42 protein-coding genes (2 of these 42 running past the window's edge) are annotated in these 57,671 nt (G+C 52.6%); 22 read left to right on the forward strand and 20 right to left on the reverse strand.

The features are described from left to right. Positions 1 to 558: the 3' portion of a hypothetical protein gene (locus tag ACKWCC_RS05575; RefSeq protein ID WP_413994926.1), read on the forward strand. Its footprint begins 321 nt before the window's first position; the window shows 558 of its 879 coding nt (coding positions 322-879); its start codon lies off the left edge, out of view; its stop codon occupies positions 556 to 558. A gap of 398 nt (positions 559 to 956) precedes the next feature. Here the strand turns inward: ACKWCC_RS05575 and ACKWCC_RS05580 are convergent, their stop codons facing one another. Together ACKWCC_RS05580 and ACKWCC_RS05585 are read right to left on the reverse strand one after the other, a co-directional pair. Then, a complete protein-coding gene (locus tag ACKWCC_RS05580; RefSeq protein ID WP_413994927.1) occupies positions 957 to 1,253 on the reverse strand; it encodes a hypothetical protein in 297 nt (98 codons plus the stop codon). 176 nt (positions 1,254 to 1,429) lie between these two features. Further along, the gene (locus ACKWCC_RS05585; RefSeq protein ID WP_413994928.1) at positions 1,430 to 2,866 is read right to left on the reverse strand and encodes a glycosyltransferase family 2 protein; all 1,437 of its coding nucleotides are present in this window, start codon (positions 2,864 to 2,866) and stop codon (positions 1,430 to 1,432) included. Between the two features lie 363 nt (positions 2,867 to 3,229). On the opposite strand from ACKWCC_RS05585, the gene ACKWCC_RS05590 reads away from it, so the two are divergent. Beyond that, positions 3,230 to 4,966, forward strand: coding sequence for an amidohydrolase (locus tag ACKWCC_RS05590; RefSeq protein ID WP_413994929.1), 1,737 nt, complete (start codon positions 3,230 to 3,232; stop codon positions 4,964 to 4,966). A gap of 49 nt (positions 4,967 to 5,015) precedes the next feature. Here ACKWCC_RS05590 and ACKWCC_RS05595 read toward each other — a convergent pair whose 3' ends face one another. The 8 genes from ACKWCC_RS05595 to ACKWCC_RS05630 form a co-directional block, all read right to left on the reverse strand. Further along, entirely contained in the window at positions 5,016 to 5,636 is a 621-nt protein-coding gene (locus ACKWCC_RS05595) for a 2OG-Fe(II) oxygenase (RefSeq protein WP_413994966.1), read from the reverse strand. A gap of 103 nt (positions 5,637 to 5,739) precedes the next feature. Beyond that, on the reverse strand, positions 5,740 to 7,290 hold the full coding sequence (locus ACKWCC_RS05600; protein ID WP_413994930.1) for a hypothetical protein: 1,551 nt from the start codon (positions 7,288 to 7,290) through the stop codon (positions 5,740 to 5,742). Positions 7,291 to 7,306: 16 nt separating this feature from the next. Continuing rightward, positions 7,307 to 8,089 (reverse strand): enoyl-CoA hydratase/isomerase family protein, encoded by a 783-nt coding sequence (locus tag ACKWCC_RS05605; RefSeq protein ID WP_413994931.1) that lies wholly within the window; start codon positions 8,087 to 8,089, stop codon positions 7,307 to 7,309. Further along, positions 8,086 to 9,531, reverse strand: coding sequence for a sensor histidine kinase (locus ACKWCC_RS05610; protein WP_413994967.1), 1,446 nt, complete (start codon positions 9,529 to 9,531; stop codon positions 8,086 to 8,088). The genes ACKWCC_RS05605 and ACKWCC_RS05610 overlap by 4 nt, the downstream gene beginning before the upstream one ends. Before the next feature lie 233 nt (positions 9,532 to 9,764). Continuing rightward, positions 9,765 to 10,316, reverse strand: coding sequence for a CopD family protein (locus tag ACKWCC_RS05615; protein WP_413994932.1), 552 nt, complete (start codon positions 10,314 to 10,316; stop codon positions 9,765 to 9,767). Between the two features lie 245 nt (positions 10,317 to 10,561). Beyond that, positions 10,562 to 13,687, reverse strand: coding sequence for a WD40/YVTN/BNR-like repeat-containing protein (locus tag ACKWCC_RS05620; protein WP_413994933.1), 3,126 nt, complete (start codon positions 13,685 to 13,687; stop codon positions 10,562 to 10,564). A 299-nt stretch (positions 13,688 to 13,986) separates the two neighbouring features. Beyond that, entirely contained in the window at positions 13,987 to 14,358 is a 372-nt protein-coding gene (locus tag ACKWCC_RS05625; RefSeq protein WP_413994934.1) for an endonuclease domain-containing protein, read from the reverse strand. Between the two features lie 111 nt (positions 14,359 to 14,469). Further along, entirely contained in the window at positions 14,470 to 17,604 is a 3,135-nt protein-coding gene (locus tag ACKWCC_RS05630) for a WD40/YVTN/BNR-like repeat-containing protein (protein WP_413994935.1), read from the reverse strand. An 845-nt stretch (positions 17,605 to 18,449) separates the two neighbouring features. Here ACKWCC_RS05630 and ACKWCC_RS05635 point away from each other — a divergent pair. Further along, a complete protein-coding gene (locus tag ACKWCC_RS05635; RefSeq protein ID WP_413994936.1) occupies positions 18,450 to 19,790 on the forward strand; it encodes a DUF5723 family protein in 1,341 nt (446 codons plus the stop codon). A gap of 162 nt (positions 19,791 to 19,952) precedes the next feature. On the opposite strand, the gene ACKWCC_RS05640 is transcribed toward ACKWCC_RS05635, so the two are convergent. From ACKWCC_RS05640 to hemH, 3 genes are all read right to left on the reverse strand, one after another. Then, on the reverse strand, positions 19,953 to 21,050 hold the full coding sequence (locus ACKWCC_RS05640; protein WP_413994937.1) for a lactonase family protein: 1,098 nt from the start codon (positions 21,048 to 21,050) through the stop codon (positions 19,953 to 19,955). Between the two features lie 47 nt (positions 21,051 to 21,097). Further along, positions 21,098 to 22,477, reverse strand: a complete 1,380-nt coding sequence (locus ACKWCC_RS05645; protein WP_413994938.1) for an MATE family efflux transporter — start codon at positions 22,475 to 22,477, stop codon at positions 21,098 to 21,100. 172 nt (positions 22,478 to 22,649) lie between these two features. Next, positions 22,650 to 23,693, reverse strand: a complete 1,044-nt coding sequence (hemH, locus tag ACKWCC_RS05650) for a ferrochelatase (RefSeq protein WP_413994939.1) — start codon at positions 23,691 to 23,693, stop codon at positions 22,650 to 22,652. Between the two features lie 150 nt (positions 23,694 to 23,843). Here hemH and ACKWCC_RS05655 point away from each other — a divergent pair, with 150 nt between their 5' ends. Then, positions 23,844 to 24,905 (forward strand): mechanosensitive ion channel family protein, encoded by a 1,062-nt coding sequence (locus ACKWCC_RS05655; RefSeq protein ID WP_413994940.1) that lies wholly within the window; start codon positions 23,844 to 23,846, stop codon positions 24,903 to 24,905. A gap of 95 nt (positions 24,906 to 25,000) precedes the next feature. After that, the gene (locus ACKWCC_RS05660) at positions 25,001 to 25,855 is read left to right on the forward strand and encodes an N-acetylmuramoyl-L-alanine amidase-like domain-containing protein (RefSeq protein ID WP_413994941.1); all 855 of its coding nucleotides are present in this window, start codon (positions 25,001 to 25,003) and stop codon (positions 25,853 to 25,855) included. Between the two features lie 827 nt (positions 25,856 to 26,682). Here ACKWCC_RS05660 and ACKWCC_RS05665 read toward each other — a convergent pair. Continuing rightward, entirely contained in the window at positions 26,683 to 27,570 is an 888-nt protein-coding gene (locus tag ACKWCC_RS05665; RefSeq protein WP_413994942.1) for an AraC family transcriptional regulator, read from the reverse strand. Positions 27,571 to 27,759: 189 nt separating this feature from the next. Here ACKWCC_RS05665 and hemA point away from each other — a divergent pair, with 189 nt between their 5' ends. The 13 genes from hemA (at position 27,760) to ACKWCC_RS05730 (ending at position 43,695) form a co-directional block, all read left to right on the forward strand. Further along, positions 27,760 to 29,016, forward strand: a complete 1,257-nt coding sequence (hemA, locus tag ACKWCC_RS05670; RefSeq protein ID WP_413994943.1) for a glutamyl-tRNA reductase — start codon at positions 27,760 to 27,762, stop codon at positions 29,014 to 29,016. Next, a complete protein-coding gene (gene hemC, locus ACKWCC_RS05675; protein WP_413994944.1) occupies positions 29,013 to 30,617 on the forward strand; it encodes a hydroxymethylbilane synthase in 1,605 nt (534 codons plus the stop codon). The genes hemA and hemC overlap by 4 nt, the downstream gene beginning before the upstream one ends. A gap of 190 nt (positions 30,618 to 30,807) precedes the next feature. Next, positions 30,808 to 31,842 (forward strand): uroporphyrinogen decarboxylase, encoded by a 1,035-nt coding sequence (gene hemE, locus ACKWCC_RS05680; RefSeq protein WP_413994968.1) that lies wholly within the window; start codon positions 30,808 to 30,810, stop codon positions 31,840 to 31,842. 163 nt (positions 31,843 to 32,005) lie between these two features. Next, positions 32,006 to 32,500 (forward strand): DUF6973 domain-containing protein, encoded by a 495-nt coding sequence (locus ACKWCC_RS05685; RefSeq protein WP_413994945.1) that lies wholly within the window; start codon positions 32,006 to 32,008, stop codon positions 32,498 to 32,500. A gap of 84 nt (positions 32,501 to 32,584) precedes the next feature. Next, positions 32,585 to 35,290 carry a M16 family metallopeptidase gene (locus tag ACKWCC_RS05690; protein WP_413994946.1) on the forward strand — a complete coding sequence of 902 codons (2,706 nt, stop codon included), beginning with the start codon at positions 32,585 to 32,587 and terminating at the stop codon, positions 35,288 to 35,290. A gap of 342 nt (positions 35,291 to 35,632) precedes the next feature. Further along, a complete protein-coding gene (gene hemF, locus ACKWCC_RS05695) occupies positions 35,633 to 36,547 on the forward strand; it encodes an oxygen-dependent coproporphyrinogen oxidase (RefSeq protein WP_413994969.1) in 915 nt (304 codons plus the stop codon). Between the two features lie 146 nt (positions 36,548 to 36,693). Next, complete coding sequence (locus ACKWCC_RS05700) at positions 36,694 to 37,323, forward strand: hypothetical protein (RefSeq protein WP_413994947.1); 630 nt, start codon at positions 36,694 to 36,696, stop codon at positions 37,321 to 37,323. Positions 37,324 to 38,018: 695 nt separating this feature from the next. After that, positions 38,019 to 39,005 carry a porphobilinogen synthase gene (gene hemB / locus ACKWCC_RS05705; protein ID WP_413994948.1) on the forward strand — a complete coding sequence of 329 codons (987 nt, stop codon included), beginning with the start codon at positions 38,019 to 38,021 and terminating at the stop codon, positions 39,003 to 39,005. Positions 39,006 to 39,121: 116 nt separating this feature from the next. Then, complete coding sequence (locus ACKWCC_RS05710) at positions 39,122 to 39,520, forward strand: DUF7079 family protein (protein ID WP_413994949.1); 399 nt, start codon at positions 39,122 to 39,124, stop codon at positions 39,518 to 39,520. 120 nt (positions 39,521 to 39,640) lie between these two features. Continuing rightward, positions 39,641 to 40,969 (forward strand): serine hydrolase domain-containing protein, encoded by a 1,329-nt coding sequence (locus ACKWCC_RS05715; protein ID WP_413994950.1) that lies wholly within the window; start codon positions 39,641 to 39,643, stop codon positions 40,967 to 40,969. A 40-nt stretch (positions 40,970 to 41,009) separates the two neighbouring features. Further along, positions 41,010 to 42,173, forward strand: a complete 1,164-nt coding sequence (locus ACKWCC_RS05720) for a CNNM domain-containing protein (protein WP_413994951.1) — start codon at positions 41,010 to 41,012, stop codon at positions 42,171 to 42,173. Positions 42,174 to 42,234: 61 nt separating this feature from the next. Continuing rightward, a complete protein-coding gene (locus ACKWCC_RS05725; RefSeq protein WP_413994952.1) occupies positions 42,235 to 42,720 on the forward strand; it encodes a methylated-DNA--[protein]-cysteine S-methyltransferase in 486 nt (161 codons plus the stop codon). A 255-nt stretch (positions 42,721 to 42,975) separates the two neighbouring features. Beyond that, entirely contained in the window at positions 42,976 to 43,695 is a 720-nt protein-coding gene (locus ACKWCC_RS05730; RefSeq protein ID WP_413994970.1) for a 3'-5' exonuclease, read from the forward strand. A 909-nt stretch (positions 43,696 to 44,604) separates the two neighbouring features. Here the strand turns inward: ACKWCC_RS05730 and ACKWCC_RS05735 are convergent. The 4 genes from ACKWCC_RS05735 to ACKWCC_RS05750 form a co-directional block, all read right to left on the reverse strand. Then, complete coding sequence (locus tag ACKWCC_RS05735) at positions 44,605 to 45,906, reverse strand: ATP-dependent 6-phosphofructokinase (RefSeq protein WP_413994953.1); 1,302 nt, start codon at positions 45,904 to 45,906, stop codon at positions 44,605 to 44,607. Positions 45,907 to 46,143: 237 nt separating this feature from the next. Next, entirely contained in the window at positions 46,144 to 47,778 is a 1,635-nt protein-coding gene (gene pckA, locus ACKWCC_RS05740; RefSeq protein ID WP_413994954.1) for a phosphoenolpyruvate carboxykinase (ATP), read from the reverse strand. Positions 47,779 to 47,796: 18 nt separating this feature from the next. Continuing rightward, positions 47,797 to 49,635, reverse strand: coding sequence for an SLC13 family permease (locus tag ACKWCC_RS05745; RefSeq protein ID WP_413994955.1), 1,839 nt, complete (start codon positions 49,633 to 49,635; stop codon positions 47,797 to 47,799). A gap of 19 nt (positions 49,636 to 49,654) precedes the next feature. Then, complete coding sequence (locus tag ACKWCC_RS05750; RefSeq protein ID WP_413994956.1) at positions 49,655 to 50,446, reverse strand: universal stress protein; 792 nt, start codon at positions 50,444 to 50,446, stop codon at positions 49,655 to 49,657. 195 nt (positions 50,447 to 50,641) lie between these two features. On the opposite strand from ACKWCC_RS05750, the gene ACKWCC_RS05755 reads away from it, so the two are divergent. Both ACKWCC_RS05755 and ACKWCC_RS05760 read left to right on the forward strand, forming a co-directional pair. Continuing rightward, a complete protein-coding gene (locus ACKWCC_RS05755; protein ID WP_413994957.1) occupies positions 50,642 to 51,382 on the forward strand; it encodes a DUF2490 domain-containing protein in 741 nt (246 codons plus the stop codon). A 289-nt stretch (positions 51,383 to 51,671) separates the two neighbouring features. After that, positions 51,672 to 52,391 carry an energy transducer TonB gene (locus ACKWCC_RS05760; RefSeq protein ID WP_413994958.1) on the forward strand — a complete coding sequence of 240 codons (720 nt, stop codon included), beginning with the start codon at positions 51,672 to 51,674 and terminating at the stop codon, positions 52,389 to 52,391. A 680-nt stretch (positions 52,392 to 53,071) separates the two neighbouring features. On the opposite strand, the gene ACKWCC_RS05765 is transcribed toward ACKWCC_RS05760, so the two are convergent. Further along, positions 53,072 to 54,268: a M14 family metallopeptidase gene (locus ACKWCC_RS05765; protein WP_413994959.1), complete on the reverse strand. Its 1,197-nt coding sequence runs from the start codon at positions 54,266 to 54,268 to the stop codon at positions 53,072 to 53,074. After that, complete coding sequence (locus ACKWCC_RS05770) at positions 54,268 to 56,121, reverse strand: CBS domain-containing protein (protein WP_413994960.1); 1,854 nt, start codon at positions 56,119 to 56,121, stop codon at positions 54,268 to 54,270. Before ACKWCC_RS05770 ends, ACKWCC_RS05765 begins: the two co-directional genes overlap by 1 nt. 160 nt (positions 56,122 to 56,281) lie before the next feature. Between ACKWCC_RS05770 and hemN the strand changes: the two genes are divergently transcribed. Both hemN and ACKWCC_RS05780 read left to right on the forward strand, forming a co-directional pair. Next, positions 56,282 to 57,640 (forward strand): oxygen-independent coproporphyrinogen III oxidase, encoded by a 1,359-nt coding sequence (gene hemN, locus ACKWCC_RS05775; protein WP_413994961.1) that lies wholly within the window; start codon positions 56,282 to 56,284, stop codon positions 57,638 to 57,640. A gap of 18 nt (positions 57,641 to 57,658) precedes the next feature. Then, positions 57,659 to 57,671 carry the beginning of a universal stress protein gene (locus ACKWCC_RS05780; protein ID WP_413994962.1) on the forward strand. The gene runs 809 nt beyond the window's last position, so the window shows 13 of its 822 coding nt (coding positions 1-13); the start codon lies at positions 57,659 to 57,661; its stop codon lies beyond the right edge, outside the window.

Consider the following 57,671-nt stretch of genomic DNA (forward strand, 5'->3'; position numbering starts at 1 on the left):
TCCCCAGATTGGTTCAACATCAAAGACGACCTCCAGTTCACCTATGACATACTGGCATCGGTTATGCTTTTCTATCTTCTGTACTGGTTTTATCGTTTAAACAAGAGCCGCAAGATACCTGAGAAAAAAAGGGCTTTGACCACTGCGGTGAGCAAATTTGTTCAACTGAAAAAAGCAATTGCCATTGTCTTGGTGCCCCTGTTGTTTTGTCTGGCCATATATACTTTTGGCAAATGGGGCTATTTGGAGATCATGGACAATGATGGCAGCCTAAAGGAACTGAAAAACATAAACAATATCTTTTTCGATGAATTTTTTACCATCCTCATCATAGTGGATGTCTTGCTACTGTTGGTTTCCTTTTTCTACACGGACAAGTATCACAAGGTGATCAGAAATTCTGGTTTTGTCATTTCTACCATATTGATCAGGATCTCTTTTTCTGTGGATGGTTTGATAAACACCGTTCTCATCGTTTCGGCGGTTGTTTTTGGGGTGGTGATCTTGGCCATACACAACCAGTTCGAGAAAGGCTTGGAGCGTTTGCCCGAAACCTAACGGAACCCCAGGGGCCCCACTGTTAATACCATTTCCCAATTGAAAAAAAGCCGATAAATGGTTTCTTTTTACGCCCTACTTCAAAATAAAAATAAGCCGTAGCTCGGCTATGCCTGATTTTTCTTTTTCGCAGGCCAAAAAAATAATTCCATTTCTATGGCTGCATTTCAAACGAGAACTGGTATAAGACGCTGTGGGAGGCCACCCGCCCCTTGGGACCTATTTTCATTCGGCCCCTACCGGACCGCCCGTCTTCCTTGCCTTGAAAAAAGGCCCTAGGCCAACCCTGCCCCAAACAGGGTCAAAGAAGCACTTTGCCCAGGTTCTTTACCGTTGTGTCCATAACCGGGAACAAAAGCGTGCCATTGCCAAAAATAGATTGTAAAATGGCCTGGGCCTCACTTCCCAACGGCCTCCATGATGGCAATGTAAAGATAGGTGGCCCCGATAAAGGCGGTGGCCAGGGCGGCAAAGACACCAAGGAGGTTGCCAATGGGCTTCTTGGCCCTTACGTTGACCGCTATTTTGTACAGCACGATCAACAGCACCACCGCCTGGAAGAGCAGGGCACCGTAGCTTAAACTGGCTTCAACATGGGACAGCCCCATAAAATGCGCCAATATCCCATACCCCACCATGGCAATGGAAAAAAACAACAGAAACAATAACAGTTTGTAAACAAAAGGTGTGCTCACCGCGCCCTCATTTTTGGAATTTCTGGGATAAAGCTACAAAATTGTTCGGTCTGGCCGGGCCAAAACACGGCCATCTTCCATAGCTTCCCAAACCGCGGGCGATATCTTCCATCTCCCGGCACCTGCCGCGATGAGCAACGGGGACAAACGCCCGATCGCCCTGGGCGTGCCGTGCATTACTTCTTCACCGCCAAATCCCTGGTGAGCCATCCCCTTTTATTGGCCGTGGCAATGGCGTAAGGGGTGATCCAAAACAGCCCAAAGGTGAACAAAACGCTGTAGGAATAGGCCCAGAACGCCTCGGACAGACTGTAACGCTTGGCGTAAAAGATCACGGGAAAGGTAGTGAGCACCAAGATGCTCAAAAAGGTGGAGCTCAAGAAAAGTAAGGGGTGGGTAAGCACAAAGAAGAACATGAACAGCATGAACGGATAGCTCATGATGATCTTGGTGGCTTGGCTAAAGAACAACAAGCGCGACCCCAGCTTGGACCCTTCCCTAAAGTTGGTGAACACGTACTTGGACATTTCTATGTTCTCCCTGACATTGCTCCTGCCCCAGCGTATGAACATTTTGTAAAGGCCCTTGTAGTGCTCTGGCACGTTGGTGTAGGCATAGGCATTTCTTTGGAACAGCACGTGGTAGCCCTGCTTCAAGATCATGTTGGTCATGGCCCGGTCTTCCCCTATGTCCGAGGGTTGGCCCATGAACGTTTGGTTGATCCATTGCGGCAAACAGGCAAATACGGCCTCGCTACGGTAGGCGGCCAGGGCGCCCGGTGTGCATAGCACGGAATTGAGACTGCTCTCCGCAGAGCGCACAAACTCAAAACTGAGCACAAAACTTACGTCCAACATCTTGGGCAACAAGGCCCTTTCATTGTTCAGTACGCGGATGTTTCCGGCCACGGCCCCACATTTTTCGTTGGTCACGAACGGACTCACCAAATTGCGGAGGGTGTTTTTCTTTACAATGGAATCACTGTCCACCGTGACAAAGACCTCCCCTGTGCCCTCATTGAAACCGCGATACAGGGCATGGCGCTTGCCCATGTTCTTGGGCTGCTGGCAGATGGACACGCGCTCTCCCAGCTGTCGCTTGGCCTCTTGCATCCATTTCCAGGTATCGTCCTTACTGCCGTCGTCAATGGAGAGCAATTGCAGTTTTTCCTGCGGATAATCACTTTCGGCCAAGCTCATCAGCGTGGCCCAAACCTGCTTTCCTTCGTTGTAGGCGGGCACAATGACGGTAACCGTGGGCAGTTTTTCATCAGATACGGAGGCAATGGGCCTGTACATGAAATAGCGCACCAGGGTATAAAGAAAAAAGAGCGCCTTATAGGCAAAGAGTGCCGTGGCAATGGTCAAGAAAACATAGCCAAAGGTACTGGCCTTGCGATCTAGGCGAAACTGGCTAAAATCGTTCTGGAGGATAAAGACCATGTAAGCGGCGCCGATCATGAGCACAAAGGTACTGCCCAGTACAAAGACGCCCCAGGCATTGGCGGTCTCAAAAAAGTTCCGTACCCTGGAAAAAAAACCAGGGGTCTGGGGGGTGCCCTCTGTTTTGTTCGATGTTTGAAGTTCTTTGGAAAGGTCGTTTTTCATGTTCATGGCCAAAGCCCGTATTTAGTGTTCCCAACTAATACGATGCAACCGACCTTTTGGACGTGCCTTTATAAAAATTTTAAGCCAATGTTGAAAAAAGGCCCTAAACTGTTCATATCTCCCGGCGCTAGTTTATCTTACGCCGCCATTTTTGGGTCGCACCAATTAAAAATTCCGTTCTTTTAAAATTAGCGGCATGCACCCTCATTTTAGATCTGTGTTCCTTCCCTTTTGCCGGGGAAAGGAACCAAAATGCAGACTTGCGGACATCCATGTCCCCAAGTACAGAATGACCCCTAAATTTTTAAGAACGATGCATCATATCTGCTCCAAAAAAAGTATATTCCCTTCAAACAAAAAGCAACCCTCATGACCACCAAAACAATCCTGCCCGGCTCCGTGGCATCCCTTCTGGCCCTGTTCTTTTTAATGGCCTGCCAGCAAACCCAAAAAAAAACACCCGCCACAATGATCATCTACGGCGGACCCATTTATACGGTGGACAGTACCCAGGCCACCGTGGAGGCCGTGGCCACCAAAGGCAATACCATTCTCTTTGCCGGAAGCCTCGCCGAGGCGGAAGCCCATAAGACGGACAGTACCGAAATGTTGGACCTCAAGGGGAAGACGATGACCCCGGGACTGATCGAGGGCCACGGCCATTTTATGGGGCTGGGCTATAACGAGCTCAACCTGGACCTGCTGAACACCACCAGTTACCAAGAAATAGTGGACGCGGTGGAAAAGGCCGTGGAAAAGGCCGCACCGGGAGAATGGATCACCGGCCGTGGTTGGCACCAGAGCAAATGGACGGAAATGCCCGAAGAAACAGTGAACGGCTTTCAGACCCATGACCTGCTCAGCTCCGTATCGCCCAACAATCCGGTGTATTTGAGCCATGCCAGTGGCCATGCCGGCTTTGCCAATGCCAAGGCGATGGAGATTGCCGGCCTGCAACTGGTTCCCAAGGAAGGCATTGCCCCGTTGGAAGTGGAAGGGGGCGAGGTGATGCGCAATGACCTGGGCCTGCCCACCGGCGTGTTCAACGAACGGGCCATGACCCTGATCACCAAGCACATTCCGGAGACCACCCCGGAGAAAGACGCCAAGGCCTTTGAACTGGCCGTGGCCGCCTGCCACCGAAACGGCATCACGGGTTTCCACGATGCGGGCATTGGGAAAGAGACCATTGCCCTGTTTAACAAAATGAAGGAGGAGGGCAAGATGGGCGTGCGCATCTACGCCATGCTCACGGGCTGGGACAAGGAACTGCTGGACAACTGGTACCAAGCGGGGCCCATGATAGACACGGACCATCTGTTCACGATCAGGTCCCTAAAACTTAATTGCGACGGGGCCTTGGGCTCCCGTGGGGCCTGGCTCTTGGAGGAGTACAGCGATCGGCCGGGACATTTTGGCCACGAGACCCTCCCCATGGCATTTGTGAAGGAGACCGCCCTGAACGGGCTGCAGCATGGCTTTCAGGTGTGCGCTCACGCCATTGGGGATCGGGCCAACAAGGAAATCTTGGACCGTTACGAGGCCGCTTTCCAAGAATTGCCAGATTTTACGGGAGATCATCGCTACCGCATAGAACACGCCCAGCACCTGCACCCGGACGATATTCCCAGATTTGCCCAATTGGGCGTGATCCCGGCCATGCAAGCGGTGCACATGTCCAGTGACCGCCCCTGGGCCATAGACCGCCTGGGCGAGAAACGGATCAAGGAGGGCGCCTATATGTGGCAAGCCCTGTTGCAGACGGGCATCCCCATTGTGAACGGCACGGACGTGCCCGTGGAGCCGCTGAACCCCATTGCCAGCTTTTATGCCAGCGTAAGTCGTAAAACCCTGAAAGGGATGCCCGAGGGCGGATATGAACCGGAACAGAAGATGACCCGTGAACAGGCCTTGCGCTCCTATACCCTGGATGCCGCCTATGGCGCGTTTGAGGAAGACATAAAAGGTTCCATTGCCCCGGGAAAACTGGCCGATTTCACCATTTATGACCAAGACCTGATGACGGTGCCGGAAGACCAGATCCTGGACACCCAAATAGCGATGACCATTTTCAACGGCAAAGTTGTTTACAAAAAGGGGGAATGATGCACCATGGCGCCGAGGAGAACACGGCCCCTTGCCCGTGGTGGGTCGCCTAACCCAAGGTAGGCCCCAGGCCCGCCGGCTGATAGAGCAACCAGCCCGTTACACTGTAACGATCGGCGTGGGACTTTAACACGGCGTGGGGCACGGTGGCACTCTTGAAGAGAACACAGCGCTTGGCCAGCGGGGGTATGGCCAACAACCGCTTGTGGGCGTCCATGATCTCCAGGGCCCCACCCTGTTTTGGGGTCCAGTCCTTGTTCAGGTACATGACCATTGAAATCATGCGGTTGTTGCGCCCCGCAAACCGATCGATGTGCCGGGCATAGTGGCTTCCTGGCGGATAGTGGGCCAAATGGAACTCCTCCCCGGAAAGACTTAAGTAACAATGGCGGTTGAGCACCGACTTTGTTTCATCCACAAGGTGCCAGAATCTGGCCAGTTCCGTATCGCGTTGCCGATCCAACCAATAGGTATTGTCCCCGCGAATGCTGCGCTTTACCATATGTTGGCCCTGTTTGCCAATGCCGGCCTGGTCAAAGGCGTCTATCTTGGCCAAGAGAAAGCCCCGAAGCTCCGCATAGAGGGCATCATCCAGAAAATCGTCAATAACCACGTAATCCTGATCGGAGAGGACGTCCATCCAAGATAGCCAGTCCCCAAGGGCATGCATTTGTTTCAAGGTATGCTATAAGTAAGGACAAGGTAGTGAAAAAGGAAGCACAAATTTATTTTATCTGTGCCCGCGCCCTAAGGCCCAAACAGCAGCCCTTTGATCACAGAAGGATCTGCACCAGTTGCTTTTTGCTGCCCCGCTTGGCGTAAAAGGTGAGCCCGCCCCGATCGGCCCTTTTCAAGGGTCTGGAGACCATAAGGGGCAAGCGGGCCTCTCCGGAGTCAATGAGCTTTTTGTAGGTCATGGCACCCTGGGCGTCCAAGGTGATGAGAAACAGGTTCCTGGTTTTGCTGAACCCTTGTTTGAACATGATGCGATCGGGACCCAAGGCTTGTGGCTGTTCCATGGCCGAACTGATAAAGAAATGCGTCTTTCCGCCCTGGGTGTGCGCAGCATAGGAGGTATAGGCATCATCGCCCTGGGTCACCTCGGTCTTGTTGATGTTCCGTGCCCAGAGCATGTTGCCGTCCCCGTCCAGTTTTACGCTCACAATGTCATTGTAATGGTAACGGGTAACCATGACGCGGCCGCCACTGCTGTTGGACTGGATGCTGGTACTGGTGAACTGTTCTTCGGCATTGAAAAGAATGTGTCCGTCATCCGTAAGGTCCAGGCTCTTAAAGACCAGGTTCTTGATGCTGGCATCGTCCTCTCGGCCAAATTTGTCCTGCATGAACTGCTCCGTGAAGGCATTGTATTTCCTGGCCCGTACCTCCAGATTCGTGGGGTCCAAAGCGTAATGCACAATACCGTTGTACCGGTTGTCCTTGCGGTCCGCGTAAAAACCAAGGCACAACAATTGATTACCCTTGATTATGGGTTTAAGCGCTTCTGGGAACTTACCGGCATCAGAAAGGTGGCGCACCTGGGCGCCGTTGGCAGCAACGCGCACCACCTCATATTGAAACCTGCGTTCCGTGGCCTTGAACCTACTTTTCTTGGGGTAGGCCTTTCCCGTAAGGTACACCTGGTCCAGGTCCGTGGAGAAGGCGACATTCTCAAAGGCATAGTTCTTGTCTGCCGCTTTATCGGAAAAATCGTGCTCCAGGCGCTTGTTAAGGTTGGCATCAAAAACATGGATAAAGTACTGGTCCACCTTACGGCGTTTTACGTGGGTGGTAATGGCAAAGGCAGATTTGGCTTCGTTGAAAAGCACGGAAGTGGTGAACCCATTGGAAAAATCCCGATTCCCGAACTTACGGTCCAAGGGCTCCGCCACCCACTCCGAGGGGATGGTGAGCAGCACTTCACTGGTAAAGTTGTGGGCACCAAAAGGACTGCGGTGCACGGTGTAGGTATAGGCCATGGCCGCAAGGTCATATTCCAAGAACAACAGGTACACCTGGCCGTTACGCACAAAAGCCTCCACAAAATTGGCGTTCTTGAGCTTGTAATTGTATTCGGACAGCAATTCCATCTCCTCATTGTAATGCTCAATGAGGTAGCCCTTGGGCTTTAGCACCACGCCTTGGAAATAGGAGCGCACCACCACCGTGCCCCCTTTGTCATCCGGGGCCATGGCCACCATATTGGAGTATTTGTGGCGATCGCTGAAGGTCTCGCCCAAAAGATAGTTTACCCCTTCCTGTTGGGCGTGCCCAACTAGGGCCAATACCCAAAAGGCAAAAAAAACAGCATATGATATACGCATCCCAAGGATCTTTCCGCTAGGAACCGGGGAAATTCGCTTTTCGTTTTTCCAGGAAGGCCGTGGTGCCCTCCACAAAATCGTCTGTGGCAAAGCAGGCCCCAAAAGCATCGATCTCCGTCTCGTAGCCATTAACGGTATGCTTAAAACCCGCATTTATGGCTTTTATTGCATGGGCAATGGCCACAGTGGAGTTCCGTGCCATTTTTTGGGCCAGGTCCAACGCCAAGGGAAGCAGCTGTCCTTGGGGCACCACGTGGTTCACAAGCCCGTAATCCAAAGCGGTGCGCGCATCGATCATGCCGGCGGTCATGATCATTTCCATGGCCCTGCCCTTCCCCACCAATTGGGGCAAGCGTTGGGTACCGCCGTAGCCGGGAATGACCCCCAGGGAAACCTCGGGAAGGCCCATTTTGGCGTTGTCACTGGCCAGTCTAAAATGACAGGCCATGGCCAGCTCCAGCCCCCCGCCCAGGGCAAAACCGTTCACCGCGGCAATGACGGGCTTGGCCAGGTTCTCCACAAAATGGAACAATTGTTCTTGCCCCTTGGCGGCCAGTTCGCGCCCCTGTTTTTCGGTGAAATGGGCAAATTCCGCAATATCGGCGCCGGCCACAAAAGCTTTTTCCCCGCTACCGGTAAGGACAATGGCCTTGACCTCCCTGTCTTGTTCCAATTGGGACAGGCACTGGTGCAGTTCTTCTATGGTGGCCCGGTTCAGGGCGTTGAGCTTGCTGGGTCTGGAAATGGTCAGGGTGGCCACATGGCCCTCCTGGCCCAGGCTAATGTTGTTATAGGTCATGAGAAACTGTTTTTAGATGGTTCATTCCTTGTTTTTTGGGCCAAGGGGAAAAGTACGCAGAACACGGTGCCCTTGCCCGGCTGGGAGGTAAACTTGATCTTGCCCTGATAGGTTTCCACGATGTTCTTTACCATTCCCAGGCCCAGGCCCATGCCACTTGTCTTGGTGGTGAACTTGGGCTCAAATATTTTTTCACTGTTCTCTTCCTTGATGCCCACCCCGTTGTCTGCCACGGAAATCTTTACAAACCCGCCCTCTTTGGCCACGGAGACCAAGACCCTGGGCGCGGCCACTTCGGGCACCGCCTGTATGGCGTTCTTGACCAGGTTGGTCACCACGCGGATCAATTGGGTGCGATCCAACTTGGCAATGATCTTGTCCTGTTCTGCAATGAAATGGATGTAGTCCTCATTGAAGATGTCCAGGGCCAGCTTAACAATGGCCACCACGTTCAGGGTCTCGTTTTGCTGGGCCGGCATCTGGGCAAAATTGGAAAAGGCAGAGGCAATGCTGCTCATGGTGTCTATCTGCTGTATCAGGGTTTCGGAAAACTCCTTTACCTTCTGGTGCACATTGGGATCTTTGGGATCGAACTTGCGCTCAAAACTCTGTACACTGAGGCGCATGGGCGTCAAGGGGTTCTTGATCTCATGGGCCACCTGCCGGGCCATTTCCCGCCAGGCCTGCTCGCGCTCACTGCGCGCCAATTTGGCCGCACTCTGTTCCAGCTCGTCTATCATCCCGTTATAGGAATCAATGAGCTTGCCTATTTCCTCCCCGGGATTCTGCAAATAGATCTTTTCGTTGCTCTTGGTAAGATCGGTGCGCTCCATCATCCCAGAGATGGTCTCAAGGGAACGCGTAATGTACTTGGAAATGATATAGGCAAAGACCACCGCCATGATCAACATCAACAGATATACGCCCGCCAAACGCATCATGAATTCCCGCAGTTCCATCTGGTTGAAGGTGTTGTCCTCAAAATAGGGCAACTGCAAGATCCCTATGGGCTTGAACTTGCGGTCCATAATGTAGGTGTAAGAGGTCTGGTAATTGTCTCCGGCGGCGGAGTTGGCCTCCAGATAGCGCTTTTCGGGGCTCATTTCCAAATGGTTCAGCACGGAGGCATCCAAGCACATGGCAACGGCATCGTTCTCCAACTTGGGCCGGGAACTCTTGATCAGGCTCCCGTCCAGGCCATAGATGTTGAAGTTCATGTTCTGCACCATGGCGATCTCGTAGATCTCATCCTTGAAAATGAGCCCCAAGCGGTCCTCCACCACCGGATAAGTGGTCTTTTGTATGGCCAGGCCCACACTTTGCCGGATCTGTTCTTCCTTGCGCTCCATCCGGTCCTGATGGTAATCTATGGACTGCTCCTTGTACTGGTACACCGTAACGCCCGCTATGAGGACCGAGGCAAAGAGCACCAGAAAGATCATGGCGAAAAAAATACGTGTCCTAAGGGAGACCTTTGTGAGCAAGGGTTGGGTTTTTTTGGGTTTGTACAGCAAATATCGCACCAAATAGGGGAATACCAGCACATAGACGGGCAAGACGTAGGACTATGGGACTACAGGACGCAGGATTCAGCGCCTTACCACCCTCCACAGACCATCGGCCTCACAAATCCACAACCAAGCGCCACACGGCATCATGCCCCGGTTACCCCTAGCTAGGCATTGGGATTTTTCTTTCTGATGCGCTTGTACAGCTTTATGCCCAACATGAGCAGTACGCCCAGCACCACAATGCCCAACACCCCAAAAATCCAGTTGAAGGTGCCCTTTAAGATCACCAAGAAGACCACGGCAAAAAGGATCAGGGTGGCCCCCTCGTTCCAAATGCGCATGTAATTGGAGGTAAAACGGATATCGTCTTGCTGAAATTTTTTGAATATCCAGTGGTTTCTTAGGTGATAGGCGATCAAAAGCACCACAAAGAGCAATTTAATGTGCATCCAGGGCTGTTGCAGCCAAAAGGGCTGAAGGACCAGGAGCCAAATGGCAAAAACCGTGGCCAACACCGCCGAGGGCCAGGTGATAATGTACCAGAGCCGTTTGGTCATCAATTTCAATTGATCGCTTAAAATCTCCCTGTCCGGCGATGGTTTTTGCCAAGCTTCTATGTGATAGATAAACAACCTGGGAATGTAGAAAAGCCCGGCAAACCAGGTGATGACAAAGATGAGGTGCAGGGCCTTGATGTAGTTGTAGTATTCCGTCATTCCAGTGTGCTTAAACCATTGGGGTTCACATTCAAGTTAAAACCCTGGTGCCGGGCCTGCCTACCGTAGGAAGGCACAGGTTAAAACTCCGACTCAAATTTAGTGACTTTTAAAGTACCCAAAACCATAATGTGGAAAGGAGAGGCAAGAGACAAGAGACAGGATCAATGGATTCAAGGGATTGCTTGGGCCAAAAAAGGCCTCGCGACAAGGGTTGTGGGCCAATCCTTGGACACAAGACCCGATCAAAACCGGATGGCCCCAATGCCGGCCTCCCAAAGCATTTTGTTAAAATTGGGGATGTCTGTTTTCATCAGGGCCTCACCGGTTGCCTTCAGTCCTATCCATTGTTCATCCAGCTCGGCCTTTCTTGCCGATGACGAAGCGTTTACACGCGGTATGCCGCTGTTGGTCTGGTTGATCAAAAACAGGTATTCCGCCGTAAATTTATTGGGAAAATTCTCCACGTCGTCATAAGCTTGCGATTTACGCTGTACCATATCACTGTCCCACGATTTCATTTTGGCCAAAAGGGCTTCCCCGTTCGCTTTCAAGTCCCCCTCCGGTAGGTCCTTGATGATACCGGACAACTGCCCTTGTGCTTTGTACAGGGTGTTCACCATCTGATGCATCTTTGTCACCTTTTCTTCCATTTCGGACATCAGTGCATCAAAAGCTTCGTACTGTCCGGGCTTGGTTTCATACAGAGGAATTTCTTTGATCTCTCCCGTAGTGCCCACGGTTTCACCGTTCACCTTTAGGTTCAGACGATACGTGCCGGGCGGGGCCTTGTGCCCCCTGAAATCGGCCTCAATGTAAACGCCGGGCACCCCGGGAACAATGGGATGCCGCATGTCCCAGACAAAACGGTTAAGCCCCTCGTTCTTTGTCAGCGTAGGGGTTGGCGGGGCGCCACCGCCATGGTGCGGTACGTAAGCGGTATCTTTTTCGGAGCTGATGCTGCGGATCAACTTTCCGTCCTTATTACGGATTTCCAAGTGAATGCCATCCCCTTCCGCCAGTTTGGGAAGTTGGTAGTAGAGCACCATGCCATTGGCAGGGTTTACGCCCTCAAAAGGATGTGTGCCGTTAAACTTGTCCGTTTTCCCGCTCAAGGGACTGCCCCAGGAACCGTTGTAAGCCGTCTCTGGCTCAAAAAGCCTCAAGCCCTTTTCCGAAGGTTCGTATTGGGCAATGGCGGCCAAATCGTCCAAAATCCAAAAAGAACGGCCGGAGGTGGCCACGATAAGATCGCCTTGGTGCACTTTTAAATCCAACACCGGTGTTTTGGGGAGGTTCAACTGAAATGCCTCCCATGTTTTTCCATCATTGTAGGAGATGTACATGCCCTTCTCCGTACCCGCGTACAACAGGCCTTTTCGTTCCGGATCTTCGCGCACTACGCGAGTAAAGGCACCGTAGGGAATTTCGCCACTGATGTTGGTCCAGGTTTTTCCGTAATTGGTGGTCTTGAACAAGGCCGGGGTATAGTCGTTTAACTTGTACCTTGTGGTGGCGATGTAGGCCGTTGCCGGATCATGGGGCGATACTTCTATGGCATTGACCAAGGTTTCCCCAAAGCCTTTTGGGGTAACGTTTTCCCAGGTAGCACCGTCGTTTTTTGTGAGGTGCACCAGTCCGTCGTCACTGCCCGTCCAGAACACCCCTTTTTCGTGCGGCGATTCCACCATATAGGCAATGGTGCCGTAGTTTTCCGCTCCTACCGCTTCATTGGTGTAGGGGCCGCCACCGTTACCTTGCTTTTCATCGATATCCCTAGTGAGATCAGGGGAAATTTCCTCCCAGGTAAGGCCCATATCGGTAGTTTTTAAAACCAATTGGGCAGCGTGGTAGTAGGTTTGGGGCTCGTGCACGGAACGGATGATCGGGGCGTTCCAATTGTACAGGTATTTCATGTTCCTTGCTTCCCTGCCCAAATACTGTATGGGGGCGGCCATGATCTTTGTGGAGGCCTTTGCCTCCATATCCAAGACCTCTATGGTGCCCAAATAACTTCCGCCCATGACATACCTGGGATTGTCCGGATCAAAGGCCAGAAAAGCGCTTTCCCCGCCGGCGGCATCGGTCCAGTCGCGCTCGGTGATGCCCCCACTGCCCAAAGACAGGCTGGCAATGCGAACGGAAGAATTGTCTTGCTGCCCACCGTATATATTGTAGGGAAACAGGTTGTCCACACTGATTCTATAGAACTGGGCCGTGGGCATGTTGCTTTGTCTGGACCACGATTTTCCAAAATTGAAGGACACCGCGGCGCCACCATCATTGGCAATGACCATATTGTTGGAATTATCCGGGTTGATCCACAGGTCATGGTAATCGCCATGGGTGCCGTAGAGGGTTTCCCAGGTCTTGCCGCCATCCGTTGACCGAAGCGCGGGAGCACTGAGCACGTACACGGTATCTTCATCATTGGGATCGGCAAAGACCTCTATATAGTACCAAGCGCGCTGCACCAAACGGTTGTCTCCACTGATCATGCTCCACGATTCCCCGGCATCGTTGGAGACGAACAGACCCCCTTTATCGGCATTGGAATCGCTTTCCACCAGGGCATAGACCTTGTTGGAATTGGCCGCACTTACCGCTATGGCCATTTTGCCCTTTTCCTCCGGAAGGCCCTTGTGTATCTTTTTCCAGGTTTCCCCGGCGTCCGTGGATTTGTAGAGGCCACTGCCCTCACCGCCGCTGACCACCATATTGGGTTTGCGTTGGTGCTCCCACATGGCCGCGTACATGATCTCCGGATAATTGGCATCCATGGACAGTTCCGAAGCGCCGGTAAGCTGGTTCACGAACAGTGTGTTTTTCCAAGTTTTGCCCCCATCCACCGATTTATAGATGCCACGCTCGGGATTACCGCCAAACAAAGCACCTTGTGCGGCCACATACACAATTTCCGGATTTGTGGGATGAATGATGATGCGGGAGATGTGTTGGGTCTTTTCCAGTCCCAAGTGGGTCCAGGTCTTCCCTGCATCGGTAGATTTGTAAACGCCGTCCCCGTAGGAGGTCATGACGCCCCGTGGCGCATGCTCGCCCATGCCCACAAAAACAATATTGGGATTTGATCGGGATACGGCCACGGCCCCTACGGAGCCGAGCTCAAAATAGCCATCGGAAATATTGTCCCATTGCTCCCCGGCATTTTCCGTTTTCCAGAGTCCGCCACCCGTGGTGCCCATATAATAGGTCATTGGGTCTCCCACCACCCCCGAGGCACAAACGGAACGCCCACCACGAAACGGCCCAATGTTCCTGTACTTGACCGCACTAAAATAATCGTTCACCGTTTGCGCGAAAGTAACGACAGTGGCAAAGACGAACAGTAGGGTGAAGATTGGTTTTTTCATTTTTTTGGGTTGGATTTAGTTGCTGATCTTTTTATAACGCGCTTACAAGTGATGCGTCAACTTTTGTCTATTTTGTTGTGAATCACTGTTTACAATGCGTTTAAAGCCTTCTTCAATTTTTGGGTTTGCTTGCACTATCCATTCAGCGATATGGACGTGACACAAAACTCAATTCGGTACAAAGTACTTGCAATACCTAACTTAAAGCTCAAAATAGCACCTTTATCAAACCATTAAGGTCATTTCACCATTACCCCTCCGCCCTGCGGGCACCTCCCTTGAAAAAGGGGAGGGCCTTTTTATCCACTTCTTTCTTTAAACTCGGCTTTTATGGTTTCTAACACCATATCCAATTGATCAAAGACCAGATAATTCTGGAAACGTAAAATTTTAAATCCTAAACTTTGTAAATACTTCGTTCGATTTAGGTCATATTCTTCATTAACCGGATTGGCATGATATTCACCATCAAGCTCCACGATTAATCTTTCTCTTGTACAGTAAAAATCCACAATGTAATTTCCAATACTGTGTTGTCTTCGAAACTTTCGCCCTTTTAACTGACTTCTTTGAAGTGCTTTCCATAACTGTGACTCTGCCTTCGTTGGATTATTTCGCAATTGCTTTCTAAAGCCCTCTAAATACTTATGGTTGTGTAACTTTTTTGGCACTAATAAATTGATATTAAGGTCGATTCCTTAGGGTCCTCCCCTTTTTTCAAGGGGAGGTGGCGACAGCCGGAGGGGTTGGGACCAAAATACGAGCAGCAACCCTCAACCTATCTACTCCACAAACAAATAGTTCAATCCCCTCTTATTGAATTCGGCGTTGAACTCCTTGAGTTCGCTGGACATCACGGCGTCAAAGGTCTTTAACTGGGCATCAATTTTGGCCGTGAGTTCGTTCTTCAGGGCCACATCTTGGTCCGTGGGCGGAAAATCGTCCAGGGCCACCAGGCTGTTCAGGTGCCCCAGTTTGTTGGTTAACCGAATGGGGAAGTTCAAGGGATCTTGGTTACTTCTGTTCTTGGTCTGGTACAAGGCTTTTTCCACCTCGCCCAAACGCTCTTTCATGTTCTTGGCCTTGTCCAGCAAATCCTTGAGGCCAGCATCGTCCTTGTACTGCGTGCCAAAGGCATCCAGTTGCGCGGTGACCTCCCTTATTTTTTTAATGGACTGATGGGCCTTGTCCACCGTGGTGTTCACATCCGTGATAAAATCGAACTGCTTTTGCATATCGGCCACGCTGGCCTCTGCCCTTGGATCGGGCAGGATGGTAAAGGTTTCGGAACGGCTATCGCCATTTACGTTCAAATGTACCTTGTAGTCTCCCGGAACGGCCTTTGCGCCGCTCAAATTGGCCCACCACAAGATCATGCCGTCCAATTTTTCGGCACCTTTGCCCCGGGTGTCCCAGACAAAGGTGTTGCCCCCTTTTTTCACCTCCAGCTTATTCTTTTTGTCTTTGGCAACATTGCTATAGGTGGCCAAGGTATCGCCCGCCATACTGGTAAAGGTGAGGTGTACACTGTCTTTTTCGGCCAGGTTCTTCAGATAGAAATGGGTGACCACGCCATTGGGGTGGTTCTGTCCTTCCAACAAGGAAGGGGTTGTTCTGGCACGGCCCTTGGTCCTGTAGGAATCCTTTGGTTTGTACAGGATGTTGCCACTGGCTTTTTTGTTGTCATCCAGTTGGTGCAGCACGGTAAGGTCATCGATCATCCAGATGCTTCGCCCTTGGGTGGCCACCACCAGGTTGTTGTCCTTGATCGTGAGGTCGGTTATGGGCACAATGGGCAGATTGAGTTGAAAGGGCGACCAGTTGGCACCGTCATCAAAGGAAATGTACATTCCGGTTTCCGTTCCGGCGTACAACAAACCTTTTCTTTTTGGGTCTTCGCGCAGCACTCTGGTAAAATGCTCGTCATGGATGCCCTTGGTAATCTTGGTCCAGGTCTTTCCGTAATCGGTGGTCTTGTACAAATAGGGTTGAAAATCGCCCAGCTTGTAACGGGTCGCGGCCACGTAACAGGTGGCTTCGTCAAACGCGGAGGGCTCAATGCTGTTGATCATGTTCCATTCCGGCATACCGGCAGGGGTCACGTTCTCCCAATTGGCACCACCATCCTTGGAGACGTGTATGAGTCCGTCATCACTTCCCACCCAGAGCAGGCCTTCTTTGAGCGGACTCTCATTGGCGGCGAAAATGGTGCAATAATATTCCACGCCGGTATTGTCCTGGGTAATGGGGCCGCCGCTGCTCCCCAATTTGGTGGGGTCGTTTCGGGTAAGGTCTTCACTTAACACTTCCCAACTTTGCCCTTCGTTGGTGGAAAGATGCACATGGTTGGAAAAGGTGTAGAGCTTCTTGGGATCGTGCTTGCTGAACATAATGGGGAAGTTCCATTGGAAGCGATATTTCATCCCCTCGGCCCCATAGCCCATGGGGTTGTCCGGCCACACATTGATGGCCCTTGTGGTTCCCGTTTCGTGGTTCTTGCGGGTAAGGAAACCGCCGTAGCTTCCGCCGTACACAATATCATTGTTGGTAGGGTCCACGGCAATGTGGGCAGATTCCCCGCCCGCGGTGGCTTCCCAATCGTCCTCACTGATACCGCTGCCATCACTTCTATGGGCAATGCGCACGGTAGAGTTGTCCTGTTGCGCCACATAAATGCGGTAGGGAAAATGATCATCGGTCGTAACCCTATAAAATTGTGCCGTGGGCTGGTTGTGGTAGGTGCTCCAGGTTTCCCCACCATCGTAGGAGACCTGTGCCCCGCCATCATCGCCAATGACCATGCGCTGGGAATTTTCGGGCGCGATCCAAAGGTCGTGATGGTCTCCATGAGGGGCATTGAAGGATTCAAAGGTCTTGCCCCCGTCGGTAGATCGGTGGTAGCTCACGTTCAGGACGTACACCTTGTCCACATCCTCGGTGTCCGCATAGACACGGGTGTAGTACCAAGCACGCTGGCGCAGGCTCCTGTCGCTGTTCACCAAGGTCCACTTCTTACCGCCATCATCCGAACGGTAGAGGCCGCCTTTTTCCTTGTTCTCCACCATGGCCCATACGCGCTGGGAATTTACGGGGGAAACCGAAACGCCGATGATGCCCAAGGTATCCTTGGGAAAACCCTCGTTCTTGGAAATCTCTTGCCAGGTCTCGCCACTGTCCGTACTCTTCCAAAGGGCGGAACCCTCCCCGCCACTGATGAGGCTGTAGGGCGTTCGCTTGGAATACCAGGTAGAAGCATATAGAATACGTGGATTGTTGGGGTCAAAAGTAAGATCCACCGCACCGGCCTGTTCGTTCACAAAAAGGACCTGTTTCCAGTTTTTACCGCCATCGGTGCTTTTGTAGATGCCGCGGTCTTTGGTAGGCTTGTAGATATTGCCCAAAACGGCCGCATAGACCGTGTTGTGATCGGTTGGGTGCACGCGTATTCTTGGCACGTGCCTGCTGTTGGGCAAGCCCGCCTTTGCCCAGGTTTTTCCGGCATCCTCTGTTTTCCATATCCCGTAGCCCGAGGAGACATTGCCCCGCAGTGTTTTTTCGCCTCCGCCAACGTAGATCACATTGGGGTCGCTCTGTGCCACTTCAACGGCACCGATGCTGCCGCCAAAATAGCCATCTGAAATGTTGCTCCAGGTGGCACCGCCGTCCTGGGTCTTCCATACGCCACCGCCCGTTGCACCAAAGTAAAAGAGATCGGGCTGGTTGGGCACCCCGGCCACCGCAGCGGACCGCCCCCCACGGAAGGGGCCCACCAACCGGTACTCCAGACTGGAATACAATTCCTCTGGATAAGCAATGGAAACCTGGTCCGATTTCTTTTTGCGCTGGGCGTGCAGACTGATGGAAAGTAGGGCAAAGGCCAGTAGCAACCAGCCTGCCTTGAGGTCAAGGGTTTTCATGATAGTGGTTCTTTTTTATTGAATCGACCTTAAAAATACATAAAATAGCGTGTTAAACTAAAAAGGGCGTCCGTTCTTTTTATCCCAAATTATGTATGGGAACTTCGTTGTGAAGCTATGGGACACAAGGAACACTGGGGTGGCATCGATCTTTGGATGGCACCGCTGTGGTTAGCCCGAAAAAGAGTAGCGCAGCGCCAGTAGTCGCAGTAACTTTGGACTGTACTCCTTTTTCCCGTGCCTATTTTGGGTTTAACCCAGATTATGCAGTAGACTTTCGGGATGAGGGTGTAAAGCCCAATAAAATCAAGACTTTTGCGATTGAGGCACCCGCCCGAATGTGCCATTCGGTACGGGCGGGTAGCCATCGCTACGGTGAGTGAGCAAAAGTCAGTGCAACGATTGATTTTGAAGGGATTTACAGCCGTAATACCTGACCGTTCCTTTCAGGCGGGGAATTTCTATTGCTTAATCTGGGTTTAATGGGAAATGGTGGGTCTTGTACGGCAAGATGTACAGGAAAAACGGAAGGTGCATGCCGTTTGGCCCCAACACAAGGCACCGCCCCAACCTGGACAAGCGCACCTTGGCCCTACGGACAACCACCAAATGTGGCGTGCTTACATGGAACCGTTGCTTCCCTACTTCCTAGGCTTTTATGGCACTGATGCGCAATAAAACAGCGGTTTCCCAAGTTTGTTATACGGGGTTTTGCCAACCACCCAAGGCCCAGAGACGGGATATTGCCAAAGCCACCACCCAAAAAATACCCACTAAGGGGTATGGCAACGGGATGGCCCCATCCCTAATTTTGGGTCAAGAACCAAACCGCTAAACCATTGCTCATGAACAAAGCCATCTTTTCTTACCTGGTAGTGCTTTTTGCCGCCCAATGGGTGGGCGCACAATCCTTTATGGGGCATTTTACGGACAACAGGGCCGGCGTACAGGGCCTATTGCACAATCCCGGCAACCTGGCCGACAACAGAATAAAATGGGAGTTTAACCTCTTTGCCACCAACACGGACCTGGCCACGGACTATACCACACTGAGCTTGGGCAATGTGACCGATCTGTTGGGCGACGATGGGTTTGACGGCCTGCAGCGCTTCCCCACGGACCAGAACACCATTCTGGTGGATGCGGATATCCTGGGGCCATCGCTGATGTTTTCGCTGAACGAGAAAAGTGGCCTTGCCCTGACGACCCGGGTACGGGTGGTGAGCAACTTCAACAACGTGAACGGGGAACTCTTTGAGGCCATCTATGACGGTTTTCCCGCCAACAACTTTAATTTTTCACAAGACAACCTGGACTTTACCACCCACGCCTGGGGAGAGATCGGCCTCACCTATGGCCGCGTGCTCTGGCAGGCCAAAGGCCATATGCTCAAGGGAGGGGCCACCTTGAAGTACCTCCTGGGCGGCGGTGCCGTGCAGGGAAGTTCCAATACCCTGAACGGTGATTTTGACTCCAACGCGGGCAATGTGCGGCTCAATGGCGACTTCTCCTATGCCCTTACCGTGGACGATGCGGGAAGCGCGGAGGACTTTTTCGAGAACATTTCCCCGGGTTTTGGCGCAGATGTGGGCTTTGTGTACGAATACCGGGACAGGAAGTCCATTGCCCCCTCCAACAACAACGATGCCCGCGCCTTTAACCAATACCGCTTTAAAGTGGGTCTTTCCATTGTGGACATTGGAAGCATCAATTATGCAGACACGGAAGTAACGGACTATACCGTGAACGCCGATGTGAACGCCCTGGACCTGGAAAACGATTTCATAGACGTACTGGACAATAACAGTACCACCAATGTCTCCAGACAGGACATTGCCCTTGCCCTGCCCACCTCCCTGCACCTTAACTTGGACTACAGCTTTACGCCCAAATGGTATCTAAACTTGAACCTGAACCAGGGCCTGGTGGCAAAAGACGAGATTTTTAACAACAACCGCCTAAATCGCATTACCCTGACCCCCCGTTTTGAGACCAGGGTCTTTGGCGCCTACCTGCCCATTTCTCACAGTGCCCTTAGCCAAACGGCCGTGGGCTTTGGCTTTAGGTTGGGGCCCTTGACCCTGGGCAGCAGCAGCCTTGTCTCCAATCTGTTGGGAGACAGCGCACAAGTGTTCAACATCTTTACGGGCATCAAGATTCCCGTGGGGCATAAGCCGGCACGGTAAGGGAATCAAGGCCATTCAACATACCCTCCATAACATCACTGAGGCGTGTACAAGGTTTTTTGGCAGATGATTTTTGGTCATCTTTTCCTTGAAGGGAACAATCAAAGAGGGGGCCCCTTTCATGAAAAAAACGAAGCCTTTTTAAAAATGTATGGAAATACCCTACAAAAACTCCAAACAAACCGGACTGGGAAGGGCCGTTTCGGAAACAAAGGTCAAGGTTCCCCGAAGCGTGTCGCGCTCAAAGACGGTGATGTTGTCACTTTTCTGATTGGCCACCAAAAGAAAACGGCCCGTGGGATCCAAAGAAAAGTTCCTGGGCCAATTGCCGCGTACGGGCTCACGCCCCACCAAGGTGAGCGCCCCCGTTTCCGGATGTACGTTAAAGATGACAATGCTGTTCTCTCCCCTATTGGAACCGTAAAGAAACTTACCGTCCGGGGAGAGGTGGATGTCGGCACAGAAGCTCTCGCCCTTAAAATTGGCCGCCAGGGTGCTGTGGTGTTCCATCTCCCTGTACTCCCCGCCCGCCGTTCTCCCAAAAACGGTGATGGTGGAATTCAACTCATTGATCACATACAACCTGCTGCCGTCCCCACTGAAGGTAAAGTGCCTGGGGCCGGCTCCCTGGGGCAAAGAGAGCCGCTCTTGCCCCGCGGGCACAAACCCACCGCCAGTACTCTGAAACCGGAACACGGCATCCATGCCCAGGTCGGCCACAAAAAGTCCGTCTTGGGTAAACTGGGCCGCATGGGCGTGGGAGGCCTTTGTACTGTCCTTGACATTTAAGTTCAACACCTCCACATTACCATCAAAGGAACCGTCGGTACGCAGGGACAACAGGGACACACTGCCACCGGAATAGCTGGAGACCGCCAAGAGCTTTTCGTTGGGCGACAGGGCCAAATGGCAGGGGTGCGGGCCCACGGGCACCACAGCGCCCGTGGGTGTCCATTTGCCGGCTTCAACGGTGTACGCCCCCACGGCACCCAGGCCGCCCTCGAAACCATCGGTCTCCAAAACGGCGTAGCCCTTTGTACCATCTGCACTGAGCTTTATAAAGGAGGGATTCTCCACCACGGCCGCCACCTTTTTTCCGGAGAGCTGGCCCGTGGAGGCATTGAAGATGAGTTGATATATGCCCCCACTGGCTCCCTGGGTATAGGTGCCCACAAATAGGGGAAACACATTTTCGCTTTTTTCTTTTGATGCACAAGCAAACAGCAACAGCGCCGTAAAAGATAAATAAGAATGTTTCATCCTTCAATGATTTTGGAACAAGATATGAAACTTATGGCCGCCAACGATCATTCCCTTAAATGGGCACGGACTTCCTTTCTGAGATAGTACCCCGTGACCGCGGTGGCCAATACATCTGAAATGGGAAAGCTGATCCACACCCCAAGTTCGCCAAAGATCTGGGGCAAGATGAGCACCAGGGGAATAAAGAAGAAGCCCTGCCGGGTGAGGGTGAGCAACAGGGCGGGCACGGCCTTGCCAATGGCCTGGAAGTAGGCCGCTCCAATGAGCTGCAGGGCTATGATGGGCGTGGCCGCAAACACCCAGCGCATGGCACTGGGCGTATGCTCCAGCACATAGGCGTTTATGGCCAATTCGGCCGCGGTGGCACCTTCTGCGGTTCCAAGAAAGAGCCCCGCTATCTCGGCAGGAAATATAAAAAGCCCGGCAAAGACCAAACTGGCCAGCAGGGCGGCATACTTAATGGCAATGGCTATGGACTCCTTGACCCGGCCATAATTGTGGGCGCCGTAGTTGTAGCCCGCAATGGGCAAGAAGCCTTGGGTAATGCCAAAAACGGGAAACAGGGCAAACATGAGCATGCGGCCAATAATGGCATAGACGGTCACGGAGGCCTCGCCGCCCAAGTTGAAGAGAATGTTGTTGAGCAACAGATAAATGACGCTCACCACGGCCTGCCTGGCAAGGGTCACAAAGCCCAGGGAGCCTATTTCCCCGAGAATACCACGGTCCAGACCAAAATGGGAAAAATCGATCTTTATCTCGGAGTGTTTGGACAAAAAGAAATACAGGATATAGCCAAAGGAAAAAAGATAGGCGCCGGTACTGGCCCAGGCGGCCCCGTGCATGCCCCAACCAAAGATTTCTATAAAAACATAGTCCAGGGTCAGGTTGGTCACCGAGGGGATGATCATGGCCACCATGGCAAATTTGGGCTTGCCCTCTGCCCGGATCACGGCATTGCCCATCATGCTCAAGGCCAAAAAGGGCACCCCATAGAGCACAATGACGTAGTATATCTTGGCATAGTCGAAAATGGCGCCCTTGCCCCCAAAGGCCGGAATGAGCGCATCCACATAATAAAGGCCCAAAAGCACCATGGACACGGTGACCAGCACGGTCAGGGTGATCTGGTTGCCAAAGGTCTTCAGCGCCTTTTCCCGGTCATTGGCCCCCAAGGCACGGGAAAGCACACTGGCACCTCCTATGCCTATGGCCATGCCAAGGGCTCCGATAAAAAAGGAGACGGGCAGCACCACATTGATGGCGGCAATGGCCACGGAACCGATCCAATTGCCCACAAAAATGGAATCTACCAGGATGTTCAGGGACATGACCAAGATACCGATGCTTGCCGGCACGGCCTGCTTTACCAGCAGTTTGGAAATGGGCTCGGTGCCCAATTGTTCGGAAGTGAGTTTGGCCATAGGAACTTATCTAATTTAACCCGTGGCGCACCTCCAATGCGGCACCAATTGGGCAAGGGCAAAAAACCCCGGGGTCATTGCAGGGCAGGCTTCCGCCGGTTGCAAAGAAAAAGGAACGGACCGTTGGGGCCCTGCCCATACGAGCAAATTTGTAAGGCTTTCGCAGTAGGCGTCAGTCCACCGGAACCACATCCAGCTTGCCGCTGCGCTCCCAATGGTTCACCCACTTGGCCATAACGGCCACCCAGTCATCGTTGTCGTTCAGGCAGGGAATGTGCTTGTAGTGTTCGCCACCGGCTTCCTCAAATTCTTCCTTGCCCTCAATGGCAATTTCCTCCAAGGTCTCCAGGCAGTCGCTCACAAAGGCGGGGGTGATCACCGCAAGCCGCTTTACGCCCTCTTTGGCCAGGCGCTCAAATTCGTAATCGGTATAGGGTTTTAACCAGGGATCCCCGGCCAGTCTGGACTGAAAGGACGAGCTTACCTGCTCATCGGGCAGCCCCAAGTAGGCCTTGACCAGTTCCGTGGTGTCATAGACCTGGTGCCGGTAGCAGGTGTTGTGGGCCACGGAGTTTACCGAACAGCAGGTATCGTCCATCTTGCAATGGAACTTGGTGGGATCGCTCTTGCGGATGTGCCTTTCGGGGATGCCGTGGTAAGAAAACAGGATGTGGTCGTACTCAAAGTCCTTCAAGCCCTCCTTGATGCTTTCGGAAAGGGCCCGAATGTAATCCGGGTGTTTGTAGAATGCCGGCATGGTGGTCACTTTCATTTCCGGAAAGTGCTTTTGTTGCTCCTCCAGGGTCTTCACCACCACGGTCTCGTAAGAAGACATGGCATAATGGGGGTAAAGGGGCACCAAGAGCACGTCGTCCACGCCTTTTTCCCTCAGTTCGGCCAGGGCACCCTTAATGGACATGCTCCCGTACCGCATGCCCAGGGCCACGGGCATCTGGGTCTGTTTCCTTAATTTTTCGGTGAATTTTTCCGATAGGATGATCAGTGGCGAGCCTTCGTCCCACCAGATCTTGGCGTAGGCCTTGGCAGATTTTTTGGGCCGGGTCTGCAATATAATGCCCCGCACCAGGATGTTACGGAGCCATTTGGGGGCGTCAATGACCCTTTCATCCATTAAAAATTCGTCCAGATACGGCTTTACGTCCTTTGCCGTGGGGCTGTCCGGGGAACCCAGGTTTACCAACAACACTCCTTTCATAGCTTTCCTTGTTTTCCTGCAAAAATAAGGCATGCCCCTGACATCTTCCAATGCCCGCCGGGCTTCTTTTCTTGATTGCGATATAAGTAAAAGCGATTGCCCCAAGGATTTGTGCTGTTTTTGGTTACCCTTGGCCCCAAAACCTATGGCATGGACAGCTTTTTGAACTCTTTATCCAACCGTTCCGTACTCACCCTCGTGGGCACCATACTGCTCTTTATGGTCATTTATTGGGCGGTGCTCTACGTACTTCGCAAATTGGGGAAAGACCCCAAATATCTGCTGCCCAAGGGCAGTATGAAAAAAATGGCCCTGCCCTTTCTCCTCATTTTCGGGGCCATTCTCCTGCGCCTTCCGGCCTTGCGGGAGCTCTTGGGCCTCACCGAGATGGTGCAACCCTTTGTCAGGGCCAGCACCCTGTTGCTCATCTTTGCCGTTACCTGGCTCATTCTTGCCGTGCTCAAAATTGTAAAGAACGTGGTGGTAAACCGCTATAACGTGAACACGGCAGACAATCTCAAGGCGCGAAAAATCTATACCCAGTTCAATATCCTGGAGCGCATTGTGATCTTTATCGTGGTTATCCTGGCCGTGGGCCTGGCCCTGATGACCTTTGATGAGATCAGGGAGGTGGGCATCAGCGTGTTTGCATCGGCCGGGGTGGCGGGCATCATCATTGGCTTCTCTGCCCAGAAATTGATCGGCACCGTACTGGCCGGCATACAGATCGCCATTGCCCAGCCCATAAAACTGGACGACGTGGTGATCGTGGAGGGCGAATGGGGGCGCATTGAGGAAATTACCCTGACCTATGTGGTGGTGAAGGTGTGGGACAAGCGCAGGCTCATAGTGCCCACGCCCTACTTCATTGAAACCCCTTTCCAAAACTGGACCAAGAGCTCTTCGGACATTTTGGGCACAGTGTTCCTGCACATGGATTACCGGGTGCCCATTGGCGCCCTGCGCAAAGAACTTACCCGTATCCTGGAACAGACCGACCTGTGGGACGGACAGGCCAACAACATCCAGGTCACGGACAGCAAGGCCACCCATATGGAGGTCAGGGCCATGATGAGCGCCAGGGATGCCTCCCAGGCCTGGGAGCTCAGGGTGCACGTGCGGGAAAAGCTCATTGCCTATCTCCAAAAAAACCATCCCGAAAGCCTGCCCCACCATCGGGTGCTACTCAGGGAAAGGGATGCGATGGGATGATGCCATGACGGAAATCCCAAGGCAGGGCACAGGGGCCCAACATGCCCACGGCAAACGTTGAAAATGGCTTATCTTTGTTCCCCTAATAGCGTCTCGTGAAACATCTGATCTTTATTTTCGTTTTTTTGATGCCCCTTTGCCTAACAACGGCACAGCAAATTAGCTGTTCCCCAGAGAACAGAACGCTGGTGGAGGCCAAAATAAAGGAGGTGAACGGGCTCTTGCAGTCCGATCTCGGGGCCACCGTGGCACAAGTGGGCAAGACGTTCCTGTCCGTGCCCTACGTGGCAAAAACCTTGGAGATCGGCGAGACCGAGACCCTGGTGGTGAACCTACAGGGCCTGGACTGCACCACCTTTGTGGAGAATGCCATGGCCTTTGGGCTGATGCTGCACCGCGGCCAGACCCAATTTGGGGATTTTACGGAAACCTTGGAACAACTGAGGTACCTGGACGGGAAAATGGATGGCTACGGTTCCCGCCTGCACTATTTTACCCATTGGATCCGCAACAACGAAAAGAAGGGCCTGTTAAAGGACATGACCGCGGCACTGGGCGGTGTGGGAATGGAAAAGGACATCAATTTTATGGGAACCCACCGGGAGCTCTATCCGTTCTTAAAGGACGATGACAACTTTGAGCAAATCCTGGCCACCGAAAAAGGACTGGCCAAGGAAGACTTTTGCTACCTGCCCCAGGATCAAATAGCCGCCAACGAACACCTTATAAAAACGGGGGACATCATTGCCCTGGCCACGTCCATCAAGGGCCTGGACGTTACCCACACGGGATTTGCCGTGCGGGAGGCCAACGGGCGCATCCACCTTTTGCACGCCTCCACCACCTCGATGGAGGTGGAAGTGACCAAGGAACCCCTGGCAGAATACCTAAAGGGCGTTAGCAAAAACATAGGTGTTTTAGTGGCAAGGCCAATGGTTCCCGAAAAATAGTGTGCTTGGTAGCGCACGGGGCCAAAGCAGTCGCTGGTCCGCCTTGAAATTGGTCGTGTGGGCCATGACAATGTTGGAAAAAAGGGGATGGCACTCTCAAAACCGGACTGTGCTGATTTAAATACCAATCACTTCCACACCCTTGGGCAATGGCCCTGTTTTCCAATAAGTGCCCCTTAGGTGGAAAAGCACCGGTGGCCGCTCCAAAAACAAAATCCTCAATCTCGGGAATTGCCAAGGTCACCATATTAGAGGGTGCCCCTTCCATAATGGCATTGCTGTGCGCAACCAATTCCAGAACGCCCAAAGAACGGCCGGAAGCCGCACAAAAGACGCGCTGCTTGTCCAAATTCCATCGATTTGCCCTACCCGAAGCTTCCAGGTTCTTGGCGTATTTCTCCCACGTTATCGTATAAAGTTCGATGAAACGTTGTCTCCGTATTCCATCTCGGCAAGATGGTCACCGATCATCCGTATCCCACTGATCGTGTTCAAGAAATCCAAGGGTTTACGATTGTCCAGAAAGATGTTTTGGGAGCAAGATGCAACATGGAAGACAGCACTTTGTCACTGACATTGGCTTTGGACCTGGGCACCCGGACATGGCCTGGGGCAAACTTGTTTTTTCCAAAGAGTTCACCAGCCATGCCGGTTCCAGCACCCTGGGAACACCATGGCAGATTTATTTTTGGCAAGAGGCATTGTGGTGAATGGACGCTTTTGTAGGTGTACATTTAGTACAGATCAATGGAAGATGCCACCAAGCCTTGTTTCCTTTTCAAAGGTTGAATGGCTCCCCACACCACACTGGCCTGCCCGTACGGGTTTCAAGCCAGTTCCTTCATGTACTTCTTGGGCGTGGTGCCGTACTTTTTACGGAAGGCCGCAATGAAGTGGCTGCTGGTACTGTAGCCTATGCGCAAGGCTATTTCGCTCACATGGTACTGCCCCGTTTCCAAAAGGCGGCGGGCATACTCCATCTTGTAGTCGAACAAAAAACTGAAGACCGAGTCCCCGTAGATCTGCTTAAAACCCTCCTTTAACCGCTTTAAGGGCAGGCCCACGCTCTTGGCGAGTTCCTTCAGGCTGGGCGGTTCTGCCATATTGGCAATGACCAGCTCCTTGGCCTTGCGAATGCGCTTCACATTGTCCTCGTCCGCCAGAAAGGGACATTGTTCCGCCTCGGCATCCGTGGTCTTGTTAAAATAGAGCGAAATGAGCTCGTACACCTTGCCCTTTACATAGAGCTTTTTAATGGTGGGGTGCAGGTTATGGTTCATGATCTGGCTCAGCACCACGGCAATGGCAGGGGAAACGGCCTCCTGGGCGTAGTACTTCTTTTCCCGGTTCTCTGCATTGAGAAAGGGAATGTAGCTGGCCTCCTCGGAGAAAAAGGAATGGAACTTGCGTATGGTCATCACCACCGAGACCATCCAGGACCGCGGAGACAAATGAAGGTCCAAGGGCAGGTCTTGCTGGGTGTTGTACAACAACAGGGAGTTCTCTTCCGAGACCTCCAGGGCGTAACCGCCATCATTGAAAAGAAATTTACCGCTGCCCTTGAGACAAAAATGAAACTGTATGTGGCGTTTGTTGATATCGCGCTGGATTTGTGCAACTTGAGACCTATCGTTCTGAATTTTAAGCACATAAAAACCATCGTCCACCAAGATCTCCTCAAATGAACCTGTAGCGACATTTTTTACCTTTTCCATGGGCACATCTTTCTGTAATCTATTTAGATTCTTTCTAAATAGAGTGGACAAACATCTTCTTTAAGGCCCCAAAAATAGGGTATTTCGCTCTATTTGGGGCAAATTACAAACAAAAAGCCAAGAAACGATATTAATTGTTCCTAGAGCGTTATTTTTATAAAAACGTGCCCGTTATTTTTGTACCTCTTTATGAAAGACTACCACATTTCCAAACACAACTCCTTTTATACCATTGGCCTCAACTACAAAAAGGCCGATGAGGAAATGCGTGGAAAATTCAGTCTCAGTGAAGAGGCCATTGACAGCTTGTTGGCCGCGGCCAGGGAAGAGGGACTGGACGGTCTGTTGGCCACCTCTACCTGCAACCGTACCGAGCTGCATGGTTTTGCCCAGCACCCCTACCAGCTCATAAAACTCCTGTGCGACCACAGCCGTGGCACCGTGGAGGAATTTCAGGACGTGGCCTATGTGTACAAGAACAAGGAGGCCATAGGGCACCTGTTCCGCGTGGGAACGGGATTGGACAGCCAGATTTTGGGCGATTTTGAGATCATTAGCCAGCTCAAGCAAAGTTTTAACCGATCCAAAAGGGCGGGCATTGGAAACGCCTTTTTGGAACGTTTGTGCAACGCCGTGATCCAGGCCAGCAAGCGCATAAAGAACGAGACCGAAATCTCTTCCGGGGCCACCTCCGTGGCCTTTGCCTCGGTGCAGTACATCCTGAACAACGTGCAGGACATTGGCCAAAAGAACATCTTGCTCTTTGGAACGGGAAAGATCGGCCGGAACACCTGCGAAAACCTCATTAAGCACACCAACAACCCCAACATTACCCTCATAAACCGCACCAAGGAAAAAGCGGAACAGGTGGGCGGGAAGTTCAACCTCATTGTAAAGGACTACGGGGACCTGCAGGCAGAGATCAGAAAAGCGGATATCCTGGTGGTGGCCACCGGCGCCCTGAAACCCACCATTACCCAAGAACTCATACACACCAAGAAACCCCTGTTGATTTTGGACCTTTCCGTGCCCAAGAACGTGCACGAGAGCGTGGCGGAGCTGGACAATGTGTCCGTGGTGTACCTGGACCAATTGTCCCAGATGACGGACGAGACCCTGGAGCGCAGAAAAAAGTTCATCCCCAAGGCAGAGGCCATCATTGAAGAGGCCCGGTACGATTTTACCCAGTGGCTGGAGACCCGTAAGTTCGCACCCGTGATCAAGGCCCTGAAAATGAAGTTGAACACCATAAAAACGGAGGAACTGAACTACCAGTCCAAAAAGCGGAACGACTTCAACCATGCACAGGCAGAGGTCATCTCGGACCGCATCATACAAAAGATCACCAAACAATTTGCCAACCACCTCAAGGACGATACCGTTGATTTTGATTCCAGCCTGGACCTCATCCAAAAGGTGTTCCAAATAGAACCGCACCGCAAATGAGCAAAACCATTCGCATAGGCACCCGCGACAGCGAATTGGCGCTTTGGCAGGCCAACACGGTAAAAGCACAATTGGAGGCCCTGGGCCACCGAACGGAACTGGTGCCCGTAAAATCCACCGGCGATTTGGTGCTGAACAAACCGCTCTACGAAATGGGCATTACGGGCATCTTTACCAAAACCCTGGACGTGGCCATGCTAAACGGCGATGTGGACGTGGCCGTGCATTCCATGAAGGACGTGCCCACCGCCCTGCCCAAGGGCATTGTGCAGGCCGCCGTGCTGCCACGCGCCAACCACTTGGACATCCTTGCCTTTAAGGGAAATGAGGAGTTCCTGGGCCAGCGAGAGGGCGTCATTGCCACCGGAAGCCTCAGGAGAAAGGCCCAATGGTTAAACCGCTACCCCACCCACACCGTGGTGGACCTCAGGGGAAACATCAACAGCCGCCTGGAAAAACTCGACAACAACAACTGGAACGCCGCCATCTTTGCGGCCGCAGGACTGGAACGCATAAAACTGGAGCCGGAGAACACCCTGGGCCTTACCTGGATGCTGCCCGCCCCCGCACAAGGCGCCATCATGGTGGTGGCCATGGAGCAAGACGAGGAGACCAGAGCCGCCTGTGCCCAGCTGAACCATGAGGAGACCGCCATCTGCACCCAATTGGAAAGGGACTTCCTCAGGGAACTGGAAGGCGGTTGCAGTGCCCCCATAGGGGCGCTGGCCAAGATCGACCAGGATGGGGTGGTTACCCTGGAGGGCGTGCTGCTCACCGTGGACGGCTCCCAAAAACTGGAGACCAGCCGGTCTGCCCCATTGGGAAAACACCATCATCTGGGCGTGGAGTGCGCCAGGATCATCTTGAGAAAGGGCGGAAAGCGCCTTATGAACCTACTGCAGGGCGAAACGGCCAACACCCAGGTCTTTTCCACCAAAAAACTAACCCCTGACCAGCTGCACCGTTTTGATCCCTCCCTCAAGGTGGCCTCTGAAGACTTTATAAAAATAAGCCCCAACCGCATAGCGCCCAAACTGCTCAGGAAAAAGGTAAAAAATGCCATTTTTACCAGCAAAAATGCCGTGGAGGCCCTGCTCACCAATGTTACGGCAGAGGAACTGAACTTTGAGAACATCTATTGCGTGGGACGAAAGACCCGGAGGCTCATCCAAAAAAAATTGGGAAAGGTGACCCATTTTGAAAGTTATGCCGCCGACCTGGCCCAATACCTGGTGGACCACCTGGAAGGCACCGAGGTAACCCATTTTTGCGGCAACCTGAGCCTGGACGAGATCCCCAAGACCCTGGAAGCGGCCAACATCACCGTGCACTCGGTGGAGACCTACAAAACAAAACTGTCCGGAAAAAAAGTGGACGATAGCGTGGAAAGTGTGCTTTTTTTCAGTCCGTCCGGCATAGCAAGCTACCTAAAGAACAACCGGGCCAACAAGAAGGCCTACTGCATTGGGGAAACCACCGCCACCGAGGCCAGAAAGCACTTTAAATCGGTAAGGGTGGCCAAAATACCCGATGTGGAGGGCGTTATTTCCCTGGTGAACGAGGATTACGGCCAAGGCCGTGCCCAAAAGGAAAAAGGATAGAAGGTGAGGTGGAGGCAATGCTTTTTACGGTGGAAGGCCCATAACGACTTTCCATCTGACCATAGAGAACGGTACTGCCGCCTGGAAGAGTCAAGGGCCGCGGAAGGGAGGCCCCGGGCAAACGGTTGAAGCTCCCTACCATACCCCCACCAAAAACCGCCCAACCCCATAAAAACGTAGTACATTTATGATGATAAAAAACGATTTGTTCCTCAGGGCCCTCAAGGGCGAAACAGTGGAAAGACCCCCCGTTTGGATGATGCGCCAAGCCGGCCGTTACCTCCCCGAGTTCATGGAGATCAAGGCCAAGTACGATTTCTTTACCCGCTGCCAGACCCCGGAACTGGCCTCAGAGATCACCGTACAGCCGATCCGCCGCTACGGCATGGACGCCGCCATTCTCTTTTCGGACATTCTCGTAATTCCCCAGGCCATGAACATTGAGGTGGAAATGAAGCCCAATTTTGGGCCGTACCTGCCCCACCCCGTTCGCACACAAAAGGATTTGGATGCGGTGATCGTGCCAGATGTAAACGACGCCTTGGGCTATGTGATGGAGGCCGTGAAGGCCACCAAGGAAAAGCTGGACAATGACATCCCCCTCATAGGCTTTGCGGGCTCGCCCTGGACCATACTTTGCTATTGTGTGCAGGGACAGGGAAGCAAGAATTTTGACAAGGCCAAGGAACTCTGCTTTACCCAGCCCGCCGTGGCCCACGCCCTGCTGCAAAAAATCACCGATACCACCATTGCCTATCTCAGGGCCAAGGTGGCCGCCGGGGTCAATGCCGTACAGGTGTTCGATTCTTGGGGCGGAATGCTCTCCCCAACGGATTACCAGGAATTTTCCTTCCAGTACATACAGCAGATCGTGGACGCCCTTAAGGAAGAAACACCGGTGATCGTCTTTGGCAAGGGCTGTTGGTTCGCCCTGGGCGATATGGCCAAATCCGGTGCCAGTGCCCTTGGGGTGGACTGGACCTGTTCTCCCCAAAATGCACGTTACCTCTCCGGGGGCAAGATCACCCTTCAAGGGAACTTTGACCCTTCCCGTTTATTGTCGCCCCCGGCCGAGATCAAGAAAATGGTGACCCAAATGATCCACGACTTTGGCAAGGATCGGTACGTGGTAAACCTGGGACACGGCATTCTGCCCAACATTCCCCTGGACAACGCCAAGGCCTTTGTGGACGCGGTGAAGGAGTATAGGCCTTTGGAGAACTAGAGCCGCACACGCTGCAAAATATGCCCCACCACGAGGACTTGGCCAGCATTGCCATTACCAAAAAAAGGGGGCTCCGGGGGCAACGAACCTTCCCCAAGTCACCCACCGGGCACAATGGGCAAGTGATGGATATGGAGTGTTGCGAAAAATACCATAACGAACCGTGAGACCCTGGCAGACCTTAAAGCGCATTGGCCCCAAGAGTGCATTCACCTTGCTCCGCTTGGCCGTGCGGTATCCGCACTTTTTGTGCCCCACGTTCATTGCCACCAAGCAATGCATGCGCGTGGCCACCCTGCACTACGGCCGTGAACACTACCAAAACACCCCGGCCAATGCCTTTAGGCACGCCTTTTGGAACTACGCCATTGCGCTGAGGTGCCGTGCTTGGAGCAACAACGACCACAGCCCCTTGGCCTGGGCCAAGGCCATTACGGATTGGCACGAGGACGCCTTTGCCAACCGGCCCTTGGCCAGGGCCATGGACCTGCACAACAATGCCGTGGGCAGGCAGCTGTTCATGGTCCAAGAGGGCAGGTCATGGGAGGAAACCATAGCCCTTCTCCGCGAAATGACCCACCGATCGGTTCAAATAAGCCATACCGCTGAATTGGAGAAACACCCCAACCGTTTGGTGCACCTCTGTGCCAACTCCTAAAAAAAGTCCAATTTTTCGTTCCTAGTCCAAAGAAGTAGGTAAATTCCTTATATTGTGGCACACTAAACATAAATCCTGTTGAAAATGAAACACTATCTCTTTGGGCTGCTCTTTGTATCCTGCTTATTTGCGGGCAGTGCCCAACTCACAAAAACGGCCTCGGTAGAGGGCATTACGGAATACCAAATGGACAATGGCCTTAAGGTGCTCTTGTTCCCGGACAACAGTTCCCAGACCATTACCGTGAACATCACCTACTTGGTGGGCTCCCGCCATGAGGGCTATGGCGAAAAGGGAATGGCCCACCTCTTGGAGCACCTGCTCTTCAAGGGCACGCCCAACCACCCGGACATTCCCAAGGAACTCAGTGCCCGCGGGGCCAGACCAAACGGTACCACCTGGTACGATCGCACCAACTATTTTGAGACCTTCAACGCCACGGACGACAATTTGGAATGGGCCCTGGACCTGGAGGCCGATCGTATGGTAAATTCCTATATTGCCAAAAAAGATCTGGAATCTGAGTTTTCCGTGGTACGGAACGAGTTCGAGGCCGGGGAGAACAACCCCAACCGCGTCTTGATGGACAAGACCATAAACGCCGCCTTCCTATGGCACAATTACGGCAACACCACCATTGGAAACCGATCGGACATTGAGCGCGTGCCCATTGAAAACCTAAAGGCCTTTTACAAAAAGTTTTACCGCCCCGACAATGCCGTACTGATGGTAACGGGCAAGTTTGATGAGGCCCGCACCTTGGAACTCATTGAGGAGAAGTTTGGAAAAATAGCCAAGCCCAGCACACCACTTCGGGACTCCTACACCGAGGAGCCTGCCCAGGACGGCGAGAAATCGGTTACGGTGAGCCGGGTTGGAGACCTGCAATTGGTGAGTGCCATGTACCATACCCCAGCGGGGTCCGATCCCGACTATGCCGCGATGGCCGTGGTGGAAGATGTGCTCACCAACGAACCCTCCGGCCGTCTCTACAAAGGGTTGGTGGAAAGCCAAATGGCCTCGTCCCTATGGTCCTTTTCCCCCTTTACCAAAGAACCGGGTTTTCTGTACATCAATGTGGACGTGCCCTCGGACAAAAATGCCGATGTGGTGGAAGAGAACCTGCGCAACACCCTGGACGGACTCAAGGACAACCCCGTTACACAAGAGGAACTGGACCGCGCCAAGGGCAACCTCCTGAAACGGGTGGACCAGATCATGCGCAACTCGGCCTTCTTGGGCACCTACATGAGCGAATTCATTGGTGCGGGCGACTGGAGGCTGGCCTTTTTACAGCGTGACCGCATTGAGAACATGACCTTGGATCAGGTAAACGCCGCCATGACCAAGTACCTCATTCCCACCAACCGCACCGTGGGCCGTTTTATCCCCACCAAGAGCCCGGAACGCGTGTCCATTCCCCATACGGAAGACATCAATGCCCTGGTGGCAGATTACAAGGGCAAGGAGGCCATGAGCACCGGGGAAGCCTTTGATGTGGCCTATGATGCCATACAAAGCCGGATCAAGGGAGGCAGCTTGGCCAATGGCGTGGAATATGGCTTTATTGAAAAGGAAAACCGAGGCAATACGGTTACCCTCAGTTTCAGTGGCCGCAACGGCGATGTGAACTCCTTGATGAACAAAGGCGTCATTCCGCGCTTCACCGCCCGCATGCTGGACAAGGGAACCACCACCAAGACGCGGCAGCAGATCGAGGATGAATTGAGCAGGCTGAAGTCTTCCGTGAACTTCCGAGGGGCCAACGGCAATATCTACGCCAATATCTCCTCCACCGAAGAGCACCTGATGCCCGCACTGGCCCTAATGGCAGACATGCTAAAGAATCCCGCCTTTGACCCCGCTGAACTGGAGAAGATGAAAACCGAGGAACTGGCCTTTCTGGAGGCCAACAAGACGGAGCCACAGTACCTGGCCTCCCAACGGTTATCGGAAATAAACAACAGCTATCCCAAAGGACACCCGCTCTACAACCTGAGCATGGAAGAAGAGGAGGCCGCCATAAAAGCACTTACCGTAGCGGACCTGAAAGCGTTCTACAATGACTTCTACGGCTTGGGCAAGAGCATTTTGGTGGGCATTGGTAATTTTGATGCGGACCAGGTGTCTTCCTTCATTGAGAGTGAGTTTGCAGATTTCAAGGCAAAACAAGCCTACGCCAAGATCAGCGATCCGCACAAACCCGTAAAGGTGATCAACGAGAACATTATTACGCCAGACAAACAGAACGCCATGACCCTAGGCTTCCTGGACGTTAAAATGAGCGAAGACCACAAAGACTACGCGGCCCTGAACGTGGCCAGTTCCATTTTGGGCGGTGGTTTCCTTAATTCGCGAATTGCCGATAGGCTCCGTCAGAAAGATGGGGTGAGCTATGGCGCCGGTGCAGGTTTCCAGGCCGATGGCGATAAAAACGACCAAAACTCACAGATGTTCCTCTACGCCATTTACGCCCCTGCCAACTTTGACAAGGTGCAATTGGGCTTTAAGGAGGAGCTGGATAGGTTCATTGCCGAGGGCATCACGGAAGAGGAACTCAAGAATGCCGTGAACGGTTGGATCCAGAACCAAAATGTGTCCAGGGCCAAGGACAACGAACTGTCCAGCCTGATCAACAACAACATTTTCTATGGCCGTGACATGGGCTTCCACAAAGACCTGGAGGCCAAGGTGGCCCAGCTCACCGTGGCCGATGTCAATGCCGCCATAAAAAAATACCTAAAACCTTTTGACCAATGGAGCGTGGTGAACGCGGGGGATTTTAAGTAAAACCCCACCAATTGGCACAAAAAGGGCAGCCTCATCAGAGCGCTGCCCTTTTTATTTGAGGCAGGGTACAGTAAACTACCTCCGGCAGGCCCACTAAGCATTAACAAGAAACTGAATTTTAATATCGAGGCAAGCCCCGGAGTATCAAACCCTTTGGCGGTGCCCATGAAAATCGTAATTTTACCCAGCACAACGCCCCCGTAAAAAACATCATATCGGGCAGGGAATCGCCCTACAGGATGGGCCTACCCTGCACCCTCACCACCGGCAAGGAATGGAGCTCCGTAAAGGGCCAGAGGACATCCCGCAAAAAAACAGGGCACCCAATTGTAAATGCGCATGATCAAAGACCAGTTTTACGCCTACATTCAGCAGTTGCAGGATACCATTACCGCCCAATTGGAGGCCGTGGATGGCCAGGCCACCTTTAAGCAAGATATTTGGGAACGACCGGAAGGCGGTGGAGGGCGCACCCGCGTCATTGAAAACGGACAGGTGTTTGAAAAAGGGGGCGTGAACATATCTGGCGTGCACGGCGCACTGCCCAAGAGCATGCAGACCTATTTTGGCGTGGAAGATGCGGATTTCTTTGCCTGTGGCCTCAGCTTGGTGCTGCACCCCAAAAGCCCCATGGTGCCCACCGTACACGCCAACTGGCGCTATTTTGAAATGTACGACAAGGACGGCAACAAGGTAGATCAATGGTTTGGTGGCGGCCAAGACCTTACCCCCTACTATCTTTTTGACGAGGATGCCCGTCATTTCCACTCCGTCTGCAAAAAGGCCTGTGACGCCCACCATCCGGATTTTTACCCCAACTACAAAAAACGCTGCGATGACTATTTCTGGAACAGCCATAGAAATGAGGCGCGTGGCGTGGGCGGACTCTTTTTTGACTATTGCAAGGCGAACGCGGACATGAAAATGACCGATTGGTATGCTTTTGTGACCCAAGTGGGAGACAGCTTCCTCGAGGCCTATGTCCCCATCGTGGAGCGAAGAAAAGACTTGGCCTATACCCAGGCCCAGCGCAACTGGCAAGAAATTAGGCGCGGGCGTTACGTGGAATTCAATTTGGTGCATGACAAGGGCACCCTCTTTGGCCTCAAGACCAACGGGCGTATCGAGAGCATTCTCATGAGCCTGCCGCCACACGTGCAATGGCGCTATGACCACGCCCCAGAAAACGGCAGTGAGGAAGCCCGCTTGCTACAAGTGCTGAAATCCCCCAGGGATTGGATATCCCAAACGGTATAAAATGGCCGACCTGACCAGGTGCCAATGCCCTTCCGTTGCCCCGTAAGACCGGCTACAGGCAGCCCCAAAGAAAAGGAAAATGAATCAACAACCACACGGGAACAGTGGCCCATGGCGCTTTTCCCCCAGAACGTAACATACCGCTCATGACATTTTCAAAGGAATTCAAGGAGGCCCTGCTAAACCTCCCCACCAAGGAAAAGGACAAACTGCTGCTGCGGCTGCTAAAAAAAGACAGCACCCTGGCCAATAGGCTTTATTTTGAACTGGTGGAAGGGAACGATGTGGACGCCAAACGCAGCGAAATGGAAGCACGGGTACGCGAGCAGGTGGCCTATGCCAAGGCCTCTTACCATAGCCCCGGCTACTTGATGATGGACCTCCGTTACCTGAGCGGGGAGATCAACGAACACGTAAAAATCACCAAGGACAAGTTTGGGGAAATTTCCCTGAACCTCCTCATGCTCAACGAGGCCTTGGAACATGCCTTCCCCCTTACGGAACCGGCCCCCTCCCATAAGAAACGTAAACTCATCGTTTACATCATTGCCCGGGCCTTTAAGCTCTTGGTGCTCACAGACAACATACACGAAGACTACAGGTTGGACCTGGAGGACGATATGAAAAAACTTGGCAAACTGATCGGTAGTGAGCATTCCATTATGGAGGAGGCCATATACCATGGGCTGGACGTGAACTGGCTCAGCACCTTCAACATCCCGGAAGACATAGACGCCATACATCGGGAGCTCAGAAGCCGGGGCTACCTTAAGTAAGAAGCAAGCATCGTGCCCATATATCGCGTTGTTGCCTTTACGGACACGCTCCTAGGCCAAAATCCATGTGGTGTGCTTTTGGGAGCCCTGGCCACGGGGCGCAGGGTTCACTTTGTCTCGCGTTCATCCACGGTGCCGGATTTTTTGGAGACATCAGGTTACCAGATCGGTGCATACCCCCTTCCCGGACCAAACATTGGGCAAGATCAAAGGAAGGGCCCAACCAAGCTCTTCCGGGGACGGCCAAGGGATCTGTGAAAAACCGGAAAAAATCTGTGGCCGTCCGCGGCAGGGCCACGAACTGTTTAAAAATTGAAATCCCTATTTAAAAACCAAACGGTTGGTTTAATATACAGATTGGATTTATTTTATTTTATTGATTATCAGAATTATACATCCTATTTGGTTCGTGCCCATCAGTTGAATCTCCATAACACCAAATGGAACACCCCAAGGGGATGCCCCGCTGTTCTTGGGGCAAAATACTTTTTTTTGCCTTGGCCACACCTACAAGGAGGGATCGGAAAGTGCCCCTGCACCGAGCAGAAAAGTGGTGCCGTATGGGCCTCAACGAACCTAACCTCCGTCAACCAAGGAAAACTTGGCTCCCAACGGCCGTTTTGGCCCCATGATGATTTATCTTTGTGAACAACCTTAAGCATTCCCTTTTTTCCATTCAACAAAAACAGTGAACCATGTACCCATTGATCCGTAACCGAAGATTGCGCCAATCCGAAGCCATTCGCCATTTGGTGCGCGAGACCATCATTACCCCAAGCGATTTCCTGGTGCCGCTCTTTGTGGTGGAGGGCAAGAACGTAAAGGAGGAAATCCCGTCCATGCCCAACTATTTCCGCATGAGCCTGGACCACTTGGAGAAAGAGGTGAAAGAACTTTGGAACATGGGGCTTTGCGCGGTGCTCCTCTTTGTAAAGGTGCCCGAAAAGCTCAAGGACAACAAGGGCAGCGAAGCCCTCAACGAGAATGGACTGATGCAATTGGCCATAAAAACCGTTAAAAATGCCTGTCCGGACATGCTGGTGATGACCGATGTGGCCCTGGACCCCTACTCCTCCTACGGCCATGACGGCATTGTGGCCAACGGCCAGATCGTAAATGATGACACCGTGGATGTTTTGGCCGAAATGAGCGTCTCCCACGCCAGGGCCGGGGCCAATTTTGTGGCGCCCAGCGATATGATGGACGGCCGCGTGCTGAGCATCCGCGAAGCCCTGGAGGACGAGGGCTTTGTGGACACTGGTATCATGAGTTACAGCGCCAAGTACGCCAGTGCGTTCTATGGCCCCTTTAGGGATGCGCTGGATTCCGCCCCGGTGGACATGGATATGGTGCCCAAGGACAAGAAAAGCTATCAAATGGATGCCGCCAACCGCTTTGAGGCCCTCCGCGAAACACAACAGGACATTGACGAAGGGGCGGACATTGTCATGGTAAAACCAGGACTCTGCTACCTGGACATTGTGCGGGAGATCAAAAACGAAGTGGATGTGCCCGTGGCCGTTTACCAGGTCTCCGGGGAATACGCCATGCTCAAGGCCGCCGCGGAAAAAGGATGGCTGGACCACGACAGCGTCATGATGGAACAGCTCCTGGCCATAAAAAGGGCGGGTGCCAACATCATTGCCAGCTATTTTGCCAAAGACGCCGTAAAACTGATGTAAGGAAAGGGCCAAGGCCCGTTACACAGTCCGTGCCATGCAAATGTTCTCTGGAAGGCCCGCGCGGCCACCCTGTAAACCCAGCTAAAACCATTACCTTGGGGCCAGGGAAAAGAACTATGGCCCACATCGCAATGCACCTACCCTTGAACATAGAGGAAAGAAAACCCGTTTGGGCGGCCCTGTCCGATTTTTATTTGGACACCGAACTGCAAGAAGATGACTTTGCCCACATTGCCCGAACCATCCTTGCCAGTCCCTATTCCTGGGAAGAAGTAAAGCACATAGACAAATACGAGGTTTTTCCGGTTTTACAGCCCAATTTATTGAGCGTTGCCGGGGAATGGGCCGGTTTTGATGAAGATGGGTTGGCACACCGCATTGCGGCATCCCTATCCAAAAGAAATGCCCTAAGAAAAATACGCATTGCATGTGCCTATCTGGCCTTTAGATGGATGTGCAAGGCGTATTGGGAAAAACTGGAAAGCGCGTACCGCGCCCAAAAATCGGCCACATAGCGGTACAGACGCAATATGTTGCGGCTCCTCATTACATCTTGCCGTACAGACGCAATAATTTGCGGGTCTCCCACCAAAATTCGATAATTTTGACGCAATGGCCCCATCTCCATATCAACCATGAAAAACACCTTAAGCCCCATCCCACTCCTCGCCTCCCTACTTTTTATAGGGCCCATTTGGGCACAGTTGCCTCCGCAACATCAAGCGTGGGCCCAGGCGGATGTCTTTTCCGAAATTGATGTGCTGGGCGTAGCGCCCCAGGTGGACTCCATCATCAACAACGGCATCAAGGCCATGGCCTTTCCCGGGGCACAGGTGCTGGTGGCCCAGGGTGACGAGGTACTCTTTCACAAGGCCTACGGCCACCACACCTATGACAGCATGCAGACAACGGCCCTGAACGACCTCTATGACCTGGCCTCCGTGACCAAAATCACCGCCCCGCTGCCCGCCTTGATGAAATTGGTGGAAACAGGCAAATTGGACCTGGACGAGCCCTTTAGCAGCTATTGGAAACCCTGGAAGCGCAGAAAGGACAAAAAGGACCTGACCTTGAGGGAAATTCTGGCCCACCAGGCGGGCCTGACCCCCTATATCGTTTTCTTGAACGAGGTAATCAAAAAAAATGGTAGGCCCAAAGCGCGCTTCATCCAAAACAAAAAAACCAAAAGGTTCCAACAACAGGCCTATCCCGGCATTTACGTAAAAAACAACTTCCGCAAAAAGATGCACCGGAAGATCAACCGCAGCAAGGTGGCAGGGGACAAAAAATACCGCTACTCCGGCCTCACCTTTCTCATCTTTCCGGAACTGATAGGGAACCTCACCGGCATGCCCTACGAACAGTACCTGGAAGAGCGGTTTTACCAACCCATTGGTGCCCATACCCTGGGCTTTTTGCCGGCCACCAAGAATTTCCCGAACAACATAGTGCCCACAGAGGTGGACACCCTTTTCCGCCAAGCGCTCACCCAAGCTTGGGTACATGACGAAAATGCTTCCCTTATGGGCGGCATCTCAGGAAATGCGGGACTCTTTGGCACGGCCAATGACCTGCACCGCATCATGCAGCTCTTTGTGCAAATGGGCAGGTTTGGGGAAGAACAGCTGTTGGACAGTGCCGTGGTGCGCGAATTTACCACCGTACAGTTCCCCAAAAACGAAAACCGCCGTGGCCTTGGTTTTGACAAACCCTTGCTGGACAACAACACCCAGTCCGTTCACGAGGCCTACCCCGCGCCGGGGGCCAGTATGGAGAGTTTTGGCCACAGCGGCTTTACGGGCACCTTTGTTTGGGCAGACCCCAAAAACCAATTGATCTATGTTTTTCTCTCCAACCGGGTACATCCCTCAAGGGAACACCGCGCATTATATGGCCTTAACATCCGGACCAGGGTGCAACAAGTGTTCTATGCCGCATTGAACTCCCGGAACAACAATGAATAAGAGATAAAAAATAGGTATCTTGGCACTTTAAAACGAGTTTATGGGGTTATTGGTTTTTTACGCAGTCATTTCCATTTTCTTTTCCTTTCTCTGTTCCATCCTGGAGGCCGTACTCCTTAGCATTACGCCCACTTTTATCAATGTGACCAAGCGGGAGGGAAAAAGTTATGCCACTACCCTGGAGAACCTAAAAAAGGATGTGGATGAACCCCTCATTGCCATCCTTACCCTGAACACCATAGCCCACACCGTGGGGGCCATTCTGGTTGGCGTTCAGGCAAAAGTGGCCTATGCGGATGTCTATGGCACCGCCACAAGAACCGCTATGGGCATTGAATTCACGGAAGACCTTATGGTGGGCGTGGTGTCCACGGTGATGACCATTCTTATTCTGGTGGCCTCGGAAATCATTCCCAAGACCATTGGGGCCACCTACTGGCGCCAATTGGCCAACTTCACGGCCAAGGTACTGAACGGTATGGTCCTGGCCCTGAAATACACGGGCATCCTCTGGCTTTTGCAATTGTTCACCAGACTGGTGGGCGGCAAAGGGCACCACGGCAGCATGCTGAGCCGGGAAGACTTCACGGTCATGACAGACATGGCGCACGAGGAAGGGGTGTTCGAAAAATCGGAATCCACCATCATTAAAAACCTGCTGCGCTTTGACCAGGTCTTGGTAAAGGACATCATGACGCCGCGGGCGGTGGTGAAGATCGCCTCGGATGCCATTTCCATCCGCACTTTTTTTGAGGACAACCCCAAATTGCGCTTTTCCCGGATCCCGATCTTTCACGAAAAAGTGGACAACATTACGGGCTTTGTGCTCAAGGACAATGTCTATGAGGAGATCATCCACGAAAACGGCGAAAGGCCCCTCGCGGAAATACGCAGGGACATTTTGATCACCCAGCGCAACACGCCCATTCCAGAGCTTTTTGAGACCCTAATTGCCAAACGGGAGCACATTGCGCTGGTGGTGGACGAATATGGTTCCGTGGCCGGTCTGGTGACCATGGAAGATGTCATAGAGACCCTCCTGGGCCTAGAGATCATGGATGAAAGCGATAATGTGGCCGATCTCCAGAGCCTGGCCCGGAAAAACTGGGAAAGCAGGGCCAAGCGCGCCGGCGTGATCGGGCAGGCCCCTACCGGGCCCGTAGCGGACAGCCCGCAGGATACCGGGGCCAAATCAGAATCCTGAGCCCTCTGACCCATACCATAAGCGCTATGAACCTGGGGAAGACCCCGCCCACAACAAGTCCATGGAAACCGCAACGGCTTATCTGAACACCCCATTGGGCACGGCAAAGATCACCGGGAACGACCTGGGCATCCAAAGCATCTCCGTGCTGATGAAGGGTGAAGAAGAACATACCACAACTCCCGTTCCGGAACCGCTAAGGGACTGCGCAGCCCAACTGCAAGCCTATTTTAAGGGCAAAAGGCAAGACTTTCAGTTGTGCTTGCGGCCGCGGGGAACCCCGTTTCAAAAAAAAGTTTGGAAGGCCCTGGAAAACATCCCTTACGGCGAAACCATCTCTTACCTGGACCTTGCCAAGCATCTGGGAGACGCCAAAGCGGTCAGGGCCGTGGCGGCGGCAAACGGCAAAAATCCGCTGTGGATCGTGGTGCCCTGCCACCGGGTCATTGGCAGCGATGGCTCCCTGACGGGCTATGCCGGCGGCCTGCAAAGAAAAAAATGGCTCTTGGAACACGAGCGCGGAACGGAGCAGCTGCGGCTCTTTTAGACCATTTCCCAATTGAAAATAAGCCGATAAATGGTTTCTTTCTACGCCCTACTTCAAAATAAAAATAAGCCGTAGCTCGGCTATGCCTGATTTTTCTTTTTCGCAGGCCAAAAAAATAATTCCATTTCTATGGCTGCATTTCAAACGAGAACTGGTATTAGACCACCCAAAGGATGGCTTTTCGGGTCCCTGCGACCCACCTTTGTTTCAAATAAATAGCTTATCTTGAGTGCCTTATCGGTAATCTTCAAGGAAATGCTATCCAAGCTCCATCTAGACCATATCCTTTTTCTGGACATTGAGACCGTGCCCCAGCATGCGCATTACAATGCCTTGGATGCCGGCACCCAAGAACTTTGGGAGCAAAAAACCCGGTACCAGCGCAAAGAGGGGCAAAGTGCGGAGGCGTTCTATGACCGCGCCGGAATCTGGGCCGAGTTCGGGAAGATCATCTGTATCTCAGTGGGGCATTTTCAAATGTTGGAGCACCGCCGGAAATTTCGTGTCAGCACCTTTTATGGGGAAGAGTTTGCGCTTCTCAAGGCGTTCAAAAAAATGGTGGAGCGCCATTTTGGCTCACCCAAGCACCTGCTTTGCGCCCATAACGGAAAGGAATTCGATTTTCCCTACATTGCCCGCCGCATGGTCATTCACGGCATTCCGCTGCCCCACGCCCTGGAGCTCTTTGGCAAAAAGCCCTGGGAGGTGGCCCATCTGGACACCTTGGAACTATGGAAGTTTGGGGACTACAAGCACTACACCTCCCTAAAGCTCCTGGCCCATGTTCTGGACATCCCATCCCCAAAGGTGGATCTGGATGGCAGTATGGTGCGCGATGTGTACTATGGGGAAAACAACATAAAGCGCATTGTGGACTATTGTGAGCTCGATGTGATCACTACGGCCCAAGTGCTGCTGCGCCTGCGCTACGAGGCCCTGTTGGATGAGGGCGAAGTGGAGCGAGTGACTCCCTGAAGACCTTCCACATTAGACATCTCTTTAATCTGGAAACCTGAAACAAACAGATCGCTTCGTGCCTCGCGAAGACGGCCCAGTTTGGCTTTGGGCCGCATTGTAAAACCCAGAGGCGGCTCCCCTCCTTGATCGAGGAGGGGGTCTTTTGAGCTTCTTTACTTAAAAAAACCATATTTCAGGGCAATCAGCCCCCCACGACAGAATAAAGTTCCCCCTTTGGGGGCTAGGGGGCCTTTCCCCTTGATTAAGGGGAGGTGGTTTTCCACTTCATTGTGGAAAAGCGGAGGGGTCCGCTCCGTGGGCACTTTGGGTCGTTCTTTTCCCCAAGCTCCCAGAGCGGGCTTCAACAGGACCTCATCGCTTCAATTTTAGGCTGAATTTGTACTTTCATTTGAAGCAACCGTCATGGCGCGGAGCCACCACCATATTCGATTATGGCATTGAGACCAATGGCGACACGGCCATCTGTGAAACCCGGGAGTGCGGACAAACAGATCGCTTCGTGCCTCGCGAAGACGGCCCAGTTTGGCTTTGGGCCGCATCTGAAAACCCAGAGGCGGCTCCTCCCCTTGATCAAGGGGAGGTGGTTTTCCACTTCACTGTGGAAAAGCGGAGGGGTCCACTCCGTGGGCACGTCGGGTCGTTTTTTTCCCAAGCTCCCAGAGCGGGCTTCAACAGGACCTCATCGCTTCAATTTTAGGCTGAATTTGTACTTTCATTTGAAGCAACCGTCATGGCGCGGAGCTACCACAAAGGTGAAATCTGGCATTGAGACCAACGGCGATGCGGCCATCTGTTGAATCTGGAAACCCGAAACAAACAGATCGCTTCGTGCCTCGCGAAGACGGTCTTTATGGGCCTTTGGTTCCTTAAAACACTTGGGGAACCATCCTTTTGATCCTGTAAAACCTACATCACAAAAGGCTGCCCCGTACTTTGCAGCACACTGAACCAAAACTCGCTTTCCAAGTCTATTTTCTTGCGCTTTTGGGTCACGGCAGCAATGGGCAAATACACGTACTTATTGTTCACCAGCCCGGTAACAAACTTGGTCTTACCGGCCATGGCGCCGTGCACCGCCATATAGGCCAAACCACTGCAAAATATACTGTCTCCAGAATTGGCGGCCGCGCTGCGCACAATGTAACTGGGGTCTATGTACTTTATGGTCACGGGCATTTTGTCCTTGAAGTGGGCCTGGATGCTGTCCTTTAGAAAAAGACCTATATCGTTGTGCTGCACGTTGCCCGAGGCATCTGTGCGAACGGCATCCTTGTTAAAAAGATGTTGCCCGGCTCCCTCTGCCACCACGATCACGGCATGGTGGCGCTGTGCCAAGCGTTTTTCCAAAAGGGACAGAAACCCTCCTTTTCCCTGGAGCCGAAAATGCTGTTCGGGAATGAGCACAAAATTCACCACAGGCATGGCCAAAGCGGCCGAGGCCGCAATGAAGCCACTGTCCCTTCCCATCAGCTTTACGATACAGACGCCGTTGTAGGCTCCCGTGGCCTCGTTGTATGCATCCCGGAGAATGGGGCTGGCAATGTCAAACGACGTCTCAAAACCAAAGGACTTGTCTATAATGTCTATATCGTTGTCTATGGTCTTCGGGATTCCCACAACACTGATATTGAGCCCTCTCTTCTGGATTTCTTCCCCAATGGCATTGGCTCCTTTTAAGGTACCGTCCCCCCCGATGGCAAAAAGCATGTCCACTTTGTTTTCCACCAAGGTATCCACCATGACCCCCACATCCTGGCCCCCTCTGGATGAACCTAAGATCGTGCCCCCGAACTGGTTGATGTCCTTGACCTTTTCCGGGGTCAGGGCGATCAAGTCGTGACCCATTTCCGGATTCAGCCCTTCATAGCCATAGGGCACCCCCAATATGCGTCGCACGCCATAAAAATAGTGCAGGGCCATGACCATGCCACGGATCACGTTGTTGATGCCGGGGCAAAGTCCGCCACAGGTGACAATGGCAGCGGTAGTTTTTGCGGGATCAAAGAAGAGCTGTTGCCTGGGCCCGGCCTTTTCCAAAAATTGTGGCGGCCCGCCCCCTTCCAAACTCCGGTCATACTCCTTTTTGGAGAGGTCATGCACAAAGGCCTCCCCATCCTTTACAAAGGTAAATATGTTGTCTCCCCTTACGGTACTGAGGCCCAATGGGGAGGGAATGCTGGGCTTCCCCAGATTTTCTATTTGAAACATGTTGCTTTTTTTTACAGTTTTCCAAAGGTAAAGTTACGTGTCCTTCACGACAGTTACCATTGACCCAGCGTAGCAGGGGCCCGTTCACAGGCCAAAACAAGAACATTTGGGCCCTAACACAACTGTCTGCCAGGGAATACCAAAGGAGTGTACGGGACAAGCCTTGGTTTCACTAGGGCAGACAGTTTGGGCCAAGCCATCACGGAAGACCGTTTCAACGGCCGGTGCACGATATGCTCAGAAGTGCTCCGTAAGGCTGTGGTGCGAATCGATCAGCGGACCTCCGTTAATAATCTCCTCTGACGCCTCGCTGGCAAACTTATCAAAGTTGATGTGGAAGGAATGCGCCAGTTGAATGGCCTTGCTCACATAGGCGCCCTTCTGCAACCAGGTGTTCATGGGATCCAAGATCTCAATGGGCACCGTAGGGCAGTACTGTGGCATGTGCAGACCAAATATGGGGTGCACGTTATACTCCACATTGTCCAGTTCCCCTTCCAAAATGGCAGAGATCATGGCCCTGGTGTACTTCAGTTTGATCCTTGATCCCACACCGTAGGGGCCTCCGCTCCAACCGGTGTTCACCAGCCAAACGTTCACTCCGGCCTCCCTCATTTTCTTGCTCAGCATCTCGGCGTACACCGTGGGGTGCAATGGCATAAAGGGTTCGCCAAAACAAGCGCTAAAGGAAGGTACCGGCTCATTGATGCCCGCTTCCGTACCGGCCACCTTGGCGGTGTAACCGGAAATGAAATGATAGGCTGCCTGGCCCGGGGTCAATCTGGACACTGGGGGCAAAACGCCAAAGGCATCACAGGTAAGGAAGAAAATGTTCTTCGGATTCTCCGCATAGGAGGGCACTTGGATGTTGTCTATGTGCTCTATGGGATAGCTCACCCTAGTGTTCTGGGTAATGGAGCTGTCAAAAAAATCGACCTCCTTGGTCCCTTCCTTGAAAACCACGTTCTCCAGCAGGGCGCCGGGACGTATGGCCCTGTAGATGTCCGGTTCTTTCTCTTCCGTGAGATCAATGACCTTGGCATAGCATCCGCCCTCAAAATTAAAGATCACGTTATCGGCGGTCCAGCCATGTTCATCGTCCCCTATGAGCCTTCTGTTTGGGTCGGCTGACAAAGTGGTCTTTCCGGTGCCCGAGAGACCAAAAAAGATGGAGGTGTCCCCCTTTTCCCCCACATTGGCGGAACAGTGCATGGGCAGTACGTTCTTGTCCACCGGCAAAATCAGGTTAAGGGCAGAAAAAATGCCCTTCTTCATCTCTCCGGGATATTCCGAACCGCCTACCAGGGCCACTTTTTTGGTAAAGTTGAGGATGGAGAAATTACCGGCCAGGATGCCCACTGCCTCAGGGTCCGGGGCCTCGTAGCCCGGGGCACAAAGTACCAACCACTCTTCCTCAAAATCCTGTAGCTCTTCCTCGGACAGGCGCAGGAACATGTTTTTTATAAAATAATTGCTCCAGGGGTATTCCGTTATGGTGCGCACGTTCATCTGGTACTTCGGGTGCGCACATACGGCGGCATCCCGTACGTAAATTTCCTTTCCGTTCAGATAATCGATGATGCCCTGTTGCAGCACATCAAAATGCTCCGGAGAAATGGGTTTGTTGATGCGCCCCCACCAGACCCTATCCTTGGTATAGTCGTCCTTTACCAAAAAACGGTCCTTGGGCGAGCGTCCGGTAAACTTTCCGGTATTGATGGCCAAGGTGCCATTCCCGGTTTCTGTGCCCATCCCCTTCTCCACGGTAATTTTTTGAAGGGTCTCGGCGTCCATGTTCCAATGGGCCGTCACATCTTTTAGGCCATAGGCCTCCAGCTTCTTCTTTCTACCTTCAGTTGTATCCATAATCATCCATTTTTAGATTTCATTTCAAAAGTTCCATATCAACGGCACCAATAGCATCGATGCCACAAAAAACACCATGAGCAACGGGCCGCCCACCTTCACGTAATCCATAAAGGTATAGCCGCCGGCCGAGAGCACCATGGCGTTGGTGGTGGTGCCCACCGGGGTAAGAAAGGCCGTGGAGGCACTGATGGCCACGGTGATCATGAACGGTTTGGGCGAAACGCCCAGGGATGTGGCCGCCAAAAGGGCAATGGGCGCCATGAGCACGGCCGTTGCAGAATTGTTTATGGTCTGGCTAAAGGCCGTGGTGAGCAGAAAGATGCCCGCCATTAAGGCGGTGGGACTGATGCTGCCCAAGGCCTCCACCAAGGAATTGGCCGCCAGCTCCGCCACCCCGGTCTTCTGTAGGGCCACGCCCATGGGGATCATGGCCGCGATCATGACCACACTGGTCCAGCTAATGCCCTTATAGGCCTTGCTTATGGGCACGCAACCGGTAAGCATCATAATGCCGGCACAGACCAGGGCGGCTATGGCGCCCGGCAATATTTTGAAGACCAAGAGCACGATCATGAGCACCAAGGTGCCCATGGCCAAATAACTCTTTAGGTTCAAGGTGGCCACGTTCTTGGCCATGGCCTCCGGACTGCCCGTTATGACCACATTTTCGTAAAGCGACTTCAATTTCTCAATACGGTCCCAGGGACCGCGGATAATGAAGGCGTCTCCCGCCTTAATGGTGATCTCCCCGGCCAAGGGCTTGTTGTTCCGGGAAGCGGCCAGGACCTGCACCCCGGATTCCTTGAGATAGGTGCCCAAGTTTATGGTACGGCCCACAAAGATCGAGCGTGGGGTAATGAGCATCTCCGCCATGCCCACCTCTTGGTTGATCAGTTCTTCTTTTAGGTTGTCCATTTCCACTGGGGTGGGAATGATGGCCAAACTGTACTTGCGCACCAGGGCATCCACGTCCTTGGCCTCGCCCTGCACGGTAATGATATCGTGGTAGCGCAACTCTGTCCCTGGATCGGGCATTTCCACAAAGGCGGGCACGGTCTGCTTTAATCTGCTCGGGTGGCGCCGCTTTAGCCGCGTTACGTTCACTTGGTGCGCCTGTTCCAGGTTCCATTGTCCCAGAGTGGTGTTGATCAACGGGGACATGGACCGGATGCGCAAGCGGTACAGATCGTCACCAATACTATAGCCCTCGATCCATTTGTGCATTTCTGCGTCTATGTCGGCCGGCCGTTCGTTGGTCTGTCGTTTGGGCAGCAAACGGTAGCCCACGTACCTAAAATAGACAATGGCAATGATCAAAAGCGGCAGGCCTATCAACCCAAATTCAAAGAACGAAAAGCCTTCCATGCCGTTTTCCACCATGGTGTTGCTGGCAATGATGTTGGGCGGGGTCCCCGTTAGGGTGAGCAGCCCGCCCGTATTGGAGCCAAAGGCCACGGGCATGAGCAATTTGGAAGGCAGTGTGCCCGCGTTCCAGGCGGCCGAGACCGTTACGGGCAACAAGGCCGCCACGGTACCCGTATTGCTCACAAAACCGGAGAGCACACTGGCGCCCAGGGTAACGATGACCAAGAGCTTGGGCACGCTCTTGCCCGCCCAACTCACAAAACGTTGGCCCGCAAGGGCGGTCCATCCGGTTCGGGAAAGGCCCTCCCCGATGATAAACAGGGCAGCGATCATGATCACCGTGGTGTTGCTGAAACCGCTCAGCGTCTCATGGACCTCCAGCACCCCGGTTAAATACAGGGCGATCATGGACATCAGGGCAACGACATCGGGCGGAAATTTGCCCCAGACAAACAAAACAATGGTAATGGCAAGGATTACGAGTACAATGGCCATTTAAGGATATTTAGCAAGATTAGTCCAAAGTGAGCACCGGAACGGTGGCGTGGAGGGTAAGGATCTTGGTGAGCCTTCCCTCCGAGGGACTGGACCGATCGGCATGATTGCGCGGCAAAATGGCCAACAGATCTATCTTTTTATCTTTGATGTACTGGAGTATCCCCTCTTCAATATCATCGTTCTGCTCAAAATTGTGCTCTGCATAGAAATGCTCCAAATAGTACTCCAAGGTCTCCTCATTGCTCTCTACCACCACTTTTTCATCGTAAATGGAGTCTTTGTATATGGTAAGGACGTGCACCTTGGCATTGAAGGAGCGGGCAATGTGCAAGAGCAGTCCCAGCAATTTGGGGTGCTCTATCTCTTCTTTTCCAAGCACCAGGGCAATCTTTTTGGGCACTTGCAATTTGGCCCCATAGGGCACGGTAATGACGGGGCAGTCTGCCTGGAGCACCAATTTGGAGGCATTGGTCACGTGCTCATCTGCACTGATATCCCCAAGGGTGCCCATTAAGATGAGCTCAATGTTCTGGGCCTTTCTTTCCTCCAGGATGGTGGGCACCAAAGCGCCCTGCCCAATGACTATGGTGGGCGCAATCTTGGGCTTTATCTTCATGCTGCCCAAGAGCTTTGCAAAGTCTTCCTTGATTTCCTTCACATCTTGGGGCGCCGTGGGCACCTTGCTCACATAGAGCGCCTCTATGGCAATGGGGCGTTCATATCCCACAAACTGAAGCCCATATTCCAGGGCAGATATGGCGGGTTCGGTAAAGTCGAATGGAATTAAAATTTTGCTGATGCTGCTCATACCAATTGTGTTTAAACCATTATACATATAACTAGAGCACTAAAGTAGCAAGGGCTGCTCCGGGAAAACATGATGGATATCAGTTTTTGATGATTTAGGCCCCTTTTAAAACCTTATTTCCCGTAAATGATATTTATCATAATCCCAGTGGATGTTCCTCCCGAACTTTGCACCCAATAGTAGAAGTAAAAGGGCATGGTACCATCCCGTAATCTTGTTTCCGCTCTCCTTTCCATCATCCTTACCGCCCTGGCCAATATGGGCCAGATTGCCGCCCAGGAATCCCTTAAGGACGGTATGGGCACCTGGTACATGATCGATGGCAACAACAAGATCCTGCCCAAGTGGAGCATCCCGGTGACCGGAATTTTGCGGGAGTACAAGTTCATAGAGGAAGAGGAATTTGCCTTTGTGCAATTGGGGGTGCGCTACCAGGCGGGGCATGGCATCAGTTTGGGCGTGGGCGCCGCTTATCTGAACACCGTCCCGTTTGCAGAGGACGAGTTTGATACCCGCACCCTACAACACTGGGCCTACGAGGAAATCAGGTGGAAACAGGGTCCGATCATCTCCCACCGACTAAAACTGGAACACCGTTGGATCGCCAAAGCAGACGACAGTTTCCTTAACCACAGGGCCCGATATCGCTTGCAGTTCAAGAAAAATCTGACCAAAAAACTCTTTGTGAAGTGCAGTGAAGAGGCGTTCTTTAACCTGAACCGTGGCCGTATGGACCAAAACAGGTTCTTCTTGGGGCTGGGACACGCCCTGGACCCCAACCTTTCCGTGGAACTGGGGTACATGAAAAACCACATCAACAAAAATAACTTTGACCGCATACGGCTAACCGTCTATTTCAAGACCGATCTCTTTTCCAAAAAACAAAACCTGGCCGTGGCCCAACAAAACGGCACCCCTCCAAACACGGCCGATTAGCTTTCTGGACAGCATGCCCTTTACAACGGGCGTACTTTAAAAACAGCCAGGTTGCTCCATGCCACCATCCATCTGGTGGGGGCGCCAACCCAAAATGGTCCCAACGGCGCCCCTTGCCCCCCAATGCCAAAGCCCCTGGAACGGAACAGCAACCGGTCCAAGAATGGAAAACGGCATCATTTTTATGAATATGACAAAAAACAAGTGTTAAAATTACCGAACTGATAATTATCATATTTTAAAATACCCATATCCTATACATTTGATATGAATCTTAAAATCAATTATCATGGAACTCAAGAAAAACCCGCAGGCAGACCTGAACAGGAACAGCGGCCTTTACTTTGTGATCGGCCTCACCATAGTTTTGTTTACCACCTGGCAACTTTTGGAATACAAGACCTATGATACACAAAAAGAATATGCCCAAACCTTGGACGTGATGGATACGATGGACGAGGAAGTGCCCATCACCGAACTCACCATGAACACCCCACCACCGCCCCCCGCGGCCCCAGACGTGATCGAGATAGTGGAAGATCTGGAAGAGATAGAGGAAACCACCATTGAAAGTACAGAAAGTACGCAAGAGACCATGATCAGCGATGTGGTGCAGGCAGACGATGTGGACTTTATAGAAGAGGAAGAGGACATCAGTGTTCCCTTTGCCATTATTGAGAACGTGCCCGTTTTTCCGGGTTGCGAGGACCTGGCCACAGAGGAAGAAAAGAAAGCGTGTTTCAACAAGAGCATCCAACAGCATGTCAGGGACAACTTTCAATACCCCAAAACTGCCATTGAACTGGGCATTAGCGGAAAGGTTTTTGTAAGCTTCGTGGTACAGTCAGACGGCACGGTGGGCAATATCCGGTACAGGGGGCCAGACCGTATCCTTGAAGAGGAGGGGGCACGCATCATTGCCCTGCTCCCCAAAATGAAACCGGGCATTCAGCGCGGAAGACCCGTAAAGGTTCCGTACAGCATCCCCATAAACTTTGTAATGCAGTAATCTTGAGTTCTGGTATTACTACGGAAAGCCTCTGAGCACCCTTTGTGTCCAGAGGCTTTTTAAATTGGTTTGTGCACCAAAAATTTCGTTAGGGCTGCCCATGTCCGCCAAACCGATGACTGGGCCAACCTTGGCCCGATCAACGGGGCCAGGGAATGCTTCCATGGATAATATCATTTCCCAATTGAAAAAAAGCCGATAAATGGTTTCTTTTTACGCCCTACTTCAAAATAAAAATAAGCCGTAGCTCGGCTATGCCTGATTTTTCTTCTTCCCAGGCCAAAAAAATAATTCCATTTCCATGGCTGCATTTCAAACGAGAACTGGTATAAAGTCTTGGTCCCGTTGGAGGGTAGCGCCCTCATGGTAAAACTCCAGCACATGATGTGGGTGCAACGCAGCCCTTTCCCCATGCTCGCCTTCCCGAAAGCAACACACTTTGGTCCTCTTTGTTTTTAGGTCGATGGTAGGCACACATCGCCCTATTGTTCCCACCAAGGTGTTCCACGATGGCGTGCCCCGTTGAAAAGGCCATTGGCCCAGGCCGAAGCAGCGATCTACAAAGTAAAAGAAGATGTACCGGTCCATGGCATGGGTTCCTTGGCCGGTAGGGCACACCCTGGTGCCGCCCGTTTAAGGGACCAATTGGTTTTGGAACTGGAAAAGAAAGATCAATACGCTCAATACCAGGGTGCATCTTGGTAGGCCCTGTCCCTGGAGGTGCGGTCGCGCCCTTGGAGCTCCAAATGGTGGGCGCCTCGCCTGCGCACCCTATATCCCAGGAGATGAAAGAACGAAATTGCCATAAAACGGGCCGTGCGCTTATCCACCAAAAGAGCGGATGGCGTTTCCCGGGAACGGGACACGCCCGGCAGCCACAGCAAAAGTCGCTCCGCCTTTATTTTCCTGATGTATTTGGATAGGATTAGAAAGAACAAGGGCGTGCGCTTTACAAAATAGAAACCCTCTGCTCCCTTTTCCTGATACAGTGGCATAAAGATTTTCCGTTCTTCTTGGGTGATGAGCGGTTCCCCGTTCAAGGTGGCCAAGGTACGCCCCTTGGGTATTTTCTGAAAATTCTCAAAACCGGGCGCCATTTTAAAGTGGTCTCCCTTGCCAATGGTGAACTGATGATAGATTTCCATAAAGGTGGCCTTGGGAAACTTGCCCAAGGCCAGTGCACTGTAATGCATCTGTAGGGTTTGGGGTGCCAGTTCCAGGCCTCCAGCAAGGGCCATACTGTACCAAATAAAATGCTCGGCCACGGTAACGGCGCGGGGATCGGCGTGCTGTCCGGCCTCAAACCCAAAGGACACATAGCCCAATTCATTGATGTAGCTGAGCAGGGCACCGGCCAGGTACTCTTCAATGCCCAGCACAATGGGCAAGGGATAGTGGGAGGTAAATTTTCTGTTGAGCAAGCTGTCATTGACCACGATAAAGGGGTCTGTATGCCCCGAAGTGGTGTGCAGGTCCATAAAATAGTAGGGCGGACGATCACTTTCCGTAATCTGGTGAATGAGCTGGTGCAGCGCCCGCATTTCCTTTTCGTCCGGAGAACTCGGTGCATGGCCATGTGCCGTCTTTTCCAATCTCTGGGGCAGCCAAATCCTGTTCAGGTCCTCTTCCTGAAACCGTACCCCTTGAAGAAGGGCACCCAAATTGCCGGCAACGGCATAGATAGATCCCTTGATGTGCGATTTGCTTCCCTTGAGTTTCCCAAAAACCCGTTTTAGGGCCTCCAGCCCGGCGGGTTCGTTGCCGTGGATGCCTCCAAAGAAAACGATGGTGGGCCCCTGCCGCGAAGACCGCACGTGGCCAACAATACGCTCCGAAACCAAGTCCGGAGCCACGGTAAGCGTTGCGGTCCGTTGCATTATGGGATATCTTTTTTGCTGATGATGCCCACAAGACGACCTTCTGAGCAGACGGGCAGACAACCAAACCCGGTAGCTGTCATGATCTGGCTGGCGGTCTCCACCAGCGTGTCTGCCGTGGTGGTGGTCACTGCCTTTATCATGACCTCGGAGACTTTTTTGGCCGGCAGCTTGGCCTGATCGGGGAGGCCATTGAGATGGCTTCGGGTAAGAAGTCCCTTTAACTTGCCTTTATTGTCTTCCACGGGCACATGGTTGATCTGGTTCCAATCCATGATGGCCAAGGCCATGGCCACGGTGTCTTCGGTGTGCATTTTGTACAAGTGGGTGGTCATGATCTCGCTCACGAGCCTGTGCCGGTGTTCCGCGGTATCTTTTTCAACGTCCACCGCGGGCCACAAATGTACGGGGCGCCCGGTTTGTTGGTTGTCATAAATGGCCTTGGTAAGCAAGACCAGGGCACGATCGGTCTTGCACTTTTTCTTGAGGCTGCGCATGTTGTTCACCTGCCAACTGTCTCCGGTCTGGGTTTCCGCCCGCTGGGCAATGATGTCCAGAAGGGAGGTGATGTCCGCCGGGTCCACCTGGCACTTCTCCAGACCCCTTTTGGCCATGGGCAACAGTTCGTTGGTCACCAGGTCCTTTGCGGATCGCAACTGGCCCATCCAGGAAAAAATGGTCTCCCTTCCGGTCCGGGCCGCTTTTATAAAATTGGCCTTTACCATTTTAAAGTCCATTTTGCCGGGCATGTCGTCATAGTCCTTGGGCCGGCCCATCATCAAGCCCACCCAGAAGGCAAAATTGGCCAGCTCGTCCTTGGTGGACGGGCCAGAGGGAATGTAACGGTTCTCTATGCGCAAGTGTGGCTTTCCCCCGCCAATGCCGTAACAAGGGCGGTTCCAACGGTACACCGTTCCATTGTGCAGCCGAAGTGCGGCCAATTGGGGCACCTGTCCCGCCTTGGCCAGCGCCAGGGAATCTTCCTCAATGGCTTTGGTGAGCAGGACCCGGTGCTTGGATATGTCCTTTTTGAATATGGTGGCCACCGATCCCGTTTCCCAATGGTCCCCAAAGCCCACCCTGGGGCTCTGGTTGTGCAGGGTAGCAGAGATCTTCCTGGTGTCCAGGCTCTGCTGGAAAAGGGCAATGCGGGTCTCTTTCCACAGTTCCCTGCCCATGAGCATGGGCGCATTGCAGCATACCGAAAGTACAGGGCCCGCAATGGCCTGGGACCAGTTGTAGCTGGATATGAAATCGGTCGAGGGAATCTGCAGGTGCAGTTGAAAACTGGTATTGCATGCCTCGAACATCACGGAGCCGTGCTTTAGAAAAAGCTCGTCCACGCCCCTGATCTTTAAATTGAAATTGCCTCCCTTGGTCTCGGTCAAGACCTTGTTCAGGGCTTTGTAGCGCGCTATGGGGGTAAGATAATCCAGGCCCACCTCCTTCTTGCCCAGGGTGGGGAGTATGCCGGCCAGGAGCAATTTTACGCCAAGGCCATTGGCCGCTTCTCGACCTTTTTTGAGCAAACGGTTCAGCTGCCCGGCCGTTTCCGCGAAACAGTTGCCGGTAAGCTCCAGGGGATCTAGGTTGATCTCAATATTGTAACTGGCCAATTCCGTGGTAAAGTGCGGGTCGTCAATGGCCCGCAAAAGGTCCAGACTGATGCCCGCCGGACGGTAATGGCCATCGACCAGACAAATCTCCTGCTCGGCACCAATGCGCACCACATCATCCTCGAACATCTGCTTTTGGAGCATCAGTTCCAGGGCGTCCACATCCCGCACCAAGTGCTGGATGAAGTCCATCCGGGACAGATGGTCTTTGGCGCTGCTTACATTCAATTCACCCATATTGTCATAGACCCATTTCCAACAAAACTACCGTATATGGCTTCCTAAAAATATGATAATTGTCAGAATTTACGGTTCTTATCGCCGGTGAACTGACAATTATCATATTATTTCGCGGGCCACGCTCCTACTTTTGCTGCACTAAAAACACAGATCAGGTATGTGCAGTCTTACAAACAAATACAATGTACCGGGACCACGGTACACCAGTTACCCCACCGTGCCCTATTGGGACACGGAGAGCTTTACGGCCAAAAAATGGGAGCAGAGCGTAAAGGGGTGCTTTGAAGAAAGCAGGGAAGAGGGCATTAGCCTTTACATTCACCTGCCCTTTTGCGAAAACATGTGCACTTTTTGCGGCTGCCACAAACGCATCACCAAACGGCATGAGGTAGAGCTTCCCTACATAGCCTCCGTGCTCAGGGAATGGGGCCTTTACCGCGACGTGCTCGGTGCCAGGCCCCGCATTAAGGAACTGCACCTTGGCGGGGGCACGCCCACCTTCTTTTCCCCTGGGAACCTCAGCCTGCTCATCAATGGCATCTTTGCCCTGGCCGATCGGGCAGAAAATGCGGAACTGAGCTTTGAGGGCCATCCCAACAATACCACAAAAGCACATTTACAGGCCTTGTACGATGTGGGCTTTACCCGGGTGAGCTTTGGCGTGCAGGACTACAATGAGACCGTACAAAAGGCCATTAACCGCATACAGCCCTTTGCGAACGTAAAAAACGTGACGGATTGGGCCCGGGAAATTGGCTACACCTCCATAAGCCACGATATTATTTACGGCCTGCCCTTCCAGACCGTGGAAGACGTGAAGAACACCATAGCCAAGACCAATGAACTGCGACCGGACAGACTGGCCTTCTACAGCTATGCCCATGTGCCCTGGATAAAGGGCAACGGCCAGCGAGGCTACCGGGATGAGGACGTGCCCAAGGGCGAAGACAAGAAACTGCAGTACGAAATAGGAAAAAAACACCTGACCCAACTGGGCTATGAGGACATAGGGATGGACCATTTTGCCCTGACCACGGACACGCTCTACCAAGCGGCCCAAAATGGGAATTTGCACCGTAATTTCATGGGGTACACGGCATCCAAGACCCAATTGATGATCGGACTGGGCGCCTCCAGCATTAGCGATAGTTGGAACGCCTTTGCGCAAAACGTCAAGGGCATCAAAGAGTACCAAGATTTGGTGGCCAATGATATCATTCCCGTTTTTCGGGGCCACCTCTTGAACCAAGAGGACGAAATCATAAGAAAGCACATCCTGAACCTCATGTGCCGCTTTGAGACCTCCTGGGAAAAAGGAGGTACGCCTTCCTTGGATTTTCAGCATATAATCGATAATTTAAGGGAACCGGAGGCAGACGGACTCATTGCCATTGGTGCCAACAGCATTACGGTCACCCCAAAGGGCAAGCCCTTTATACGGAACATCAGTATGGCCTTCGACCTAAAATTACAACGGAACAAACCGGACACCAGGGTGTTCTCCATGACCGTTTAACCCTTTAAAACCTGTGTTATGAAAAGTATTG

The organism is Maribacter aquimarinus (assembly GCF_047345505.1).
Taxonomy (GTDB): Bacteria; Bacteroidota; Bacteroidia; order Flavobacteriales; family Flavobacteriaceae; genus Maribacter.

What these genes read in the sequence shown, in the direction of transcription:
- ACKWCC_RS05615 (WP_413994932.1), bottom strand. Translation starts at nt 10,316, where the DNA reads ATGACGGAATACTACAACTACATCAAGGCCCTGCACCTCATCTTTGTC.
- hemH (WP_413994939.1), bottom strand. Translation starts at nt 23,693, where the DNA reads ATGAAAGGAGTGTTGTTGGTAAACCTGGGTTCCCCGGACAGCCCCACG.
- ACKWCC_RS05760 (WP_413994958.1), top strand. Translation starts at nt 51,672, where the DNA reads ATGGAACTCAAGAAAAACCCGCAGGCAGACCTGAACAGGAACAGCGGC.
- ACKWCC_RS05715 (WP_413994950.1), top strand. Translation starts at nt 39,641, where the DNA reads ATGAAAAACACCTTAAGCCCCATCCCACTCCTCGCCTCCCTACTTTTT.
- ACKWCC_RS05725 (WP_413994952.1), top strand. Translation starts at nt 42,235, where the DNA reads ATGGAAACCGCAACGGCTTATCTGAACACCCCATTGGGCACGGCAAAG.
- ACKWCC_RS05710 (WP_413994949.1), top strand. Translation starts at nt 39,122, where the DNA reads ATGGCCCACATCGCAATGCACCTACCCTTGAACATAGAGGAAAGAAAA.
- hemC (WP_413994944.1), top strand. Translation starts at nt 29,013, where the DNA reads ATGAGCAAAACCATTCGCATAGGCACCCGCGACAGCGAATTGGCGCTT.
- hemN (WP_413994961.1), top strand. Translation starts at nt 56,282, where the DNA reads ATGTGCAGTCTTACAAACAAATACAATGTACCGGGACCACGGTACACC.
- ACKWCC_RS05755 (WP_413994957.1), top strand. Translation starts at nt 50,642, where the DNA reads ATGGTACCATCCCGTAATCTTGTTTCCGCTCTCCTTTCCATCATCCTT.
- ACKWCC_RS05690 (WP_413994946.1), top strand. Translation starts at nt 32,585, where the DNA reads ATGAAACACTATCTCTTTGGGCTGCTCTTTGTATCCTGCTTATTTGCG.
- ACKWCC_RS05590 (WP_413994929.1), top strand. Translation starts at nt 3,230, where the DNA reads ATGACCACCAAAACAATCCTGCCCGGCTCCGTGGCATCCCTTCTGGCC.
- ACKWCC_RS05630 (WP_413994935.1), bottom strand. Translation starts at nt 17,604, where the DNA reads ATGAAAACCCTTGACCTCAAGGCAGGCTGGTTGCTACTGGCCTTTGCC.
- ACKWCC_RS05645 (WP_413994938.1), bottom strand. Translation starts at nt 22,477, where the DNA reads ATGGCCAAACTCACTTCCGAACAATTGGGCACCGAGCCCATTTCCAAA.
- ACKWCC_RS05720 (WP_413994951.1), top strand. Translation starts at nt 41,010, where the DNA reads ATGGGGTTATTGGTTTTTTACGCAGTCATTTCCATTTTCTTTTCCTTT.
- ACKWCC_RS05735 (WP_413994953.1), bottom strand. Translation starts at nt 45,906, where the DNA reads ATGTTTCAAATAGAAAATCTGGGGAAGCCCAGCATTCCCTCCCCATTG.
- ACKWCC_RS05610 (WP_413994967.1), bottom strand. Translation starts at nt 9,531, where the DNA reads ATGATCTTTCTGGTGCTCTTTGCCTCGGTCCTCATAGCGGGCGTTACG.
- ACKWCC_RS05750 (WP_413994956.1), bottom strand. Translation starts at nt 50,446, where the DNA reads ATGAGCAGCATCAGCAAAATTTTAATTCCATTCGACTTTACCGAACCC.
- ACKWCC_RS05605 (WP_413994931.1), bottom strand. Translation starts at nt 8,089, where the DNA reads ATGACCTATAACAACATTAGCCTGGGCCAGGAGGGCCATGTGGCCACC.
- ACKWCC_RS05635 (WP_413994936.1), top strand. Translation starts at nt 18,450, where the DNA reads ATGAACAAAGCCATCTTTTCTTACCTGGTAGTGCTTTTTGCCGCCCAA.
- ACKWCC_RS05595 (WP_413994966.1), bottom strand. Translation starts at nt 5,636, where the DNA reads ATGCATGCCCTTGGGGACTGGCTATCTTGGATGGACGTCCTCTCCGAT.
- ACKWCC_RS05765 (WP_413994959.1), bottom strand. Translation starts at nt 54,268, where the DNA reads ATGCAACGGACCGCAACGCTTACCGTGGCTCCGGACTTGGTTTCGGAG.
- hemE (WP_413994968.1), top strand. Translation starts at nt 30,808, where the DNA reads ATGATAAAAAACGATTTGTTCCTCAGGGCCCTCAAGGGCGAAACAGTG.
- ACKWCC_RS05585 (WP_413994928.1), bottom strand. Translation starts at nt 2,866, where the DNA reads ATGAACATGAAAAACGACCTTTCCAAAGAACTTCAAACATCGAACAAA.
- ACKWCC_RS05730 (WP_413994970.1), top strand. Translation starts at nt 42,976, where the DNA reads ATGCTATCCAAGCTCCATCTAGACCATATCCTTTTTCTGGACATTGAG.
- hemA (WP_413994943.1), top strand. Translation starts at nt 27,760, where the DNA reads ATGAAAGACTACCACATTTCCAAACACAACTCCTTTTATACCATTGGC.
- hemB (WP_413994948.1), top strand. Translation starts at nt 38,019, where the DNA reads ATGTACCCATTGATCCGTAACCGAAGATTGCGCCAATCCGAAGCCATT.
- ACKWCC_RS05700 (WP_413994947.1), top strand. Translation starts at nt 36,694, where the DNA reads ATGACATTTTCAAAGGAATTCAAGGAGGCCCTGCTAAACCTCCCCACC.
- ACKWCC_RS05620 (WP_413994933.1), bottom strand. Translation starts at nt 13,687, where the DNA reads ATGAAAAAACCAATCTTCACCCTACTGTTCGTCTTTGCCACTGTCGTT.
- ACKWCC_RS05770 (WP_413994960.1), bottom strand. Translation starts at nt 56,121, where the DNA reads ATGGGTGAATTGAATGTAAGCAGCGCCAAAGACCATCTGTCCCGGATG.
- pckA (WP_413994954.1), bottom strand. Translation starts at nt 47,778, where the DNA reads ATGATTATGGATACAACTGAAGGTAGAAAGAAGAAGCTGGAGGCCTAT.
- ACKWCC_RS05655 (WP_413994940.1), top strand. Translation starts at nt 23,844, where the DNA reads ATGGACAGCTTTTTGAACTCTTTATCCAACCGTTCCGTACTCACCCTC.
- ACKWCC_RS05640 (WP_413994937.1), bottom strand. Translation starts at nt 21,050, where the DNA reads ATGAAACATTCTTATTTATCTTTTACGGCGCTGTTGCTGTTTGCTTGT.
- ACKWCC_RS05600 (WP_413994930.1), bottom strand. Translation starts at nt 7,290, where the DNA reads ATGCGTATATCATATGCTGTTTTTTTTGCCTTTTGGGTATTGGCCCTA.
- ACKWCC_RS05745 (WP_413994955.1), bottom strand. Translation starts at nt 49,635, where the DNA reads ATGGCCATTGTACTCGTAATCCTTGCCATTACCATTGTTTTGTTTGTC.
- ACKWCC_RS05665 (WP_413994942.1), bottom strand. Translation starts at nt 27,570, where the DNA reads ATGGAAAAGGTAAAAAATGTCGCTACAGGTTCATTTGAGGAGATCTTG.